Annotated in this window: 66 protein-coding genes and 3 pseudogenes (1 of these 69 cut by a window edge); 47 read left to right on the top strand and 22 right to left on the bottom strand. The window is 41.3% G+C overall.

The features are described 5' to 3' along the window. Window positions 1-158: 158 nt before the first annotated feature. The 8 genes from V7K73_RS10235 (at window position 159) to V7K73_RS10270 (ending at window position 5734) form a co-directional block, all read left to right on the top strand. Entirely contained in the window at window positions 159-428 is a 270-nt protein-coding gene (locus V7K73_RS10235) for an Asr1405/Asl0597 family protein (protein ID WP_334879554.1), read from the top strand. Between the two features lie 306 nt (window positions 429-734). Next, on the top strand, window positions 735-932 hold the full coding sequence (locus V7K73_RS10240) for a DUF2949 domain-containing protein (RefSeq protein WP_100900487.1): 198 nt from the start codon (window positions 735-737) through the stop codon (window positions 930-932). A gap of 372 nt (window positions 933-1304) precedes the next feature. Next, window positions 1305-2435, top strand: coding sequence for a homocitrate synthase (gene nifV / locus V7K73_RS10245; protein ID WP_334879557.1), 1131 nt, complete (start codon window positions 1305-1307; stop codon window positions 2433-2435). Then, window positions 2425-2712 (top strand): nitrogen fixation protein NifZ, encoded by a 288-nt coding sequence (locus V7K73_RS10250; protein WP_334879559.1) that lies wholly within the window; start codon window positions 2425-2427, stop codon window positions 2710-2712. Before nifV ends, V7K73_RS10250 begins: the two co-directional genes overlap by 11 nt. Further along, window positions 2687-2890 carry a putative nitrogen fixation protein NifT gene (gene nifT, locus V7K73_RS10255; protein WP_292795429.1) on the top strand — a complete coding sequence of 68 codons (204 nt, stop codon included), beginning with the start codon at window positions 2687-2689 and terminating at the stop codon, window positions 2888-2890. Before V7K73_RS10250 ends, nifT begins: the two co-directional genes overlap by 26 nt. Before the next feature lie 151 nt (window positions 2891-3041). Further along, window positions 3042-3584 (top strand): (2Fe-2S) ferredoxin domain-containing protein, encoded by a 543-nt coding sequence (locus V7K73_RS10260; RefSeq protein WP_334879561.1) that lies wholly within the window; start codon window positions 3042-3044, stop codon window positions 3582-3584. A 365-nt stretch (window positions 3585-3949) separates the two neighbouring features. Further along, window positions 3950-5107, top strand: a complete 1158-nt coding sequence (locus V7K73_RS10265) for a PD-(D/E)XK nuclease family protein (protein WP_334879562.1) — start codon at window positions 3950-3952, stop codon at window positions 5105-5107. Window positions 5108-5158: 51 nt separating this feature from the next. Then, window positions 5159-5734, top strand: a complete 576-nt coding sequence (locus V7K73_RS10270; protein ID WP_334879565.1) for a Uma2 family endonuclease — start codon at window positions 5159-5161, stop codon at window positions 5732-5734. Between the two features lie 191 nt (window positions 5735-5925). Here V7K73_RS10270 and V7K73_RS10275 read toward each other — a convergent pair whose 3' ends face one another. Continuing rightward, window positions 5926-6114 (bottom strand): type II toxin-antitoxin system RelE family toxin, encoded by a 189-nt coding sequence (locus V7K73_RS10275; RefSeq protein ID WP_334879567.1) that lies wholly within the window; start codon window positions 6112-6114, stop codon window positions 5926-5928. After that, window positions 6111-6314, bottom strand: a complete 204-nt coding sequence (locus tag V7K73_RS10280) for a hypothetical protein (RefSeq protein WP_334879738.1) — start codon at window positions 6312-6314, stop codon at window positions 6111-6113. Before V7K73_RS10280 ends, V7K73_RS10275 begins: the two co-directional genes overlap by 4 nt. Before the next feature lie 160 nt (window positions 6315-6474). Here V7K73_RS10280 and V7K73_RS10285 point away from each other — a divergent pair, with 160 nt between their 5' ends. Then, window positions 6475-7263: a Uma2 family endonuclease gene (locus tag V7K73_RS10285; RefSeq protein ID WP_334879569.1), complete on the top strand. Its 789-nt coding sequence runs from the start codon at window positions 6475-6477 to the stop codon at window positions 7261-7263. Window positions 7264-7355: 92 nt separating this feature from the next. On the opposite strand, the gene V7K73_RS10290 is transcribed toward V7K73_RS10285, so the two are convergent. Beyond that, window positions 7356-8738, bottom strand: a complete 1383-nt coding sequence (locus V7K73_RS10290; RefSeq protein ID WP_334879571.1) for a 1-acyl-sn-glycerol-3-phosphate acyltransferase — start codon at window positions 8736-8738, stop codon at window positions 7356-7358. 161 nt (window positions 8739-8899) lie between these two features. Here V7K73_RS10290 and V7K73_RS10295 point away from each other — a divergent pair, with 161 nt between their 5' ends. Together V7K73_RS10295 and V7K73_RS10300 are read left to right on the top strand one after the other, a co-directional pair. Then, on the top strand, window positions 8900-10714 hold the full coding sequence (locus V7K73_RS10295; RefSeq protein WP_334879572.1) for a proline--tRNA ligase: 1815 nt from the start codon (window positions 8900-8902) through the stop codon (window positions 10712-10714). A 438-nt stretch (window positions 10715-11152) separates the two neighbouring features. After that, window positions 11153-12757: a PQQ-dependent sugar dehydrogenase gene (locus tag V7K73_RS10300; RefSeq protein WP_334879574.1), complete on the top strand. Its 1605-nt coding sequence runs from the start codon at window positions 11153-11155 to the stop codon at window positions 12755-12757. A gap of 388 nt (window positions 12758-13145) precedes the next feature. Here V7K73_RS10300 and V7K73_RS10305 read toward each other — a convergent pair whose 3' ends face one another. Beyond that, window positions 13146-14111, bottom strand: a complete 966-nt coding sequence (locus V7K73_RS10305; RefSeq protein ID WP_334879576.1) for an NAD(P)-dependent alcohol dehydrogenase — start codon at window positions 14109-14111, stop codon at window positions 13146-13148. Between the two features lie 115 nt (window positions 14112-14226). On the opposite strand from V7K73_RS10305, the gene V7K73_RS10310 reads away from it, so the two are divergent. From V7K73_RS10310 to V7K73_RS29815, 3 genes are read left to right on the top strand one after another with little or no spacing between them, the layout of a single operon-like run. Then, window positions 14227-14649 carry a XisH family protein gene (locus V7K73_RS10310; RefSeq protein ID WP_334879578.1) on the top strand — a complete coding sequence of 141 codons (423 nt, stop codon included), beginning with the start codon at window positions 14227-14229 and terminating at the stop codon, window positions 14647-14649. Beyond that, the gene (locus tag V7K73_RS29810; RefSeq protein WP_442936751.1) at window positions 14631-14867 is read left to right on the top strand and encodes an element excision factor XisI family protein; all 237 of its coding nucleotides are present in this window, start codon (window positions 14631-14633) and stop codon (window positions 14865-14867) included. Before V7K73_RS10310 ends, V7K73_RS29810 begins: the two co-directional genes overlap by 19 nt. Then, complete coding sequence (locus V7K73_RS29815) at window positions 14806-15018, top strand: XisI protein (RefSeq protein ID WP_442936752.1); 213 nt, start codon at window positions 14806-14808, stop codon at window positions 15016-15018. Before V7K73_RS29810 ends, V7K73_RS29815 begins: the two co-directional genes overlap by 62 nt. 14 nt (window positions 15019-15032) lie before the next feature. Here V7K73_RS29815 and V7K73_RS10320 read toward each other — a convergent pair whose 3' ends face one another. Then, a complete protein-coding gene (locus tag V7K73_RS10320; protein ID WP_334879580.1) occupies window positions 15033-15611 on the bottom strand; it encodes a Uma2 family endonuclease in 579 nt (192 codons plus the stop codon). A 1136-nt stretch (window positions 15612-16747) separates the two neighbouring features. On the opposite strand from V7K73_RS10320, the gene nifB reads away from it, so the two are divergent. The 7 genes from nifB to nifD all read left to right on the top strand — a co-directional run bounded on the left by nifB (window position 16748) and on the right by nifD (window position 24475). Next, complete coding sequence (gene nifB / locus V7K73_RS10325; protein ID WP_334879740.1) at window positions 16748-18199, top strand: nitrogenase cofactor biosynthesis protein NifB; 1452 nt, start codon at window positions 16748-16750, stop codon at window positions 18197-18199. Window positions 18200-18347: 148 nt separating this feature from the next. Then, a complete protein-coding gene (locus V7K73_RS10330) occupies window positions 18348-18701 on the top strand; it encodes a 4Fe-4S binding protein (protein ID WP_334879582.1) in 354 nt (117 codons plus the stop codon). 33 nt (window positions 18702-18734) lie between these two features. Next, entirely contained in the window at window positions 18735-19943 is a 1209-nt protein-coding gene (nifS, locus tag V7K73_RS10335) for a cysteine desulfurase NifS (RefSeq protein WP_334879584.1), read from the top strand. A gap of 164 nt (window positions 19944-20107) precedes the next feature. After that, window positions 20108-21007 carry a Fe-S cluster assembly protein NifU gene (gene nifU / locus V7K73_RS10340; protein ID WP_334879586.1) on the top strand — a complete coding sequence of 300 codons (900 nt, stop codon included), beginning with the start codon at window positions 20108-20110 and terminating at the stop codon, window positions 21005-21007. A gap of 262 nt (window positions 21008-21269) precedes the next feature. Beyond that, window positions 21270-21626, top strand: a complete 357-nt coding sequence (locus V7K73_RS10345) for a globin domain-containing protein (protein ID WP_334879588.1) — start codon at window positions 21270-21272, stop codon at window positions 21624-21626. A gap of 341 nt (window positions 21627-21967) precedes the next feature. Further along, entirely contained in the window at window positions 21968-22861 is an 894-nt protein-coding gene (gene nifH, locus V7K73_RS10350) for a nitrogenase iron protein (protein ID WP_334879590.1), read from the top strand. A gap of 153 nt (window positions 22862-23014) precedes the next feature. Continuing rightward, a complete protein-coding gene (nifD, locus tag V7K73_RS10355; RefSeq protein ID WP_334879592.1) occupies window positions 23015-24475 on the top strand; it encodes a nitrogenase molybdenum-iron protein alpha chain in 1461 nt (486 codons plus the stop codon). Window positions 24476-24682: 207 nt separating this feature from the next. On the opposite strand, the gene V7K73_RS10360 is transcribed toward nifD, so the two are convergent. The 3 genes from V7K73_RS10360 to V7K73_RS10370 form a co-directional block, all read right to left on the bottom strand. Further along, the gene (locus tag V7K73_RS10360) at window positions 24683-25651 is read right to left on the bottom strand and encodes a type II restriction endonuclease (RefSeq protein ID WP_334879594.1); all 969 of its coding nucleotides are present in this window, start codon (window positions 25649-25651) and stop codon (window positions 24683-24685) included. Between the two features lie 11 nt (window positions 25652-25662). Then, window positions 25663-27057: a site-specific DNA-methyltransferase gene (locus V7K73_RS10365; RefSeq protein WP_334879596.1), complete on the bottom strand. Its 1395-nt coding sequence runs from the start codon at window positions 27055-27057 to the stop codon at window positions 25663-25665. Between the two features lie 84 nt (window positions 27058-27141). Continuing rightward, on the bottom strand, window positions 27142-27366 hold the full coding sequence (locus V7K73_RS10370; protein WP_334879598.1) for a hypothetical protein: 225 nt from the start codon (window positions 27364-27366) through the stop codon (window positions 27142-27144). Between the two features lie 103 nt (window positions 27367-27469). On the opposite strand from V7K73_RS10370, the gene V7K73_RS10375 reads away from it, so the two are divergent. From V7K73_RS10375 to V7K73_RS10390, 4 genes are all read left to right on the top strand, one after another. Continuing rightward, a complete protein-coding gene (locus tag V7K73_RS10375) occupies window positions 27470-27721 on the top strand; it encodes a DUF433 domain-containing protein (protein WP_334879742.1) in 252 nt (83 codons plus the stop codon). Further along, complete coding sequence (locus V7K73_RS10380; protein WP_334879600.1) at window positions 27718-28050, top strand: DUF5615 family PIN-like protein; 333 nt, start codon at window positions 27718-27720, stop codon at window positions 28048-28050. The genes V7K73_RS10375 and V7K73_RS10380 overlap by 4 nt, the downstream gene beginning before the upstream one ends. A gap of 347 nt (window positions 28051-28397) precedes the next feature. Then, on the top strand, window positions 28398-28646 hold the full coding sequence (locus V7K73_RS10385) for a DUF433 domain-containing protein (RefSeq protein ID WP_334879601.1): 249 nt from the start codon (window positions 28398-28400) through the stop codon (window positions 28644-28646). Beyond that, a complete protein-coding gene (locus tag V7K73_RS10390) occupies window positions 28647-29003 on the top strand; it encodes a DUF5615 family PIN-like protein (RefSeq protein ID WP_334879603.1) in 357 nt (118 codons plus the stop codon). A 330-nt stretch (window positions 29004-29333) separates the two neighbouring features. Here V7K73_RS10390 and V7K73_RS10395 read toward each other — a convergent pair whose 3' ends face one another. Further along, window positions 29334-29567: a hypothetical protein gene (locus V7K73_RS10395; RefSeq protein WP_334879604.1), complete on the bottom strand. Its 234-nt coding sequence runs from the start codon at window positions 29565-29567 to the stop codon at window positions 29334-29336. Continuing rightward, window positions 29567-29854 (bottom strand): type II toxin-antitoxin system HigB family toxin, encoded by a 288-nt coding sequence (locus tag V7K73_RS10400; protein WP_334879605.1) that lies wholly within the window; start codon window positions 29852-29854, stop codon window positions 29567-29569. Before V7K73_RS10400 ends, V7K73_RS10395 begins: the two co-directional genes overlap by 1 nt. 166 nt (window positions 29855-30020) lie before the next feature. On the opposite strand from V7K73_RS10400, the gene V7K73_RS10405 reads away from it, so the two are divergent. Continuing rightward, window positions 30021-30167: a hypothetical protein gene (locus tag V7K73_RS10405; protein ID WP_334879607.1), complete on the top strand. Its 147-nt coding sequence runs from the start codon at window positions 30021-30023 to the stop codon at window positions 30165-30167. Window positions 30168-30375: 208 nt separating this feature from the next. Then, a complete protein-coding gene (locus V7K73_RS10410; RefSeq protein ID WP_334879609.1) occupies window positions 30376-30735 on the top strand; it encodes a 4Fe-4S dicluster domain-containing protein in 360 nt (119 codons plus the stop codon). A gap of 11 nt (window positions 30736-30746) precedes the next feature. Here the strand turns inward: V7K73_RS10410 and V7K73_RS10415 are convergent, their stop codons facing one another. The 4 genes from V7K73_RS10415 to V7K73_RS10430 form a co-directional block, all read right to left on the bottom strand. Continuing rightward, the gene (locus V7K73_RS10415) at window positions 30747-30932 is read right to left on the bottom strand and encodes a hypothetical protein (protein WP_334879611.1); all 186 of its coding nucleotides are present in this window, start codon (window positions 30930-30932) and stop codon (window positions 30747-30749) included. A 139-nt stretch (window positions 30933-31071) separates the two neighbouring features. Then, window positions 31072-31650 (bottom strand): hypothetical protein, encoded by a 579-nt coding sequence (locus V7K73_RS10420; protein WP_334879613.1) that lies wholly within the window; start codon window positions 31648-31650, stop codon window positions 31072-31074. 85 nt (window positions 31651-31735) lie between these two features. After that, window positions 31736-32230, bottom strand: coding sequence for a hypothetical protein (locus V7K73_RS10425; RefSeq protein WP_334879615.1), 495 nt, complete (start codon window positions 32228-32230; stop codon window positions 31736-31738). A gap of 9 nt (window positions 32231-32239) precedes the next feature. Beyond that, a complete protein-coding gene (locus tag V7K73_RS10430) occupies window positions 32240-32401 on the bottom strand; it encodes a hypothetical protein (RefSeq protein WP_334879617.1) in 162 nt (53 codons plus the stop codon). A gap of 829 nt (window positions 32402-33230) precedes the next feature. Between V7K73_RS10430 and V7K73_RS10435 the strand changes: the two genes are divergently transcribed. From V7K73_RS10435 to V7K73_RS10450, 4 genes are all read left to right on the top strand, one after another. Beyond that, window positions 33231-34190, top strand: a complete 960-nt coding sequence (locus V7K73_RS10435; RefSeq protein ID WP_334879619.1) for an orange carotenoid protein N-terminal domain-containing protein — start codon at window positions 33231-33233, stop codon at window positions 34188-34190. A gap of 837 nt (window positions 34191-35027) precedes the next feature. Further along, window positions 35028-35450, top strand: a complete 423-nt coding sequence (locus V7K73_RS10440; RefSeq protein ID WP_334879620.1) for a hypothetical protein — start codon at window positions 35028-35030, stop codon at window positions 35448-35450. A gap of 5 nt (window positions 35451-35455) precedes the next feature. Then, window positions 35456-35596: a hypothetical protein gene (locus tag V7K73_RS10445; RefSeq protein ID WP_334879622.1), complete on the top strand. Its 141-nt coding sequence runs from the start codon at window positions 35456-35458 to the stop codon at window positions 35594-35596. Between the two features lie 73 nt (window positions 35597-35669). Then, window positions 35670-37868 carry a sensor histidine kinase gene (locus tag V7K73_RS10450; RefSeq protein ID WP_334879624.1) on the top strand — a complete coding sequence of 733 codons (2199 nt, stop codon included), beginning with the start codon at window positions 35670-35672 and terminating at the stop codon, window positions 37866-37868. Window positions 37869-37992: 124 nt separating this feature from the next. On the opposite strand, the gene V7K73_RS10455 is transcribed toward V7K73_RS10450, so the two are convergent. After that, complete coding sequence (locus V7K73_RS10455; protein ID WP_334879626.1) at window positions 37993-38790, bottom strand: dienelactone hydrolase family protein; 798 nt, start codon at window positions 38788-38790, stop codon at window positions 37993-37995. A 268-nt stretch (window positions 38791-39058) separates the two neighbouring features. Here V7K73_RS10455 and V7K73_RS10460 point away from each other — a divergent pair, with 268 nt between their 5' ends. Together V7K73_RS10460 and V7K73_RS10465 are read left to right on the top strand one after the other, a co-directional pair. Beyond that, window positions 39059-39598 (top strand): DUF2267 domain-containing protein, encoded by a 540-nt coding sequence (locus V7K73_RS10460; RefSeq protein ID WP_334879628.1) that lies wholly within the window; start codon window positions 39059-39061, stop codon window positions 39596-39598. A 115-nt stretch (window positions 39599-39713) separates the two neighbouring features. Next, window positions 39714-40287, top strand: a pseudogene (locus V7K73_RS10465) (Uma2 family endonuclease). Window positions 40288-40512: 225 nt separating this feature from the next. Here the strand turns inward: V7K73_RS10465 and V7K73_RS10470 are convergent. The 6 genes and pseudogenes from V7K73_RS10470 to V7K73_RS10495 all read right to left on the bottom strand — a co-directional run. Further along, window positions 40513-40929 carry an aspartyl protease family protein gene (locus V7K73_RS10470; protein WP_334879630.1) on the bottom strand — a complete coding sequence of 139 codons (417 nt, stop codon included), beginning with the start codon at window positions 40927-40929 and terminating at the stop codon, window positions 40513-40515. Window positions 40930-40936: 7 nt separating this feature from the next. Beyond that, a complete protein-coding gene (locus tag V7K73_RS10475) occupies window positions 40937-41146 on the bottom strand; it encodes a hypothetical protein (RefSeq protein ID WP_442936753.1) in 210 nt (69 codons plus the stop codon). Window positions 41147-41322: 176 nt separating this feature from the next. Beyond that, a complete protein-coding gene (locus tag V7K73_RS10480) occupies window positions 41323-41844 on the bottom strand; it encodes an alpha-ketoglutarate-dependent dioxygenase AlkB (protein WP_334879632.1) in 522 nt (173 codons plus the stop codon). A 225-nt stretch (window positions 41845-42069) separates the two neighbouring features. Further along, a complete protein-coding gene (locus V7K73_RS10485; RefSeq protein WP_334879634.1) occupies window positions 42070-42438 on the bottom strand; it encodes a DUF5615 family PIN-like protein in 369 nt (122 codons plus the stop codon). Continuing rightward, window positions 42435-42719: a DUF433 domain-containing protein gene (locus V7K73_RS10490; protein ID WP_251959873.1), complete on the bottom strand. Its 285-nt coding sequence runs from the start codon at window positions 42717-42719 to the stop codon at window positions 42435-42437. The genes V7K73_RS10485 and V7K73_RS10490 overlap by 4 nt, the downstream gene beginning before the upstream one ends. Before the next feature lie 85 nt (window positions 42720-42804). After that, window positions 42805-44146 (bottom strand): annotated as a pseudogene (locus tag V7K73_RS10495) (site-specific integrase); the annotation flags it as partial. A 310-nt stretch (window positions 44147-44456) separates the two neighbouring features. On the opposite strand from V7K73_RS10495, the pseudogene V7K73_RS29820 reads away from it, so the two are divergent. The 12 genes and pseudogenes from V7K73_RS29820 to V7K73_RS10555 form a co-directional block, all read left to right on the top strand. Further along, window positions 44457-44624, top strand: a pseudogene (locus V7K73_RS29820) (nitrogenase molybdenum-iron protein alpha chain); the annotation flags it as partial. Window positions 44625-44821: 197 nt separating this feature from the next. Next, window positions 44822-46357 carry a nitrogenase molybdenum-iron protein subunit beta gene (nifK, locus tag V7K73_RS10505; RefSeq protein WP_334879637.1) on the top strand — a complete coding sequence of 512 codons (1536 nt, stop codon included), beginning with the start codon at window positions 44822-44824 and terminating at the stop codon, window positions 46355-46357. A 124-nt stretch (window positions 46358-46481) separates the two neighbouring features. Then, window positions 46482-46829 (top strand): Mo-dependent nitrogenase C-terminal domain-containing protein, encoded by a 348-nt coding sequence (locus tag V7K73_RS10510; RefSeq protein WP_334879639.1) that lies wholly within the window; start codon window positions 46482-46484, stop codon window positions 46827-46829. Between the two features lie 106 nt (window positions 46830-46935). Then, on the top strand, window positions 46936-48318 hold the full coding sequence (nifE, locus tag V7K73_RS10515; protein WP_334879641.1) for a nitrogenase iron-molybdenum cofactor biosynthesis protein NifE: 1383 nt from the start codon (window positions 46936-46938) through the stop codon (window positions 48316-48318). Window positions 48319-48451: 133 nt separating this feature from the next. After that, on the top strand, window positions 48452-49789 hold the full coding sequence (gene nifN / locus V7K73_RS10520) for a nitrogenase iron-molybdenum cofactor biosynthesis protein NifN (protein ID WP_334879642.1): 1338 nt from the start codon (window positions 48452-48454) through the stop codon (window positions 49787-49789). 171 nt (window positions 49790-49960) lie between these two features. Further along, complete coding sequence (gene nifX, locus V7K73_RS10525; RefSeq protein ID WP_334879644.1) at window positions 49961-50374, top strand: nitrogen fixation protein NifX; 414 nt, start codon at window positions 49961-49963, stop codon at window positions 50372-50374. Next, a complete protein-coding gene (locus V7K73_RS10530; protein ID WP_334879646.1) occupies window positions 50371-50847 on the top strand; it encodes a NifX-associated nitrogen fixation protein in 477 nt (158 codons plus the stop codon). Before nifX ends, V7K73_RS10530 begins: the two co-directional genes overlap by 4 nt. An 84-nt stretch (window positions 50848-50931) precedes the next feature. Further along, window positions 50932-51132, top strand: coding sequence for a CCE_0567 family metalloprotein (locus tag V7K73_RS10535; RefSeq protein ID WP_334879648.1), 201 nt, complete (start codon window positions 50932-50934; stop codon window positions 51130-51132). Beyond that, on the top strand, window positions 51129-51446 hold the full coding sequence (gene nifW / locus V7K73_RS10540; protein WP_334879649.1) for a nitrogenase-stabilizing/protective protein NifW: 318 nt from the start codon (window positions 51129-51131) through the stop codon (window positions 51444-51446). The genes V7K73_RS10535 and nifW overlap by 4 nt, the downstream gene beginning before the upstream one ends. Before the next feature lie 10 nt (window positions 51447-51456). Beyond that, window positions 51457-52260 (top strand): HesA/MoeB/ThiF family protein, encoded by an 804-nt coding sequence (locus V7K73_RS10545; protein WP_334879651.1) that lies wholly within the window; start codon window positions 51457-51459, stop codon window positions 52258-52260. Window positions 52261-52381: 121 nt separating this feature from the next. Then, window positions 52382-52756: a HesB/IscA family protein gene (locus V7K73_RS10550; RefSeq protein ID WP_334879653.1), complete on the top strand. Its 375-nt coding sequence runs from the start codon at window positions 52382-52384 to the stop codon at window positions 52754-52756. 204 nt (window positions 52757-52960) lie between these two features. Further along, a complete protein-coding gene (locus V7K73_RS10555) occupies window positions 52961-53260 on the top strand; it encodes a 2Fe-2S iron-sulfur cluster-binding protein (RefSeq protein WP_069069799.1) in 300 nt (99 codons plus the stop codon). Window positions 53261-53978: 718 nt separating this feature from the next. Here the strand turns inward: V7K73_RS10555 and V7K73_RS10560 are convergent. Beyond that, complete coding sequence (locus tag V7K73_RS10560) at window positions 53979-54188, bottom strand: TOBE domain-containing protein (protein ID WP_334879655.1); 210 nt, start codon at window positions 54186-54188, stop codon at window positions 53979-53981. A gap of 760 nt (window positions 54189-54948) precedes the next feature. Here V7K73_RS10560 and V7K73_RS10565 point away from each other — a divergent pair. Both V7K73_RS10565 and V7K73_RS10570 read left to right on the top strand, forming a co-directional pair. Continuing rightward, window positions 54949-55413 (top strand): ankyrin repeat domain-containing protein, encoded by a 465-nt coding sequence (locus tag V7K73_RS10565; RefSeq protein WP_334879657.1) that lies wholly within the window; start codon window positions 54949-54951, stop codon window positions 55411-55413. Beyond that, window positions 55400-55762, top strand: partial view of a nitroreductase family protein gene (locus V7K73_RS10570; protein ID WP_334879659.1) — the 5' end (the start) only. It continues 924 nt past the right edge of the window; the window shows 363 of its 1287 coding nt (coding positions 1-363); it begins with the start codon at window positions 55400-55402; the stop codon falls past the right edge of the window. The genes V7K73_RS10565 and V7K73_RS10570 overlap by 14 nt, the downstream gene beginning before the upstream one ends.

Here is a 55762-nt window from a genome sequence, read left to right on the forward strand (position 1 = left end):
AGTTAGGAGTTAGGAGTTAGGAGTTAGGAGTTAGGAGTTAGGAGTTAGGAGTTAGGAGTTAGGAGTTAGGAGTTAGGAGTTAGGAGTTAGGAGTTTGAAGTTTTTACTCTTCCCCTGCTCCCTGATCCCCCTTATCTACCCCATTCACCACTCCCAAAATGAGAAAATTAAACGCCTCACAACTTAGTTCTGACCCGAATGGCGATCAAGTTTTGCAGATTCCTTTGAGCGATCGCTGGCGAATCTACCACCGTTTGCAAGAGTTAAAAATTAAGAGTTCCTGTCCCCCCGATGGTTCTTTACGAGTGCAAGTGAATAATTTGGTAGAAGCGATATTGATTCGCAGTACAGTTATGCAATTTCTTGCTTCTCGTCAAGAATTATTAGAGTGGCTAGAGCGTTGCTGGCTTTACAGTGATGAGTCTTGAGTATTTCTAAAAGACCTAATTGAGACACTATTAATCTTGAATTCATGACGAAATCACTGTAATTGATCCTTTTTGTTCATAGATGCACAAAGCTCGAATAGCTTTAGAAGTTGAAGCTACTGTATGCTAACTGAATTTGTTGCAGACTGAGGGAGATTAACCGACTTTTAGATTTTATCCAGTCTGCAAAATCTGAAATTATCCTGACATCTAGCGACAATTACAAAGGTGAAGTTAGCAAACAAGACTGGAAAATTCTGATTTTTAATTTTTTTCCAAATTAAGAAATTGAAAGTTCAATTAATTATGGCGACTCGTAACAGAGATATAAAACTTCTGAATTTTTTGCACAACGAACTTGAACTTTCAAATGCTGATATTGCTGTAGCTCTGCGACACCGTGAATTAGAAAATGGACCACTACCGATGCTTCTGTGGCAGTATGGTTTCGTTGACTTGGAGCAGCTAGGAAAGATTTTTGACTGGCTAGCAGAACAAAGTTAGCGTAATTTGAACCCTTTAGCTTTGAGTATCATTACCTGCCGAAATTACACACTAATGCTCTAAAAAATCTGAGGTCACGAAGATGATTACATCTTTAATTGCTGGATTATGTGTTTTACTTTGTTCAGGATTTGCTAATAGCTATATCAGTTCATTGCTAATCGAAGAAATTTCAACTGACATCGGTAAAAACGATTAGTAAATTATACATGGTTTTAGTTCCCTGCCATACAGATGTGATGCTGATAATCGGTCAATAATTAAGGATCATGTATCCTACATTATGAATTGTCATATTTTTAGCATTTACCATCGCTGGGGATTGTAGAGAGAAAGGTTATTAAGAATACTTCCAAGAGAGGGATATTTGCAATGAATCAAATCATAATTAATGACACTACATTACGTGATGGTGAACAAGCAGCAGGTGTTGCATTCACCCTAGAAGAAAAAGTTGCGATCGCTAAGTTTCTCGATGCTATTGGTATCCCGGAATTAGAAGTCGGTATACCGGCAATGGGTGACGAAGAAACACGAGCGATCGCCGCAATTTCTGACTTGGGTTTACAAGCAAAACTCCTGGGCTGGAACCGCGCTGTCATCTCAGATATTAAGGCTTCTATCGCTTGCGGTCTGAACCGGGTGCATATTGCCATTCCCGTCTCTGGTATTCAAATCGCCGCTAAATTCCACGGTCAATGGCGAGTAAGTTTGCAAAAACTCAAAGACTGTATCAGCTTCGCCGTCGATCAAGGTCTTTGGGTAGCAGTTGGCGGAGAAGATTCTTCTAGGGCTGATGAAAATTTCCTCTTAGATGTAGCACTTTATGCTCAAGAATGGGGTGCATCCCGGTTCCGCTTCTGCGACACCGTAGGAGTTCTCGATCCTTTCACCACCTACACCAAGGTAAAACGGCTGGTTTCAGCTTTGATGATTCCCCTAGAAATCCATACCCACAATGATTTTGGTCTAGCAACTGCTAACGCCCTTGCGGGTATCAAAGCCGGAGCCTTATCAGTGAATACCACAGTCAACGGATTAGGTGAAAGGGCGGGAAATGCAGCTTTAGAAGAAGTTGTTATGGCGATAAAACGCATCTACGGCGTTGATTTGGGCATCAAGACTCCTAGTTTGCTGGAACTGTCTCAACTAGTTGCAGCCGCATCAGGTGCTAGTGTACCACCCTGGAAAGCGATCGTTGGCGAAAATACCTTTGCTCACGAATCTGGCATCCATGCTCACGGAGTAATGCAAAACCCCATCACCTACGAACCATTTGCTCCCGAAGAAGTGGGTTGGGAACGGCGTTTAGTAGTAGGTAAACATTCTGGACGGCATTTGGTTGCAAACTTGCTAGAACAGCATGGAATTTTCTTGAACTCCCAAGAAACCCAATCTGTTTTAGATGCAGTGCGCCACCAATCAGTACAGAAAAAACGTAGTTTGACGACAGAAGAACTATTGAATTTGGTCAGAGAACAGAGGTACTCTCATGCAACGTGATGAATTAGAACTAAACTTGCCACCTGCTTTTGAAATTGGAGAAAAAGTCAGAGTTCGGAAACTGCTAAAAAACGATGGTACTTTTCCTGGTAAAGAAGTTGGGCAAGTTTTAGTGAACAAAGGAGATATCGGCTACATAGCGAGTATAGGAACATATTTACAGACTTCCTATATATATGCTGTGCATTTCTTGGAAACAGGATTCGTCGTCGGCTGTAAGAAAAAAGAACTAGAATCTGTTGAGGAATCTCATGAAAGTAATGCTCCGCATGAATGACGCCGGCACTTTAGTAGTTTACGTTGCTAAAAAAGACCTGGAAGAAGAAGTCGTCAAACAAACCGATGGAAATGATGGCAAGATTCTCACCTTAGCAAATGGTTGGGAATTAGAATTTAGTAATTTGCCAGACACTGCAAATTTACCCCAAACTGTAGAAGCTAAACGCCTCGCTTAAAAATAGTTAGGAGTTAAGAGTTAAGAGTTATGAGTTGTAAATTATCAGTTATGAGTTATGAATTTTTACTCCTAACTCCTCATTCTTAACTCCTAACTCCTAACTCCTAACTCCTGATTCTTAACTCCTAACTCCTAACTTTTTATCAATTATGGGTGACAAGTATTTGACGTTATCAGAATTGAACCTTGAAGGACAGTTACTAGGTTTTGCCGGTGGTGAACCAGGAAAATATAAATATTTACAATTGGCAGTTCCATCTGGAAATGTAGAAATTAAACTGCCTAAAGAGTTGCGCCGGTTAGTAAGTTCATCCTTAGTTCCTGGTCAGCAAGTTCGCGTTTGTGGTCAGAGTGAGATAGACTCGCGCACAAGTAAAATAAAAATTAAAGCCTATCGAGTGACACCAATTGATGCGTGTCCAAATCAAGATTTACCACCTGAACCAAAAGCGAGGATTATGGTATGTCAAAAGGGCGGCTGCCTCAAACGTGGTGGTAAAAGTTTATTATCAGAATTAGAAAAAACTTTGTGCGATCGCGGTTTGTTAGACAAAGTTACCATTGAACATACTAGTTGTCAAAAATGCTGTGGCAGCGCTCCCAACTGTATTTTACAGCTTGGTAAAAAGAAATACAAGAATATTCATCCTGAAGCGATCGCATCTTTGCTAGAAAGTCATTTAACTCAATAGTACTAACCTTCTCTAGCTATTCTTAAAATAATACATAACTTTTTAGGGGTAAAATTTTACCCCTGTTTGTTGTAAGTATAGTCTATTTAGCACCCTTGTCAAACTGCGATCGGCTAAGTTATAACTGCTGCACTGCTAGTTTGAAAAGTCTAATTTATTACTAGCCAGGCGACTAGAAGTCACGGCTACACAGACAAAACCTGCCTCCGCAGGTTAAAAACTGTTGATTTTTTCTTAGTCCACGGAGGTGGACTTTGTTTGTGTAGCCGCGATTTCCAATCGCCCGGTATATTTGCAAAAGCGAGATGCGCCTCCTAGTTATTGTGTATAACTTTTTTGAAATTACCTTAAATACTTAAAAATGAATGTCTTTGTTTACCAATTTACTCAACCTACATTCAGGAAACAAACCGCGTGAAGATTTTTTTACTGAGATTTTTGCTTATTTTTTGTCCCTGAATAATAATATTTTAATTGATTGGCTAAAACATCACTCAATCATTAGTGATGATAATTATTCCAGCATCAAGATTTCAACCCAACAAGAACATCAAGCACTGGCGATCCATACTGAGGATAGCAGACTTGATATTGTGGTTGAATTATTAACTGGTTTAAATACAGATGTAATATTTATTGAATCAAAAATTGGCGCGAAGGATGGAAATAATGCTTTAAAAAAATATGCTGAGATTTTGAGTAATTTACCAAATGTCAGACATCGAATTTTAATTTACATCACCCGTGATTATGACCCAAAAGAAGAAATCAAAACTCCAGCATTTAATTTAGAGCCAAAAGTAAGTTTTTATCAATTGAGGTGGCATCAATTTTATGCTCGCTTACAACAAAACGCGACTGATATCTTAGCCCAAGAAATATTAATATTCATGAGGAAAAATGGAATGTCTCACGCTAATCAATTTTCATCGATTGACTTCTTGACAATGGTGAACTTTAACAAAACTCTCCATTTAATGGAATCAACTCTCAATGAAGAAGTACAGCGTGAATTCAAGCTAGCTTTTGGAGGTGTTATCAAAGGCGCAGCAAGTATGACTCAATGGAGATGGTGTAGTAGATATATTATCTATACTAAGTTTTCAGGCGGTAATTTTTGGTGTGGTCTTGGATACTTCAATTTAAATCCAGATAGTTTCACGGAATATCCATATCTAGGTATATGTTTAGAAGTTTCTCCTGGTTTTGGAGAACACTCAAAAGTTATTAAATCCATGCAGAAAGTAATTAACGATAAACCCAATATATGGACTCCTGAGAATTTAACCATTTTGCCATCATGTTCAGCTATTTTTTATCGAAAAAGCTTACAAGAATTTTTATCTAAAAAAGACCAGTTATCTGCTATTAAATTATTTTTCCAAGAGTCAATAGAGGAATTAAAAACGATTCAGGAACAATATTTTGACTTTATTTGGAAGGGTGTAAGTATAGAAGCAACTACAGAACCTGATCAAGAAGAAGATTCAGATATATTATTATCTTCTATCGGTGGAGTTTAATTAGTTACGACTATATTAAGATAAAAATAACTCTGCATTCTCGTAGTTGTTATGAGCCTTTCCACTGCTAAACGCTTTACTATCGCTGAATATCACCGTCTAGCTGAACTCGGCTTCTTTGAGGAGGATGACCGAGTTGAGCTAATTAAGGGTGAAATAATCCAGATGGCAGCAAAAGGTACACCACATTCTGTTTGCAGCACCCGCTTATATCGGGAATTATTCAAGCTGGTTGTAGAAAAGGCAATTCTTCGAGGACAAGAACCAATTATTATACCTGATGACAGCGAACCAGAACCCGATCTAGTCATTGTACGAAATCGTCCTGATGACTATTTAGAAGCTCATCCTAGCCCATCTGATGTATTGCTGGTAATTGAAATTTCTAATTCCACTTTGAAATATGACCAAGATGTAAAATTATCTGTTTATGCAGAAGCTGGTATTTCCGACTATTGGATATTTAATTTAGTAGATAACTACCTAGAATCTTACAGCGAACCTTATGAAGATTTACAAGGTAAATTTGGTTATCGCCGCAAGTTAATTTTTCTGCCAAATGAATCAGTTAATCTACCATATTTTCCTGATTTAGTTCTGGATTTATCTAAAGTGTTTCCTGGGTGATGTATTAGGTGCATATTCTTGACAAAATTAAATAAAAGTATGAGTATCTCACAGCATCCTACATATTTCAAAATCTCTGCAAAAGCAGATTTACGACTTACTATGAATTTTATAATCTACTCATCTCGATAAACATCTCTTCGATGCCCTACTCTGACAACTTTAACTATCAGTATATCATCTTGAATCTCCTACAAAATCCGATAATTGCCAACACGAACACGATATTTATTATCGGTATTTTCTAGCTTGACAACACCGCTAGGACGGGGGTTGTCAGCCATTTCTAAAATTTTCTCGTTAATTCTATCTCGAATATCAGCAGATAATTTTTTTAATTGTTTCGCAGCCCTGTTTGAAATTTCTATTTGATAAGTCACGATTCTAATTCTTGTTTGTACTGTTCCCAACTAATAGTAGGTTCATTTTCAGCTTCCTCAAAGGCTTTAATATCTTCTTCGTCTTCTGCTTTTCTAATATTTAACAGTTCTAGAACATCTTCTAAAGTGTCTTCATAAGCTTGTTCTAATCTTTGATTTATTGCTTTTAACAACTCTTGTCTTTTAGTTGTAGTTTCCATATAATCAATCGATAGCATTTTTATGTCAAGCTTATTATAGCGAGTACACATGCTATTATGCTTTATAAATCTGGTATTATTGCTATTGCCCGATAATACTGGTATTGTCTTAATGTGAAGTCAGGGGACGTTTATTTATAAATTTTCTCTAGAAATCGTCATGCTAGACTACAACAAACCTGAGTATCTTCCTTCTTCAGAAGAATTACCTTGTTCCGATGATACCCCTGTGGATAATGAACTACAAAACCTGATTCCTAACTTATTAAAAGCAATCTTAGCCTTAATTTGGCAAGACCGATGGGACTGGTTTTTTGGGGTTGATATGGGCATTTATGACCGCACTGGTCAAATTCGGCGTACTCCCATTATTCCTGATGGCTTTTTAAGCATAGGAGTACCACGCCGCAAGAATGATCCCAAGGGACGCTTAAGCTATGTTTTGTTAGAAGAAAATAACGTTTCTCCTACATTGGTGTTGGAAGTTGTTTCCCAAACCTATGGGGGAGAATATGACAAAAAAATGGCTGCTTATACCCAATTAGGTGTGTTGTATTATGTTACCTACAACCCTGATTATTATCAACGTGATAAACATGAACCTTTTGAAGTTTATCGGTTAGAAAAAGGTAAATATGTGCGCCAGCTTGGTGAACCAGCATGGATACCTGAAATCGGCTTGGGAATTGGTAGAGGTCAAGGTATCCATGAAGGATGGCAGCGTGAGTGGCTATACTGGTTTGATCAGCAAGGTAATAGATTTCTCACTCCAGAAGAACTTGCTGAACAAGCAAGTATTCGTGCTGAACAGGAAAGTATTCGTGCTGAACAAGCAAGTATTCGTGCTGAACAGGAAAGTACTCGTGCTGAACAGGAACGACAGCAACGAGAATTAACAGAACAACTTTTACAGCGTTACCGGGAGCGCTTTGGCGAATTGCCTGAGTAATATCTGTTTATTATAATACTATAAAATACATCCAGTTAAGTATTAATAATATGACAGTAACCAGCGAGGAACTTGGAATATTACTTTATTAATCAAATCAATCCTTCCAAGGCGTGCTGCAAATCATTTGTGACATCAGCAACAGCTTGTTTAGCACCTAAACGATTTTCCTTATATGCTGGATAACGCTCAGAAATAGATATGGGTTCACCCACGGTAATTTTTACTTTTTGCTTACCCAATTGCGGACGATGCACAGTTTTATTACCTTTAATTTTAGCAATCATTTGCCATAAAATTAAAGTCGTTTCAGCAAACCTTTCTCCTGTGGGATTTTGCCGAATATAATTACCAGAAACTGCCACAAAACTTTCTACTAAACGCATGTGCCACATCCGCGCATTCGCTTCTTCCGCCACGCGATCGCCTAAAGCTTTTTCGACAGCAGATATTCCTTTAACATCCTTAAAATCTTCTCTAAATATATAATTCCACCCAGCTTGTTCTACTCGCCGACATCGGTCACTTAAATTACCTTTTGAATGCAAATCAAAATACTGTTCTGATATTAATAGCGCCGCATTTAACAAAGCTTGTAAACGAACTGCTAGCGCTTCATTTCTATCTTCAATTTCTCCTACTACTGTTTTGATATCTGGCAGCTTGAGATGATAAAAGCGTGTGTAAAATTTTTCCATCAACGAAAGTAAATGTTCTGCTAAAGTCAATAACCGGGGATAAAGCGACTCTACAGAAGCATTTTCTGGTGGATGCACAGGTAAACCACTAGCCGCTTCCAATTCACTTAAAAGATTAGCGATCGCACCCCAAGGAGCATCAACGTAACTATATTTAATGCCAACTGGTACAATTAAAACCTGTTGGTCGCGTCCGGCTTTGTGCAAATCTTCAGCACACCAAAAGCCTAATTGGGCAATACCAGGTTCTAGGGGGCTAATATTCTCCGATAAACCATTGGTTGCACCCTCTGGCGCAGCCGCCATCGGAAATTTCCCATTGGCGAACAACTCACGCGCCGAACGTAACCCCGTCCAGTCAGCCTTACCGCGCTGAATCGGAGTCCCACCTAAATGAGACATAATCCAGCCGACGTAGGAACCTGCCCATAGAGGAATGCCGCGATCGTAGATAAAATGAGCGTGGATTGGAAATTGTAGCGCTGTACCCTGCGATCGTGCTACCTTTGGCACGAGTTGAGACAATAAGTAGGTCAAACAAAACGGATCGTCTGTTTTAGGGTGGCGAAATGCCAGCATAAAACGGATCTTATCCTCCTGAAACTGGCGATAAAGATCCACTAAAACCTCTACGTTGTCTGCTTCAATTTGGGTAATAGGTGTTTGCCACTTTATCCAACTGGGTAGCAACAGATGGACAACTCGTAGAACTAAGGGGTTAAACGCCGGAGGAATAAATTCTAAGGGTGGTTGTGCTTGATAAATTACATCTGCCAAGGTAGTTTTCTCCTAAAGGGATGGGGAATGAGGGGGAATAACCAATGCCTTATTTACAAGTAAAAATGAAAAAAAATAACACTGTGTACTTTGTACTTCATCCTTAATACTTCATACTTTAGTTGACATAGAAATTAGTGATCAAAGAAAGGCTATAAACGATGCGACTGTCACAAATGTTATTCGTTACACTCCGGGATGATCCAGCTGATGCTGAGATTCCTAGCCATAAATTGTTACTCCGTGCAGGTTACATTCGTCGCATCGGTAGTGGGATCTATGCTTATCTACCTTTGATGTGGCGGGTATTACAAAAAGTTTCTCAGATTGTGCGGGAAGAAATGAACGCTACAGGCGCAGAAGAATGTCTCCTACCACAATTACAACCGGCTGATTTATGGAAAGAATCGGGACGCTGGGACACTTACACCAAAGCTGAGGGGATCATGTTTTCCCTAATTGACCGCCGTGAGCAACAATTAGGATTAGGCCCAACTCATGAAGAAATAATCACAGCGATCGCTCGTGATATGATTCGCTCTTATCGCCAGCTACCATTGCACCTCTACCAAATTCAAACCAAATTCCGCGATGAAATTCGCCCCCGTTTTGGTTTAATGCGCGGCAGAGAATTTATCATGAAGGACGGCTACTCGTTCCATGCCGATGAAAAAAGCCTCAAAGAAACTTACCAGGATATGTATAAAGCGTATAGTAATATTCTGCGGCGTTCTGGTTTAGCTTTTCGGGCAGTGGAAGCTGATTCTGGTGCAATTGGTGGTTCTGGTTCCACAGAATTTATGATTTTGGCAGAAGCTGGTGAAGATGAAGTTCTCTACACTGAGGATGGTAAATACGCGGCTAACGTAGAAAAAGCTGTTTCTTTACCAATTGACGCCGAAACCTCACAGTTTACAACCTACGAGAAACGCGATACACCTGGAACAGAGACGATTGAAAAAGTTTGTCAACTCCTCAACTGTTCTCCAACTCAATTAGTGAAAAATGTCCTTTATCAGACAGTTTATGATAACGGGATAACGGTGTTAGTTCTGGTGAGCATCCGCGGCGATCAGGAAGTTAATGAAGTCAAATTGCAAAATGAATTGACTAAATTAGCGCCTTTGTATGGTGGTAAAACTATTATTAGTTTGAATGTACCAAATGTAGAAGCCCAGCAAGCATGGACAGCTAAATCTCTACCTTTAGGCTACATTGCGCCAGATATCGCAGATGAGTATATTAACGGCAATAAACAGATCCATCCTAAGTTTTTGCGCTTAGTGGATCAAACAGCCGTTGATTTAAAAAACTTTGTTACAGGTGCGAATGAAGCTGGTTATCACGTAGTGGGTGCGAATTGGGGTGAGCAATTTAAGTTACCAAGCGGTGTAGTAGATATACGAAAGGCAAGACCAGGCGATCGCGCCATTCATAACCCAGAACAAACTCTGTTCAGCGCCCGGGGAATCGAAGCAGGTCACATCTTCCAATTAGGTACTAAATATTCCCAAGCGATGGGTGCAACTTATACCAATGAACAGGGTGAAGAAAAGCCGCTATTTATGGGTTGTTTTGGCGTAGGTGTATCACGATTGGCCCAAGCTGCCGTAGAGCAATCTTATGATAAAGATGGGATTATTTGGCCAGTTGCGATCGCACCTTATCACGCGATCGTCACAATTCCAAACATAAAGGATGCTCAACAAGTCGAAATCGCCCAAAAACTTTACACAGAACTTAATTCTAGGGGAATTGAAACCTTATTAGATGACCGCGACGAACGGGCGGGAGTCAAATTTAAAGATGCTGATTTGATTGGTATACCTTATAGGATTGTAACCGGACGTGCGATCGCTAATGGCAAAGTCGAAGTTGTAGAAAGAGCAACCCGCAACTCTCAAGAAATAGTCATTGACGAAGTTACAACTACACTTCATAAGTGGATTACCGCCGCGATTCAGGTAAAAAATTAAACGCTAAAATTACGCTGAGGATTGAAGAATAATTCAGAAGCAAAGCCGGAGACGTTTTTGTTAGTTTTGGTCAGAATCAATAGACCAGGACTTACCCTTTCAAGGCAGTGAAAGCCCTGATTTCCCGTAGGGGCAATTCATGAATTGCCCTTACATTTCGTACATGATGCGTAAGTCCTATAGACCTCTTGCATAAATCAAACAATTTGAACCCCAAAAAGCCAAAGCATCAGGGAGGGGTATTAAATCCTTTGATTTATCCGCCAGTTGCACAAAATTATTTGTCAGTCCCGAAATAAAAAATAAGACTATATAAAGATATTTTAAGTATTTTAAAAAACTAGTATCCGTGAGTTAGTTTTGTTCAAACTCTCGGTAGAATCAGCTAGCTGAGAGTTATCTTTACTATAAATTTACACGGCTAGAGGAAAGTTCAAAATGGTTGCATTTGCTCTAAAACCAACACAGATGCTTAGAGGCATACTAACCGCATTACTACTTAGTGTGATGCCCTTAGAAGTTCTTACCACCGCAGCGATCGCCAAACCGCCCGATGCATCTGTTGATACTCAGGTGAAAGTGCCTAGTACGATGACCTCTGCGCCTTTTAATACTAACCGTTACTTGAAAGTGCCGCCCAATTTCTCCATCTCTGTTTATGCTCGGATTAGCAAAGCTCGCTTTATGGCAGTTGCTCCCAATGGGGATCTTTTAGTATCACAGCCGAGTACGGGTAAAGTCTTAATTGTCCGACCAAATGGCAGCAAAGACCCAATTATATCTGACTTTGTGACGGGTCTAGGCAAACCACACGACATTGTGTTTCATAAGATTGACAACACCACATACGTTTATATCTCTGAGACTAATCAAATTAACCGCTTCATCTACAACTCTGGAGATATAGTCGCCAAAAATCGCCAAATCGTTGTAACTGGCTTACCTGACAAGAGCACACCGGAACTCAGAGGCACTTATGGTCACGAGCTAAAAAATATCGCCCTTGATGGCAATCACAAACTCTACGTGTCGATCGCCTCTACGTGCAATGCCTGCAAGGAAGATACTGTTAGTACCCCAAAACGTGGTGCGATTTATCAATACGACGCTAATGGAACCAATCAGCGACTTTTTGCCCAAGGTTTACGTAATGCCGAAGGATTAGCATTATTACCTCGCACAAATGACCTTTGGGTAGTGGTTAATAATCGAGATGACATCCTCTATCCCTTCAACGATAGTAGTGGCAATTACGGTAAGAAGATCCCCTCTTACGTAGACAACCACCCGCCAGAGGAGTTCACGAAAGTCCGATATGGCGGTAACTACGGTTGGCCATTCTGCAACCCTAATCCTGATACGTCAACTGGCCTCAACAATATGCCATTTGACCGCGATTATCAGTTCAATGCTGATGGAAGTGTTAATTGCGATGCAATGGATAGGATTGACAAGGGTATTCAAGCCCATTCCGCTCCCTTGGGATTAACATTCTTACAAAATACCAACTTTCCCAGCCTGTACTCAAGTGGGGCAGTGGTGGGGCTGCATGGTTCATGGGATCGACAGAAGAAAACAGGCTACAAAATAGCTTACTTTCCCTGGAATAGTACGACAAATATTTTAGGGGAGGAGATGGATTTAGTCAACGGTTGGCTAGTTCCAACAACGCAAGAAGTCTGGGGGCGACCGGTGGATATGGTAGTCGATCTCGAAGGTAATTTGTTAATTTCGGATGACTATAGCGGTACTATTTACAAGCTCTCCTACACGCCGCCAGAACAGGTTAAGGTCTACAGAGATCCTAATTTGACTGGAGTTTCCCAGTCTTTTCCTACAAGTCCAGGAGTATACGAAGCGATCAAAGGTGACTTAAATGTTGTTGGTAATGACGCTATTAGCTCATTAAGTGTACCACCGGGTAAAGTGGTACGTGTCTGCCAAAATGAAACAGGTGGTCGATGCCGTGAGTTTAGTGCTGGTGATTATAAATCTGTTGGAGGTGACTTAGATAACTCAATATCGTTTATAGAAGTCAAATAGCAGCACTCAATGAATTTTAGATTTTAGATTTTGGATTTTGGATTGAATAGCCTAAAATCCAAAATTTAAAACGGCGTTGCTGATTAAATGTAGGACTTACGCTTTCAAGGCACTGAAAACCTTGATTTATCGTAGGGGCAATTCATGAATTGCCCCTACATTTCGTACTTGATGCGTAAGTCTTAAAATGTATGAATCTGGGTGTAGAGACGTTGCAATTGCTAGTCAAGACAAAAGTTTTGAAATCACGCAAAATCATTTTTATACCTAAATTCAGCAACGCCTTTAAAACAGTCCCAGAGCAAGGGAATTTAAACGCGAGGACAATTTTATCAGCCAAAATCAAAAATTGAGTTACCTGTGCTGCTTTTGGCTTATTGTTCTTCAATCAACTAGAAACTGCGATGTCTACGACGGGCTGCGCGATCGCTATTTTCCCCACTGCACGCCCAGTTTCGCTATAAGCATGAGCCGCCGCTAGTTCTTGTAAGGGATATGTGCGATCAATTACCACACGAATTTTACCCGTTTCAATCAATTCTTTGAGAAAAAGCAAGTCTTTAGCGTTAGGTTTCTCAAAGAGAAATTTCGCTTTTTGACCGGGAAGGAAGGCTGTTAAGAGGATCTCTAAGGAGACTTTGGGGCTAAGTACCGTGGTGATGTAAACTCCGTTGGGTTTGAGGACTCTTTTGGTTTGGGAGAGCGATCGCTTACTCACTGCATCAAAGATAATGTCATACTGTGCTGTATCTTCGGTGAAATCTTGTTGCGTATAATCAATCACGCGGTCTGCTCCCAAAGATTTTACCAAATCCAAATTTTTGCTACTGCAAACTCCCGTCACCTGTGAGCCTAAAGCCTTAGCAATTTGCACTGCAAAAGTCCCTACACCGCCGGCAGCACCATTAATTAAGACATTTTGTCCTGTTTGAATATTTCCCTGATCTCGCAGTGCTTGCAGAGCCGTAAGTGCTGCTAAAGGCACAGCCGCAGCTTCTTCATAGTTTAGGTTGGTTGGTTTGAGCGTCGCCAAGTTTTCTCTTATGGCTGCAAATTCGGCATAACCTCCTCCAGGGAAGTTAGTACTGCCGTAAATAGCATCTCCTAGTTTAAAGCGCGTGACACCAGAGCCAACCCCTACCACATCTCCCGCCACATCAAACCCCAGAATCTTCGGAAATTTACTGCCGGTAATCAAACTCAACATCCCTTGGCGGATTTTCCAATCAATGGGATTAACGCTACTAGCACGAACTTTCACAAGTAACTGCGTTGGCTCAATTTTCGGCTGCTCCACATCTTCATACTGCAACACTTCAGCGCCGCCATACCGACGAATAATCACTGCTTTCATCGCATTTCTCCTGTTACCCTGTTTGACTGAATGAACTCAGAACAGCCTGTTTTTCCTGATAGATATAGTGTAGCGATTTCCTAAAATAGAAATATCAGTCTAAGATTACACCTGTATGCCAGCTAGAGACATCTATCACAACAATGTTAAAAATGCTGTGATTAAAGATAAATGGATAATTACTCATGACCCACTGACTCTAAAGTTTGGTAAAAAAGATTTGTATGTTTATTTAGGTGCTAGACAGCTGTTGGCAGCACAAAAAGCAGAATCCAAAATTGCAGTTGAGATTAAAAGTTTTAGCGGCAGATCGGATGTTGATGATTTAGAAAAAGCGTTAGGTCAGTATATTTTATATCAGGATATATTGGTTGAATTGGAGCCAGAGCGAATATTATATCTTGCAATACCTAACAGAGTTTTTGATGATTTGTTTGAAGAACCTATCGGCAAACTGTTACTGAAAAATCATCGTTTAAAGCTGATTACCTTTGATCCAAAACAGGAGGTCATCAAACAATGGATTATACCCAATTAGACCACTATCGCAAAGTGATTGAAACTATTCTTGGTGAATATGCTTCACTACCCTATTCTTATGCCAATATTCAATCGGAAGTGGTGTTTGATCGAAGCCACGTTGGCGCAGCCTCTCTGAAAGAGACTCGCTATTTATGGATGGATATAGGTTGGGATGGCGAATGCCTACGGCACGCTACGCGAACGCCGCATTCACGGCTGTCTGGTTCATATTGACCTGATTGATGGTAAAATCTGGATTCAACGGGATGGCACCGAAGAAGGCATTGCTGCCGATTTAGAACGGGCTGGAATTCCTAAAGAACACATCGTCCTTGGCTTTCGTCCACCGGAGTTAAGACCCTACACTGGCTATGCAGTTGCTTAAAGAGCGCATTCTCTTTATTCTTCAGTCGTAAATACAACATCTTCATACAGCAGTTCAATCGGACACTCAAATTCAATGCTCGATAAAGTAACAATATCTCCAGCCGTGTAGGGATAGTAAAGCCACATCCTACCCTCACCCCGACAGTAACGCTCAACGGAGATTTTTTCCGAGTCAATCAAGATATACTCTTGCAAACTGGGGATTGTCAAATAATAAGTAAATTTTTCACCTCGATCTTTAGCGCTTGTACCTGGGGAAAGAACTTCCGCAATTAGCTTGGGATGTTGAATAAATTTGCGGGCATTCAGGTCTTCAGGGTCACAACTGACAATAACATCAGGATAATAGTAGCGACTCTGCAAAGTAAGTTGCACTTTTACATCTGACACATTCGCTCGACAACCTCTGGAACGCAGATGGGGGTACAAAGCTCTGTAGAGATTTAGTGCAATGTCGTTATGGGGAATTGTACCGCCTGTCATGGCAAATACTTCACCATTGGCATATTCGTAACGAATGTCTTGCTGAGGTTCCCATTCGAGATATTCCTCAACGGTCATTTCTAGGGGCTGTTGGGGGATGGCTATCATAACTAAATTTTTTCACGCTTGCTTTAATTGTAGCTAAATGACGCTCTGACTTTTCACGCTACTGGTAAAACCTCTCTCTAAATCTAAGAGAGACTTGGAATTTTCCCCCTTAGAGCGTCGGGAAGGGGGTTAGGTTTTTTGCTAAGGTTTGTAGTGAGCAATTCAGAAAAATCATTGCGATCGCTCAATCATGTTAGAGTTGAGTTAGTTGTTTCTCTCAAACACAAAATCTGAGAGTTTTCTACGCATCTCCTCATTGTGGGAATGAAAAAAAAGACTCGAAACTTAAATTTTTTGAAAGATATGTGCAAGAACACATCTATTTATAGTCGCTGCGATCGCTTGCCAGATAAGAGTTACAACCCCAATTTCATATCATTGCCAAAGAAAAATTAAAACAATATGAAGTGCATTTTTACCCTCAAAAAAATGATATGTTAGATACAGAATGGAGTTGGGCTTTTTTTATGGAGTAGAAAGATATAGACTACGCCAGTTTTTCACCCTCAAACCCTTATGATTTACTGCTTGTGAAGGAATCTGAGGGGAATATGAGTACACATTTAAATAACCCAAATCCCGTTTCAATTTAGTTAAAGTCATTGCTGGGATTGGGTTATAGCTGAGTACAAAGAAATCCTGAACCCCTATCTATAAACACTAGACCCCCAACCAAAAAATACTAGAACCCCTACCCGAAAAAAAATATTTTAATTCTTGTAAACCTTGAAGAATTAGGGTTTTTATTATTTGAGTACAACCGTAATAAATCCAATAAATTCTATCCTAGAGAGACGCAACATCTGTCTGGGAGACTGCTGCTATAAATCTTATATCGCCAATCACCTAACGCTCTGAAACAAACAAAGCGAAAAGTGAGTGGAGGGATGACATAGCACCATGCCTGAAGTGAAAAGAAGTCGCGGCTCAGGGCACAAATTCTACCCAAGAACCGAACGTTGACACACACCAGCCGAACATCAGATATCTATCGCCTGCCTTACTTGAAAACAAGTCACCCGAACCCAAGGGTTTGCAGGCAGTGTCAAAGGCGCGACTTCAATTCCTGGGCATAGAGAGTGGCAACAGCATCTCCCACAGTGGCAGCCAAGTCCACCGACCTTTTGCGAAACTCAATGACATCACCGTCTACACGACTCCTCAACTCCAACGCTACGGAATCGCCAACCCAAGCAAAATCCGGTGGTTGCGGCTGCGACAGCCCCAGCAGCGCCACCGTGGAAAGGGACGAAAAGCTCCAAGAACGCATTGCTAAACATCCCTGCTACAGCGAAGACGCTCATCACCACTACGCCAGGATGCACGTTGCAGTTGCTCCCGCTTGCAACATTCAATGCAACTATTGCAACCGCAAATATGATTGTGCTAACGAAAGCCGTCCTGGAGTAGTTAGCGAATTGCTAACACCAGAACAAGCAGCACACAAAGCTTTGGTCATTGGTGGAAAGATTCCCCAAATGACAGTTGTGGGAATTGCCGGTCCTGGCGACCCTCTGGCGAACCCAGATAAGACTTTCCGCACATTTGAGTTGATTGCAGAACAAGCACCAGACATCAAGCTGTGCTTATCAACCAATGGTTTAATGCTGCCAGACTACATCGATCGCATTAAACAATTAAATATAGATCACGTTACGATCACCATTAACATGGTAGATCCAGAGATCGGTGCTAAGATTTATCCTTGGGTTCACTACAGACGCAAGCGTTATAGAGGCATTGAAGGCGCAAGAATTCTCCACGAAAGACAGATGGAAGGATTGCAAGCCCTCAAAGATGCTGATATCTTGTGCAAAGTCAACTCCGTAATGATTCCCGGAATTAATGACCATCACTTAGTCGAAGTGAATCGAGTCATTCGTGAAAAAGGTGCATTCTTGCACAACATCATGCCATTGATTTCTGCACCAGAACATGGCACACACTTCGGTTTAATCGGTCAACGCGGCCCTACACCCAAAGAACTCAAAGAAGTTCAAGACAACTGCTCTGGTAACATGAAAATGATGCGCCACTGTCGCCAGTGCCGCGCCGATGCAGTAGGATTATTAGGAGAAGACCGCAGCCAAGAATTTTCTAAAGAGAAATTCTTGGAAATGACTCCAGAATATGACATGGAGAAACGTCAAGAAGTTCATGACGGGATTGAGAAGTTTAAAGAAGAACTTAAAGTAGCCAAAGACAAGGCCCTTGCCGGCAAGAAATTTGCCAACAGTCCGAAAGTCTTAGTTGCAGTAGCAACCAAAGGCGGCGGATTGGTTAACCAACACTTCGGTCATGCGAAAGAATTCCAAATTTACGAAGTGGGTGGAGACGAAGTTCGCTTTGTCAGCCATCGCAAAATTGACCAATACTGCCAAGGTGGATACAGCGAAGAAGCTTCTTTTGAGCATATTATGAAAGCGATCGCAGATTGCAAAGCAGTTTTAGTCTCCAAGATTGGTAACTGTCCTCAAGAAAAATTGCAAGAAGCTGGAATCAAGACTGTTGAAGCTTACGACGTGATTGAAAAAGTTGCTTTGGAGTTCTACGAGCAATACGTTAAAGAATTAGAGAATAGGGAATAGGGAATAGGGAGTAGGGAGTAGGGAATTTCAATATTCACCACTCCCCACTCACCACGTACCACTCACCACGAGCTAAACCTGGTTCTTCCGCTAACGCCACTCACCACTCCCCACTCCCCACTCCCCGCGCCCAAAAGGAGAATAAATCATGGCTTACAAAATTCTTACTAGCCAGTGTATTTCCTGCAATCTCTGTCTAACGGTATGTCCCACAAATGCAGTTAAAGTCGTTGACGGACAGCACTGGATTGACCCTGAACTTTGTACAAATTGTATTGGTAGTATTCATACCGTGCCTCAGTGTAAAGCTGGTTGTCCCACCTGCGACGGTTGCGTTAAGCAGCCTAACGATTATTGGGAAGGCTGGTTTACCAATTACAATCACGTAGTTGCTAAATTAACAAATAAACAAGATTACTGGGAACGTTGGTTTCAAAGCTATTCCCAGAAATACTCAGAGCAGTTGCAAAAGCGTCAACCCCAAATAATTCGTAATTCGTAATTCGTAATTCGTAATTCGTAATTGAAGACAACAATGCAAAATAACTGCATCTATCTTGATAATAATGCTACCACTAAGGTAGACCCAGAAGTTATAGAGGTAATGTTACCTTACCTCACAGATTATTACGGCAATCCCTCTAGTATGCATACCTTTGGTGGGCAAGTCGGTAAAGCAGTCAGAACAGCAAGAGAACAACTTGCAGCCATGCTAGGAGCCGATGAGTCAGAAATTGTCTACACAAGTTGTGGAACTGAGGGAGATAACGCCGCTATTCGAGCCGCACTGTTAGCGCAACCAGAAAAGCGCCACATCGTCACCACCCAAGTTGAACATCCAGCAGTACTCAATGTCTGCAAACAATTAGAAACCCAAGGTTATAGTGTTACCTATTTATCAGTAAATCATCAAGGGCAGCTAGATTTAGATGAACTAGAAGCTTCCTTGACCGGTAACACCGCCTTGGTGACAATTATGTATGCTAATAATGAAACCGGGACGGTTTTCCCGATTGAGCAAATTGGGTTGCGCGTAAAAGAATATAGTGCTATCTTCCATGTAGATGCAGTGCAAGCAGTGGGAAAAATCCCCTTGAATATGAAGACTAGCACGGTGGATATGTTAACCCTGTCTGGTCACAAGCTGCACGGGCCGAAAGGAATTGGTGCTTTATATATTCGGCGCGGGGTTCGGTTCCGTCCCTTCATGATTGGGGGACACCAAGAACGCGGACGGAGAGCGGGAACTGAGAATGTTCCAGCAATTATTGCCTTGGGCAAAGCTGCCCAACTAGAACTGTTACACTTAGAAGAAGCCACCACAAGAGAAATCAGGCTGCGCGATCGCCTCGAACAAACTTTACTCGCTAAAATTCCCGATTGTGTAGTCAATGGTGACGTTACGCAGAGATTGCCCAACACCACAAATATCGGCTTCAAGTATATTGAAGGTGAAGCTATCTTATTATCGTTGAATAAATACGGTATCTGTGCATCATCCGGTTCTGCTTGCACCTCCGGTTCACTGGAACCTTCCCACGTCCTGCGGGCTATGGGCTTACCCTATACAACTTTGCACGGTTCGATTCGCTTCAGTCTTTGTCGCTACACAACAGAAGCCGAAATCGATCGAGTGATAGAAGTAATGCCCACTATTGTAGAACGTTTACGCGCCCTCTCACCCTTCAAAAATGATGATGCAGGTTGGCTGCAACAACAAGAACTGTTAGGAGTTAGGAGTTAGGAGTTAGGAGTTAGGAGTTAGGAGTTAGGAAGTAGTTTTACCTGACTATTAATGATTTCATAACTTATCACTTCTCAGTCTTACTCACAACTCATCACTCTTACTCATAACTCATCACTCACAACTCATCACTCATAACTCATCACTCTTACTCATAACTCAATATGTGGGACTACACTGATAAAGTATTAGAACTGTTTTACGATCCCAAAAATCAGGGAGCAATTGAAGAAACTAGCGAACCTGGGGTTAAGGTTGCAATGGGAGAAATCGGTAGCATTGCTTGCGGCGATGCTCTGAGATTGCACCTGAAAGTAGAAGTAGAATCTGATAAGATTCTAGATGCTCGGTTTCAAACCTTTGGTTGTACTAGTGCGATCGCATCTTCTAGTGCATTAACCGAAATGGTTAAAGGTTTAACCTTAGATGAAGCTCTGAAAGTGTCCAATAAAGACATTGCAGATTACCTGGGTGGTTTACCAGAAGCAAAGATGCACTGCTCTGTCATGGGACAAGAAGCGCTAGAAGCCGCTATCTATAATTATCGTGGCATACCTCTAGCTACCCATGATGATGATGATGAAGGCGCGTTAATTTGCAGTTGCTTTGGGATTAGTGAGTCTAAGATTCGTCGCGTGATTCTAGAAAATCATCTCACCGGTGCCGAGCAAGTAACAAATTATGTAAAAGCTGGTGGCGGATGCGGTTCCTGTCTGGCGAACATTGATGATATTATTAGATCAGTTCAACAGGAATACGCCTCACCTGCTCTCAACGATTACGGCGTACAAGTTGCCACAGAAATTGTTACATCTAAGCAGCGATCGCTAACAAACGTGCAGAAGATTGCTCTAATTCAAAAGGTTCTTGATGAAGAAGTCAGACCCGTACTCATTGCAGACGGGGGAGATGTAGAACTCTATGATGTAGAAGGCGATCGCGTTAAAGTTGTACTGCAAGGTGCTTGCGGTTCCTGTTCTAGTAGTACAGCAACTCTAAAAATTGCGATCGAAGCCAGATTACAAGATCGTGTCAGCAAGAGCCTTGTAGTTGAAGCAGTTTAGAAATTGCTGTAGGACTTAACTTTCGATACTCCACAAATACGCCCTAATATGCATTCAGCCAGGAACAGAAAGTAGGACTTGAACCGAATCATTGTCTCCACTCAATGCTTCATACCAATTCTTTCTTAATTACGAATTACGAATTACGAATTACGAATTGGTCTTAGTCCTACCACTCTTACTGCTAACAGCATATAGGCTTCATAGATTAAGTGCCTACTTGCTTTATTTCATCATCCAACTCGCTTCAAAGGAACAGGATATGACGACATTGTACGACAAACTTGGCGGACAACCAGCTATTGAACAAATAGTAGATGAACTCCACAAACGCATTGCCACAGACAGCCTCTTAAATCCCATCTTTGCTGGTACAGATATGGACAAGCAACGTAATCATCTAGTTGCTTTCTTATCTCAGATATTTGAGGGGCCAAAGCAATACAACGGTCGTCCAATGGACAAAACCCACGCTGGAATGAATTTACAGCAACAACACTTTGATGAGATCGCCAAGCTCCTGGGTGAATCGATGGCTGTGCGTGGAGAGTCGCCAGAAGATACCAAAGCTGCACTAGAGTGCGTCTCAAATTTCAAGGGCGCTATTTTGAACAAGTAATAGGACTTAGGCATTGATTGTTGACAAATAACAACATCAAGTCCTATTTGATCTTTCCAGCTAAAGCACATTATGACGTATTTGTAAATCGCGTATTTTTCTTTGTTCTTTGTCAGAAAAAATGACAAAGGACAAAGGACAAAAAGAAAAGAAATTTAACCAGGAAATATATGTACTTACTTTCGATCATTTTAGCTGTGGAGCGATCGCCCCCAGCTGGCAATTATGCCAACGGTACCAACGATGCTCTACACGCGCTCACTACTGTCGCTCAACTGGCGTGAACGCAACTGACAAACGCGCATACCCACCAACCAACCAATTGCAGGGAAACACGAACAATGACTGACGAAAACATTAGACAGATAGCTTTCTACGGTAAGGGCGGTATTGGTAAATCTACCACCTCCCAAAACACCTTAGCAGCTATGGCAGAAATGGGTCAACGCATCCTTATCGTCGGTTGCGACCCGAAAGCTGACTCCACCCGTTTGATGCTGCACAGCAAGGCTCAAACAACCGTTCTTCACCTCGCCGCAGAACGTGGTGCAGTAGAAGATATCGAACTCGAAGAAGTAATGCTAACCGGTTTCCGTGACGTTCGTTGCGTAGAATCTGGTGGGCCAGAACCCGGTGTAGGTTGCGCCGGTCGTGGTATTATCACCGCCATCAACTTCTTAGAAGAAAACGGTGCTTACCAAAACCTAGACTTCGTATCTTACGACGTATTAGGTGACGTTGTGTGCGGTGGTTTCGCAATGCCTATCCGCGAAGGTAAGGCACAAGAAATCTACATCGTGACATCTGGTGAAATGATGGCGATGTATGCTGCTAACAACATTGCTCGTGGTGTTCTCAAGTATGCTCACACTGGTGGCGTGCGCTTGGGTGGTTTGATTTGTAACAGCCGTAACACTGACCGGGAAATCGATCTGATCGAAACCTTGGCAAAACGGTTGAACACCCAAATGATTCACTACGTACCCCGTGACAACATCGTTCAACACGCAGAATTGCGCCGGATGACTGTTAACGAGTACGCACCAGAAAGCAACCAAGCTAACGAATACCGGATTTTGGCTCAGAAAATTATCGACAACAAGAATCTAGCTATTCCTACACCCATCGAAATGGAAGAACTAGAAGAATTGTTGATTGAATTCGGTATCCTCGAAAGCGACGAAAATACCGCAATGTTGGTTGGTAAGAGTGCTGCTGAAGCTCCTGTAGTATAAATCGCTGCTAATAAATAACGCTTTAGCACAAGGAAAAAGGAAGAGTTCCATATCTGGTACCTTTTCCCCTCTCCCCTTGCATCTCCCCCCTAACCTTAGAGGGGACTCCTAGTCCCCCTATGCCCCGATCCTTACAAGTCACAGAGGCTAAGTATGACACCTCCAGAAAATCAAAACATCATCGAAGAAAGAAAAGAACTAATTAAAGAAGTTCTAAGCGCTTACCCCGATAAAGCTAAGAAAAAACGGGAAAAGCACTTAAGTGTATACGAAGAAGGTAAGTCCGATTGCGGCGTTAAATCTAACATCAAATCCCTTCCTGGGGTAATGACCGCTCGTGGTTGTGCTTACGCCGGTTCTAAAGGTGTGGTTTGGGGTCCTATTAAGGACATGATTCACATCAGCCACGGTCCGGTAGGTTGCGGTTACTGGTCTTGGTCTGGTCGTCGTAACTATTACATCGGCACCACAGGTATTGATACCTTTGGTACCATGCACTTTACCTCCGACTTCCAAGAAAGAGATATCGTTTTTGGTGGTGACAAGAAACTTGTTAAACTAATCCAAGAACTAGATGTACTTTTCCCTCTCAACCGTGGTGTTTCCATTCAATCTGAATGTCCCATCGGTCTAATTGGGGATGACATCGAAGCAGTTGCTCGTAAGACATCCAAAGAAATTGGCAAGCCAGTTGTACCTGTGCGTTGCGAAGGCTTCCGGGGTGTTTCTCAATCTTTGGGACACCACATTGCTAACGACATGGTTCGTGACTGGGTATTCACCAGATCCGACCAAGCGAAAAAAGACGGTACACTTCAGTTTGAAGGTACTCCTTATGATGTAGCCATCATTGGTGACTACAACATCGGTGGTGATGCTTGGGCTAGCCGCATCCTGTTAGAAGAACTCGGCTTGCGCGTAGTCGCTCAGTGGTCAGGTGATGGCACCATCAACGAAATGTTGATGACCCCCAATGTGAAGATGAACCTCATCCACTGTTACCGGTCGATGAACTACATCAGCCGTCACATGGAAGAAGCTTATGGTATTCCCTGGTTAGAATACAACTTCTTCGGCCCCACCAAGATTGCTGAATCTTTACGGGAAATTGCTTCTAAATTTGACGAAACAATCCAAGCAAACGCTGAGAAAGTTATCGCCAAGTATCAGCCAACAATGGATGCGGTAGTCGGTAAGTACCGCCCCCGCTTGGATGGTAAGACTGTTGCAATCATGGTTGGTGGTCTACGTCCTCGCCACGTTGTCCCAGCTTTCCAAGATTTGGGGATGAAGATGATAGGTACTGGTTATGAGTTCGCTCATAATGACGACTACAAACGTACCACTGGCTACATCGAAAACGGCACCATCGTTTATGACGACGTTACCGCTTACGAATTCGAGGAATTTATCAAAGCCCTCAAGCCTGACCTAGTAGCTTCTGGTGTGAAAGAGAAGTATGTCTTCCAAAAGATGGGCCTTCCTTTCCGTCAAATGCACTCTTGGGATTACTCCGAACCTAGCGATGCCTCCTTTGGGCTACGCGCCAACGCTCTTACAATTGATATAATGCAAGGTTTTTTAGTTGCGGGAGAAAAAATAATCTGTTTCTAGCCTAAATCTGAGTTGCAGGGTTATCTAGGAACAATCTGTTTTTATGCTTTAAACAATATAACTCTTATCCAGTCTCGTTTTTAGATTTTTATTGCATTTTGCTCAAAGAAAAACTGTAAAATGAAAGACTAATTTTAATGACGATTTTTTAGATTAAATGGTGCGATCGCATGATTGAAAACACAATCAATACACTTAAGTACACCTTTATAGACTGCACAACCAACGAGAAATAGATGCAACTTGGTTCTCTTGATTTAGGTTAGCAGCGTTAGTGAGAGTGCCGTTTTCCAATTGATCCCAGATTTCGCCTGCCATCCTTTTAGCGATCGCTGATCCTACGAAAAAAGTCAGAGGTGAATGCCCTACTCTAGAAAATGCTTCACGTATACGATTTAGTGCTGCTTGTGCAGTTTTCCAGTGTTCATCTGCGCCTGCGGGATCTATACCTCCTTTAAGTTCACCAAGGGCGATAACGTATGGCGCAACTACAGATGGTTCAATGGCGCTAGATTTGTTGGCTGTTAATTCTGCTGGGGCTAAGTTAAACAAACATAGATCCACATTACTTCTAACTAGCGGGACAGTCAGGTTATAAATTAGTGTGCGATTACCAATCTCGCCTTCCCAGCTTATTCCTCGTAAAGATAACTCAATTTCTGAGTCATTATTTGTCATGGCTATCCACTTTTTACTCTTTGAGTGTTGCCAGTAGTATTTTGTACCTGCGATCGTGAGAGTGGAGAGAATTGCACGAGTCAGCTTTCTTTGTGCCAACACGCCTCCAACATTTCGCATTGAACCACCAAGTGTATCACCACGAGTCAGCAAAAATCTAAAAACTAATTCCTCTGGAAACTTTGCACCTGCTGGTTCAAGAAAATTTTTTATCAGGCCATTTACAGCCTCTACCTTATCCTCTGACATCAGGTGCGCTAGAGATTTATCAGATAAGCCTGCCGCAGTTAACAATCCCATTTCAATGCCTTTAATATTTAGTAATTCAATAGGACTCTCAGCTTGAGCAGCAGCTTCTTTAAGTGCCCTTGCTTCTGCGACGAATGGCGTAGCACGTCGATTTTTCTCCAGTGCAAGAGCTACAAAACCTGCACGGATTGCTTCATAAGTTGTTATCAGATCATCAATAGATTGAAGATGATTACGATAGGAAGACATAATAATTCGAGTTATGGCTTTTTCCACACATAAACGCACTTCCGCAATGGATCGCGTCCATGATTTCCCATTTGCTGGCTACTATTACCTTTATCACTTGGCAAAACCAGAATATTTTCAATCACAAAACCTAGTTGTTCAGCAAAATCAGAGAGGATCATATCGACTGAAATGCTTGCGCCTGCATAGCGAACATTGTCATTAACCATGAGTAAAAGTGCCCCTGGTTTGAGAACACGAAAACTTTCTTGTATTACACACGCCATCTCATAAAAATATCCTCTAACCATTCTTGGTATATTATTATTATTCAACACACCCTTTGCTTTTTGGTTATCTAGATATTTCAAGATAGCCTGCAACAAATTGTGTGAATCAGCAATAGTTAAAGCTCTTTTCCAGTCTGAGTTTATAGTCAATAAATCTTTGGGGCGATTTTCAACTGTACAACTTAGCATTTCCTGACGAAGGTTAATTAACTCTTTTTCGGAAATACCAAGTAGAGCTAGTTCTAATGCATAAGTGCGAGTATAGTCGTATCGATTGCAATAGGGTGGGGATGTAATAATTGCATCATATACGGAATTCGCTAGGTGCGGCATAATCTCAAAACAAGATCCTCCATAAAGATGTATTTGACCTTGAGAATTTTTAATTGGGAAAAGCTCAATTTGTTGTGTAGAGGGCAGTAAATCATCAATAATTTCACTTATTTTATTGGCGATCGCATTATCAAAATTTAGAATTTCGCCTTTATTGAAAGGTTTCTTGCCCTGTCCACGACCGGAACGATAATCCCAACGGAGGTACTGTCCATCTTTACGTGTGTAACTTATAGATTCTAAAACGCACAGTAAGACAAAGTTTAAAACTACCTGGACTCTATTATTTTCTCGTTTACAAGCTTCAAGATACTGCTCGATTGCATTTCTAGTTAGTTCAGGATAAGCCCCTTTTGTAATTCTCAATTCTGGTAAGTGTTTTTTCTGTTCCTGCTGCTTCCAAACCTGTAACTTTGACCAATATTTTATCCTCTCGAAATCTTCAGGAGTAAATTCATAATCTAAAATCTTTTTAGCATTAATTATTTGTTGACCAATAGGTAATAATTCAATACCGTCAGAATCAATTCCATCTTCCCTAACAGCAAATAGTGCAGTTCCACTGCCTGCAAATGGGTCTAGAACCTTGCCTTGAGTAATTTTATATTGTTGCAATAGATATTCTATAAGGGATGCAGAAAAAGCTTCTTTGTATTTATACCATCGATAGATAGGTCTAGTTTTGTTAGCTTGAAAACTAACTATAAGTCGCGTCAATGAAGGATGAACCAAAAATTTATTTTGGAAGCGCTGATACAGTTGCCTATCAAGGTTGTCAATTTCACCTAAACCTTCATTTTCCACCTCGGACACGGTACTGGAGACACTTACTAGGCTGATCACAGAGAAATTTTCCTAGAGAATTTAACTAGTCAAGTTAGTATAGTTCTAAATTTTAGAGGTAGATATATGATTAGCCCAAACTTTACAAAAAGTCACTGTATATTTAAGAATGATGTGCGAGATGCACAAGAAGTAGATTGTTTTAGCGATGTCTGCGACGGGCTGTTCTGTGTCGCATGAAACTGTTACTACCTCAATTAACAATCCGGCTATCTTGCCCAAATCCCGATGATTGCGTGTTAATAAAACTACTTTACGAGATAGTGCCATGCCGAATAGGCCGTCATAGACATCGCAGTAACACTAAGCTTCGTTGCACCGCGATGTGAAGCTGTTCTAGACTTAGAAAGATGTTATGCAGTTTATAATCACCATGAGCTATCACGATATTATTACAATTGAGCCGGACAAGCGAGGTGGTAAACCTTGCATTCGACGGATGCGAATTACCGTGTACGATGTTCTCGGCTGGTTGGCAGCTGGTATGTCTCATGGAGAGATATTAGACGACTTCCCTGAATTAACAGAAGAAGACATTAGGGCAAGTTTAGAGTTTGCTGCTGACCGTGAACATCGTTTAGTTGCTTCTCTACAAGACGCTACGCAAACGGTAGGTGGTGTTTGAAGCTGCTTTTTGATCAAAATTTGAGTCGCAAGCTGGTAATTCAATTAGCAGACGTTTTCCCTGATTCCAATCATGTTCAGTTTCATGGACTGGAAGTGAAGACTGATACTGAAATATGGGAATTTGCTAAAACCAATGACTTTTGTATCGTAACTCAAGATGTAGACTTTGCCGAAAGAAGCCGTTTGTACGGTTCTCCGCCTAAAGTTGTATGGCTACGTTGCGGAAATGCACCAAAAAAACAAGTTGAATCTCTACTTCGTTCTGGGGTAGAGGTAATTCACGAGCTTTTGAATAATCCAAGTCTGCATTGCTTAGAATTGTACTAAAGCTTTGCGGGGGATTGTGTGTGATATGCACAAGAAGTAGAGCGTTTTAGCGATGTCTGCGACGGGCTTCGCATACGCCTTTATAGATTATCTGTGAGATGCACAAGAAGTAGACTGTTGTTGCGATCGCCCTCCATACTCAATAAAATTACAGCAAGCAACATCACAGACGAAATTTGAACTTTTCCTACCATAACTTGAGGACTAACAGTGAAGTTGAGCGGCTGCTAGCATCCTTCGCAACCCTACAATGAGCTTTCGTTCGCCGCATTGAAATTATTAGGTTGCCGACCACTGAACAAGATTGTTTATGATAGTTGTAACTAGATGGCACAAGAAAAGGAACTATGACAGATCAAGAACTATTGAATCGGATCGCAGCTAACCCGAAAATCATGGTAGGTAAGCCATTGATTAAGGGTACACGCCTTACAGTTGAGTATATTCTGAATCTGCTTGCACACGACGCGACAGTAACAGAAATTCTTGAAGAATATGAAGGTTTAGTCGAAGCAGATATTCGAGCTTGTCTTTTGTTTGCATCCCGGTCACTAGAAAGTACCAGTTTTATGCCACTACCTGTGGAGATGGTATAGATGCGCTTACTGGTAGACGAGTGTACTGGTGTGGTTGTGGCGCGTTGGCTTCGCTATCAGGGGCATGAAGTTTTCTCTGTTTACGAGGAAGCACGAGGAATTGATGATGACCAGATCATTCAAAAGGCTTTTGCTGAGAACTGGATTCTGATTACTAGTGATAAGGACTTTGGTGAGAAAGTTTACCGAGATCAACGACCTCATAGAGGTATTATTCTCCTTCGTCTTGGGAATGATCGATCTGCTAACAAGATCAAAACTCTACAGCAGTTATTAGAAAATTATTCTGATCAGCTATTTGACAGCTTTATTGTTGTCACTGAAACACAAATTCGCTTTGCAAGAGCGCAGGATTAATTGGGTGGGCGTAGCCCCAACTTGACAACACGCCACTGTATATCTAGCGATTTCGTGTGAAATGCACAAAAAACAGCCCCTTGGAACGATGTCTGCGACGGGCAACTCTTGGAGACGCTCTTTGCGTTCGCCTACGCCCTGACTCGACAATAAACTAGGCGATGTCTACGACGGGCTGTTCGGTGTCGCATTTAAACCGTCCAATTCTCAATTAACAATCCGGGTACTTTGCCCAAATCCCGATGATTGCGCGTTAATAAAACTAATTCACAAGATAGTGCGATCGCCTTCACTAGACAACACGCCATTGTATATTCATACTGGGTGAAGTTAAGCGATCGCCTCTAACTCAGGAATGTGTTCAGTTTCGTAGTTTTCAATTAAAACACCGATAACTTCCATTAGAGACGCGAGTGGATGCGTCTCGTCTTCACCAACTTGATCGATGAGACAATCAAGGATCTCAACTAAGCGTTCATATTCGTCTTCTGTGTGAGGAACAAAGACGTTTTCGGCAATGGATGACCAAGCAATAATGGTTTGATCTAGGTTTAAGCTTTGCATTATTCCTTCCACTTTCCTTTATCATATTCTGAATGCGTTAACACAGCCCGAATGTAGACTTTTTGGCGGTTGTAGTGAATTGCGGCAATGAGTCGAACTTTGTTACCACCAATATTAAACACTGTCAATTTACCAACTTGATCTGCTGAGGGAAACATTTCACGGAGTTCTACAAATGAGGCAAACTCATTTCCCTTAACCAATCCATACCACTGAGCCAAGGCGTTATTTGTATCTGGATAAAGTTTAGCAAATTCATTCAGCCGTTTACGAGTAATAACGTGCATCTTAAAACCCCTGATGTCTTAATAATAGCGATGTCTGCGACGGGCTGTTCGGTGTCGCCCTGACTCGACAATAAACTAGGCGATGTCTACGACGGGCTGTTCGGTGTCGCATTAAACTGTTACTACCTCTATTAACAATCTGGGTATCTTACTGAAATTCCGATGATTGCGTGTTAATAAAACTAATTTACGAGATAGTGCGATACACCCCGTCGTAAACATCGCAGTAAAAGAAGTAGACTATTGTTGCGATCGCACTAACTTACAAGGTTCAGCACAAGGACGTAATGAAGCATCAAGCAACCTGCTGTAAAATATTTTGTACCTGTTTGGCGATCGCTAAATCCTTAAAACCGTTCCCCTGGAAGGGATTTACTATGGTGCATTTAGTGATCGCTCTTATCCAAGATTAATCATTCGTTCTGTTTGCGTAAATTATACGCTGACAAATCTTTTTTGTCCAAATTTCAATAATAGTGTTAATTATTGAAAAGTGTTGTACTTAAAGTTGAAGGAAATTTATGAGTAACGAAAATCCAAATAACAGGCTCAATAAAGAGAAAGTTAAAAAAGCGGCGCAACATCCCAAGCGACCGGGAGAAAAATGCCAAGCAAAGCCTAACCAATATATACCCATCATCAATCAGAATAAGTGCGAGGGGAAACGAGACTGCGTAGAGGTCTGCCCTTACGACGTTTTTGAGGTGAGGCAAATTGACGATGAGGATTTCAACAAACTATCGTTTTTTGGAAAGCTCAAAAGCCGCACTCATGGAAGAATTACAGCTTACACACCGCGTGCCGAGATGTGTCTGGCTTGCGGATTGTGTGTCGTTGCATGTCCTGAAAAAGCAATTACCTTAACGAAAGTGATTTCTTAGCGATATAGGTTTTATCCATTTTCTTTAAGCTGAACGCTAGTATCCCAGTTCAAGTTAGTTTGTATAAAAATATCTGCGATCGCACCTTCTCCTTCCAAAATTCTAACCCCAGCTTTTACCCCCAACTGAGGATGAGAGCCTACGGCGAATATTGCAATCTGACTCAGCAACGCAGTATAACCAATTTTCTTGTGCAACCATTACAACGCCAGGGGTTGGCTTGATTCGAGCAAGTTTGGGACTCGATGATTAAGCTGATTACAACAGTCCGCTCCAAAAAAGGATAGCGTTTTCATTGATATTTGCCAAGGAAGTTTGAGCAATCATTATTAGGCTTCAGTCTGGAAAAGCCAGACCAGTCATAGGGTCACGAATATACAACCCTAGCGTGAGACTACGCATCGCTTCATCCCAAACGGGTATTAATTGTTCTGCTTGATCTGCCCAATAATCGAATGTAATCAAGCACTGAATATTTGACCCCAAAGCAATGCAAGTCCGCGAAAAAGCCTCGCGTGGTTCTTCCTGAGTGTCAATGAACTTCATCTCTGTCCAGACAATTTTGGCGGTTTGGCGCTTGACGGTAATAATTTCTCCCTTAGCAATGATGTTGCGGCTGTCGTTTTCCAGGACTTTCTTCAAGGTAGATTTTAGCGGAAACTGGCTCCAATCATTGGGTGGCAGAGGATTGAAAGATACTTCCAGACAGCAATCATCGTTAGGCGGGTTTTTATCGAGGAACTTGAAGGATTTTTCTTGTGGCTCAAAAACCCAATCCTGGGGAACATTGAAACGAACAGCCCCGCGATTCGCAACAAATATTTTATAGCCTGATGGAGATTCCCAACGATGATCGGGCTTTAGTTCAAGGGTTTCTTTAATCCACTGGAGATTGCTTTTTTTACGCTTTGCCATAGTGTTTTTGCCAATCTGCTGAAGAGGGCGTCGCTCACTTTGTTAATATTAAAACACAAAATAACATATTGCATAGCGTAACGTTTTATTCCTTTGGACAAGCATCAGACACACCATAAACATAGGTAGCTTTGTATTCTTTTGTTTCATTTTTACGAGCAGATCCAAGTTTAATTTGCTCGTTAGTTCTGACAAATACTCCTTCTACCCATTTTTTGGATTGGGTGCTTGCCCTGCGAACAGATAAGTGATCTATGGGAATAGTGTTATCTAATTCAATTGAAACAATTCTGCTTCCATTCCATCGGATAACTTGGGGTGGAGCAAATAGATAGATAAAGTTAGTATTGGAGCCTGATGGTTGTACAACGATGCGGTCAATAACTTTAGCGGGTCTAATAATCTTTCGGCTGAATCGATCAGACAATTCAAACTCTGCAACATCAGGAAAATTACCTCCAATCATCAAAACCTGCTTGATCAAATTTTGGCTGGGATCAAGCATGACAGCACTTAACTCAATTTGGGTAATTTCATTGTCGGCAGAGATTTTAAAGCGTCCCCTTGGAATACCATTCATACTCAAGGTTCAACCATCCTCAGTTTTGTAAGGAAGTTTAATTTGAGGCAGATTTAAAGTAACTATTTGGTTCTCACATTTTGCCGCCGTAAGAAAGTACTTACTGGCTACAACGACAACAATTGTTGCAATTGCCGCAGCAATAATCACAAGTGGACTTTTCCGCATCATTTTTTATAATCTTAGTGCCAGCAAACACTATTCTATACAACCTGTTTTAGGCATCCACAGAGGATTTACGGTTATTAGGATGGTAATGGTGATGTTCTGCTTGTGTTAGATATTTGGAATGTTTGAGATCATAGTGCCTTGCGACAACGCACCCTACTTAAGAGGTGCGATCATACTTGAAGCTAAAATAATGAACTCATGTTACGCAAAAGAATTGAGCCAGAACTATCCCCTAAGTAAAGGGCGATCGCAAAAAATTTGTAAGTTGGATTTTACTAATAAACAAACCGAGGGCTTGCATTAGATGGATTTAACTTTATTTAGCCCAATCTCCGGCTAGAGATAAATCTGTTGCAACACATACAGTAATTTAAAAAACTAATTTAATCAATTACCAAATTCTATTTTTATTGCCAATAAAGTTTAAAATGCCGATATGTTTATCTCCAAAGACAGACACTATCTAGCTAAATGTGTTCCCTGAGAAAGATGTCTTTTTCAAAATCTTACTTTTGTTAGACTATGAATTTAAAAATCAATCCTATATATACATTTCATTCAATGATATTCATCAGATAAATCTTAGAAATTTTAGTCTTTTGTTAACGTTGAGCAGCTATGATGCAAGAGTAGTGAATGATAATGATTCGGATTTAGATATCTAGGGATAATTGTCTCATCCAGGAAAAATCTGACTTTTCACGATATCTGGAAAACCTCACTTCTATAGGAAAAATGCCCTTTTATCACCCAAGCTGCAAAATGTAGCTGAAAGCAAAAGCAAAAGCAAAAGCAACTACTAAATAGGTAAATCTTCAAGGTAATAACCATGAGTTATACTATCGAATCCGCACGGAATATTTTTTCTAGCACTCAAGTGGCAGATGCTGTTCCAGCCACTACAGCAAAGTTTGCTGAACTCAACATTGACGATCAGTTGGCATTTCTCTGGTATGCCTACGCTGAACTAGGTCGTACAATTACTCCAGCTGCTCCCGGAAAAGCAAATCTCCAATTAATGGAAGGTATATTTAACCAAATTAAGCAGATGTCTCATGAAAAACAAACGCAATTAATGAGAGATTTAGCGAGTAATGCTGACACTCCTATCAGCCGTTCTTATGCATACTTTGGTGTTAACGCTAAATTAGGATTTTGGTGGCAGTTAGGAGAGTGGATGAAACAGGGTATCGTCGCTCCTATGCCAGCTGGGTATCAAATGTCAACCCAAGTTAAAGCAGTATTAGAAGCTGTTCAGAAAATCGATCAGAGTCAACAAATTACTGTACTACGCAATACTGTAGTAAATATGGGTTTCGATCCGTCTCTGGCTGATAACAAACAGGCACAAGTTATAAACTTTAACTTCCCACGTGCATCTCTAAGTCCCGAATTTACTATTGAGGGAGTTACAGAACCAACAGTGCTGAAATACATTGAAGCCATGAATGCAGATAACTTTGAAGCTGCTGTTGCTTTATTTGCTAACAATGGTGCGCTGCAACCACCCTTCCAAAAACCAATTGTTGGTCGAGAAGCGATTACTTCTTATCTACGAGATGAGGGACAAGGGTTAGTGATGAAGCCAACCAAAGGCGTTTCGGAAATTATCGAAGATGGTTATACACAGCATAAAATTACTGGTACGGTCGAAACTCCTTGGTTTGGAGGTAATGTTGGGATGAACATTGCTTGGCGATTTTTACTCGATCCTCAAGGTCAAATTTACTTCGTAGCTATTGATTTACTTGCTTCTCCCAAAGAACTGCTTAACCTAACTCGCAAGTAAAATTTCTTTATCTTAATACAAAAGGAATTGCCCTTGTTTAAGATGATGTTTTAAAAGGTTTTTTTGCTCTCATAGTTAGCAAAACATTGCATTTTAATACATAGCTAAAATTTTAATTTGGCGTTGTACTTAACCCAGGCACAACTGAAAAATTATAACTTTCGGGGCTTTTAAAACATCCTCTAAGCGCCATAACGATCACAGGGCTATTTCATTCTAAAATGTGACGTTTTCAAAGTCCCTCTCCCAGACTTGGGAGAGGGATTTAGGGTGAGGGCAAAAACTACGGTTCTCAACTTAAATCGCATTTAAATTCTTATTTTTCTGAAAAAGATTCCTAAATACTGCCGTAAAAATAGAATGAAATAGCCCTGATAACGATCATCAAATAAAATCTCAATTAATGCTCGGTTCATCTAGAACCGAGCTTCGGTCAAATGTAGATAAACTTCGCCTTTAGTTAGCAAAAGAAGCTCTTACTTTCTCAAAAAGCCATTTGACTTACTCATTTTGGTATTTTCCGCAAGTAAAACAAGCTTTTACTTTCTCAAACCCCAGTTTGCTTTCTCATTTTGGTATTTTCCGCAAGTAAAATCAGCTTTTACTTTCTCAAACCCCAGTTTGCTTTCTCATTTTGGTGTTTTCCGCAAGTAAAATCAGCTTTTACTTTCTCAAACCCCAGTTTGCTTTCTCATTTAAGTAGTTCGCGCAATCTGCTGTAATAATCCCTGTGTATCAAAAACTATTGCAGATTTGCCAGAATTCTCTCAGGCTGATCTATACGGAAATAATTTAAGGTAAAGAATATTAACCGTACTGGATTCCCAGGTGTAGATCGTGGCTCGAAGAAAAAGAACTTCCGTAGTGTTAGAAAAAGCAGTGCGTCGTGCGGCTAGCATAAACTCAATTGATCCAAGGTTAGATTTAGGCAATGGACTTACCTTATCTGCCTTCTCAACTCTGATTGAGACGATGCGATCTAAAGAAAATGCTTACAACAGTGCTCTTTCCAGCTTGGATAAATTGTATCGTGAAATGCTGGAAACAGAAAACGAGTTGGGAGATATGACAGAACACATGCTGATGGCAGTTGGGACTCGATATGGCAAAAGCAGTGTGGAATACGGTATGGCGGGAGGAGTTCCTAAGAATCAGCGTCGTAAGGGGCTACGAGGCGAACCGTCAACTCCCCGTACTGAGCAAGTATCATTTGTTGGGAGCGTGGAGGGCAAGAATGGAAATAAAATGGTAGCGACATAACATGTATGCTAGCACTCAAAATTTTGTCCAAGCCAAATAATTGCGACACCGAACAGCCCGTCGTAGACATCGCTGTTTTATCAAAGTATTTATCCATTAGTAGTGGCGCAGCACAAGCCACCCTACAGCTTGACAAAAAAAATTAAACAAAGGTAAGGATGTGTGGGCATCTTGGGAACTATAGAAGGAAATCAAATTAGCATCAACTTCTAGTTTCCAATGAAAATTCACTATCCTTCCAAAGGTAAAGCGTTCCCATTACAGATTGTTCTTGTTGTTCCTTTCCTTATCCAAATTTTTGGAGCGGTTAGTTTAGTGGGTTATTTGTCCTTTAAAAATGGGGAAAGAGTAGTTAACGACTTGGCAGAGAAGTTGATGGATCGTACTAGCGAGGTAGTGGATGAACATTTGAAGTCTCATCTTTCCATTCCGCCAACCCTTAATCAGATCAATGCAGATGCTATCCGCAGGGGAATATTGAATGTGCGCGATCGCCAAACCCTTGGCAAGTATTTCTGGGATCAAATCCGGGTGTATGACTTTACTTATATTGGTATCGGATTAACGACGGGTGAGGGGCTAGGAGCGGCTCGTTATGATGGCAAAACGATCACTATTGATGATTGGACTGCCAAGCCTCCAAACAATGTCTACACCTACGCTACCGACGATCAAGGCAATCGGACTCAGGTCAATGATCGCTGGACTTGGGAAAATTCTAAAGAACCTTGGTATACTCAACCCATCGCCGCAGGTAAACCTATTTGGTCAAAGATTGTAACTGGAAATTATCCCACTGGCCCTTACATTGCCGCCTCTGCCAGTCGTCCGATCTATGATTCGCAAAATCGCTTACTAGGAATGATTGCCTGCGATATTCATTTGCTGAAACTGGGCGATTTTTTACGCAGTTTAGATGTTAGTCAGTCTGGGCAAGTATTCCTTTTAGAACGGGATGGTATGTTAGTCGCTAGTTCCGCTACAGAGAAGCCTTTTACCCTCGTTAATCAAAAAGTGCAAAGATTGCTAGCGATCGACAGCCCCAACCCAATGATCCAAAACATCGCTAGACACCTCCAAACCTTCAACGGGTTTAAGTCCATCACTCATCATATAGATTTTAAGCTTGAGGTGCAAGGAAAACACCATTTTGTCGATGTTGTACCTTGGCGTGACAAGTATGGCTTGGATTGGCTAGTAGTAGTAACTGTGCCAGAAAACGTATTCATGGCGCAAATGGGTGCCAACACGCACACTACGATCGCGCTGTGTTTTGGCGCATTAGTTGTTGCCTCAGCGATGGGCGTGTTCACCTCTCATTGGATTATACGCCCAATTCTGCGCCTGAATTGGGCAAGTGAGGCAATGGCATCTGGCAATTTAGCTCAGACAGTAGAAACTAGCCGCATTCAAGAACTTAATACCCTGTCCAACTCTTTCAACCACATGGCAGCGCAACTGCACGAATCGTTTACTGCCCTAGAGAAAAGCAAGGAAGAACTAGAAGATCGGGTAGAAGAACGCACCACTGAACTCAAAAATGCATTAAAAGAATTGCAGCGCACTCAATCTCAAGTTATTCAAAGTGAAAAAATGTCTAGTCTCGGACAACTAGTTGCTGGAGTTGCACACGAAATTAATAATCCAGTCAACTTTATTCATGGCAACCTTACCCATGTGCAAGAATATACTCAAGATTTATTAGCACTTGTGCAGTTGTATCAGCAGTATAATTCTAATGCTGCTCCTAAAATTCAAACCGCCATTGAAAACATGGATCTGGAGTTTTTGCAAGGAGACTTGCCGAAAATGTTGTCTTCTATGAAAGTAGGCACCGATCGCATTCGCCAAATTGTACTATCGCTGCGGAACTTCTCCCGCATGGACGAAGCGGAATTTAAAAGCGTCGATATTCATGAGGGCATCGACAGTACCTTGATGATTTTGCAACACCGCCTCAAAGCTAAACCAGAACAACCTGAAATTGAGGTAATCAAAGACTATGGCAATGTACCTCTAGTAGAATGCTGTGCCGGACAACTCAACCAGGTGTTTATGAATATTTTAGTGAATGCAATTGATGCGTTAGAAGAAAACAATGCCTTGCATACTTATCAAGAGATTAAGAACAATCCCAGCCGAATTAGGATTCGCACATCGGTAGTTAATTCAACGTGGTTAGAAGTGGCGATCGCTGATAACGGAGTCGGTATTTCTAAAGAATTTCAGCAACGAATATTCGATCCTTTTTTCACTACCAAACCCATTGGCAAAGGAACTGGAATGGGTATGTCTATCAGCTACCAAATTATCACAGAAAAACATGGCGGCAAACTTGAGTGCTTCTCAACTGCTGGAGAAGGAACCGAGTTTATCATTAAAATTCCTCTCCAGCTAAAAGCTCATAGAGTGGTTTAACTTAATACTAAATCAGGGCGCTCATGTTGCCCACCCCACAAGATATTGATAAAATTTTGATATGCAAATTAGATGTGTTTTAGCTTACGAGCCAGTGATGATTATTTGCGCCCACTTACTTATATCACAAGTTGTTTTCAAACAGTTCTAGAACATGTTGCCAAGCATCGGGAGCAGCTTCTGAGTTGTAACTTGGATTCTCGGTAATGAATGGGTACTTATCTTTGAAAAATCCGGCAAAGAATCCATGCCCTGCATCGTATCGGAATATACGATGATTTATTTGATATTTTTTTAATTCTGTCTCAATTTTCTCGTTTTCTTCCTGGGAAACTAATGTATCTCTTGTGCCAAAAAATGCATAGATAGTACCTTTAATTTTTGAAGTATGATTAATGGTTGGAGTCTCTTCACCATAACTAGAAGTAGTAATCCCACCACCGTAGAACGAAGCTGTTGCTTTGATATCGGGTAAAGTTGCAGCTATGTAAGCAACATGACCGCCAAAACAGAAACCAATGACACCAATTGCATTATCCTTGACATTGGGTAAAGTTTTGACGTAGGTAATGGCAGCTTGAATATCGCTTAATATCTCGTCATACTTAACTTGTTGATAGTATTGCAAGCCAAGCTGATAGGCTTCTGGACTATAGCCAGCATATTCTGGGCTAAAGTCAGCCTCAAAACCGGGAGCAAGACGTTGATACATCGCCGGGGCTATTGCTACGTATCCTTGTTTGGCGATTAATTCAGTAATATCTCGAATATTACGATTGATTCCAAAAATTTCGGGAAAAACTATAACCGCGCCAAAGGTTTCGTTTTGTGCTGGTTGAGCTAAGTAAGCGTCGATTTCTAAGTCATCGTTGGGTACTTTGACATAGTTCGTGTTAATTTCGATGTTTGTTGTTTCTAGCATCTTTGTTTCGGCTGATTTTATACCAACTCATTTATTCTGACTGGTTTTCGACACAGACGAACGGAAACATCAGTTGTATTGCTCTGCTCAATAAAGGTAAATCACTTACCCTCAACCATGACTTTACACCTATGAGCAGATCAGATAAAGTTCTAACTTTTGAATAGATACTATCTCAAACTTCTGGAAGATTCCAAGGGTTTTTGATTTGTGCGACCTTAGATAAAGTAAGCATAAACACTCAAAATTAATAACCAGAAGAAAAACAATGCCCGATCAAAGTTTTAGAACAAACATTCCAGAAGTTGACCCAACGGAAATTGAAGATACTCGAACTGCGATCGCTGATGAACATCACTCATTTCTTGAAAAAGTCATGGTTCGAAGCGGATTTGCAGATTTGTATGATGCAAGAGACTTTACCGAAGTTGTGTTTCGCGTCATGCGCGACTTAATGACTACGGACACAATCGATCGCGTTGAGGCAGAACTGCACACAGAGGCTATACCTACAGATGAAAAAGCACTCCAATTTGAAGTGGCTGAACTCTGGAAAGACACCAATCCCCTGGTAAGATTTTTAAGTCGAATCCGTCAACCTTTAACAGGCCCGGCTCCTATTGGAATTGATTCTAAGCTATTTCTGACGCGGGTTGCGAATGAAGGAGGAGTTCCAGGAACAGTCGAGGCAGAACAGGCAGTTAAAGCGGTATTTTCTGCCACCAAAGACGAACTTTCCCAAGAGCGGATTCAGGAAATTTCTGGCACGCTCCCTGATTATGTACGTGAGCTTTGGGAGCAAGCTTAATTAGAGGTATAGAAAAAGTGAAGTCTGTTTGCGAGTAGCGATCGCAAACAGGTTTTCTATATAATAGGTTTACCCTACAGCAAACTCTGTTAGCTAATGCGATCGCTTACGACCTATGATTTCTACCATCTCGCGCCGCTACACCTTGGATGAATATCGCGCGATCGCAGAAAAAGCCGAAGGACGCAGCGAATATCGAGATGGAGAAATTGTACCTATCCCTGGAGGAACGCTCAAACACAGCCGCATCAGTGGGAACATTCTGACCTATTTTAGTACTGTGCTGCGCGATACTCAATTCGAGCCAATTAAGAGCGATTTAAGGCTGTGGATTCCCGAACATAGATGCGGGGTATATCCAGCCAGATGTGATGATTTTTGACGGCGAACTCCAACTAAATGCTGAACGTTTAGATGAAGTCTTAAATCCCACGCTGATTGTTGAAGTTCTATCTCCTTCCACCGCAGATTACGATCGACTCAATAAATTTCGGATGTATCGATCAATTGCGAGTTTTAGCGAATATTTATTAGTCGAGCAGGATGAGCCTTTTGTTGAACGCTACAGTAAACAAGCTCAAGGTTGGTTGCTTAGTGAATTTAGCGGCTTAGAGCCATCAATTCCGTTGGATTCAGTTAGTATTCAATTGCCAATGACGGAAATTTATCGCGGCGTTGTTTTTGAGTAAAATAGCTCTGGCTTTTTTCGACAACGCACCCTACAGGAGGGATGCGATCGCATTAGGGAGCATCCCAATGCAAGCTTAAATCTTTTCCCTCACCCCCAGCCCCTCTCCCATATGAAGGGAGAGGGGAGACATAATTCTAATTCCCCTTCTCCCAAACATGGGATTCGGGGTTAGGGGATGAGGGCAAACACAAAGTTTTTGCACCTGACGGGATGCTCCCTCGCATTACGACTGTGGACACACATCAAATACCAGTTGTGAACCATAGAAACACACATCAAACTCCAAAAAGAAGTTCATACGTCCTAGCAACAAAGGTACATCATTAGACAAACTCCACGCAAAAACTAAGCGAACAGGCTCAAATGATCCAATCTGAGCAGATACAAGCAAACCTCTTGCTTCAACGGGAGCCAAATTACCAGCCAACGTTACAGAAACCGTCTGTTCTTCCCAAATTGCGCCTAGTTGGATACCAATACTATATGGCAGAACGCTAACGCTTGCTCCAGTATCTAACAAGCCTGAAACATCTACTGATGAGTTACGATAGGTTAATATTAATGGTAGCTTTGGCAGCGCATCAGGAACACCAAATGTATCGTATCCCTCTATAAAGGAAAATCTTTGAGGATTAACCATTGTGCATTTACTCGTCTGACTCTAGTAGTTGAGCCAGTTGATGTGCAGCTGCGTGGGAATTAAGTGGCGACCAAATAGGGTAAGTTGCTCCTTGCTCTAATGATGGTTCGTCATCCCTAGATAATTCTGAAACTAGAAACTGCATCACTTTCAGTTTGTCTGCACGAGTTAAATTTCGCAGGGTAGAAAATAGCTCTACGGCGTTCATAATTGTCATGCTGGAGATGAATCAACATTTCTATCTTTCCACAAATTTTATCAGGCTGCGGTATCAGCTTTGTAAATTTGAGATCGTGCTGCATTGCGCTTTGCAGTAACGCACCTTATGGGAGGGATGCGATCAAAAGTGCGATCCCTTGCTGATATGATGTTGCATCGCGGAATTGTTAACCTTCATTTGACTATTAACCTAAACGTAAGACTAATCCGTTCCCCAACTTCCGGCGCTTTCAGAATTGCGTGAAGCCACTGCTCTTGAATTTCATTCGACATATAAAGAAGTGAGCCATTAGGCAATGGGTAGCTGAACTTTATAGACTTCTTGTGCTTATGACGGTATACGATTGAGCGCACAGACCCTAATGAAACAATTGCCACACCCGTTCCTTCGGCAAGCTCTTCACTAGAGTCAGAGTGAAAACCCATAGAAGAGTTGCCATTCGGGTAATAATTTAGCAAGCAATTATTTGGAAAAAAACCAAGAACTCCATGTATTTCCGTGCAAACTTGCTGTATCTGGCTAGGCATGGAAGTTTGTTTATACGAAATTTGAGAATAATTATAGGAAACACCGAAACTAGCAGTCTTGCGAGATTTCATACGCTCATCCCAAGAAACAGACTCTTTGATGTGCTGAAATAAAGCATCGGTTGAGTGGATAAAATCCGATTTGAGATAGATAGCAGGTGCGTCCATAATGAAGGGGTTGACTATATTATTACATTATGCATAATCTTTCTATATAACGTTTATATTTTGGCACTATAGAAGATTTTCGTCGATCAACTACCGTTGTCGCAAAGCGCAACCCAACACATCGATTTTATGAGCATATTTAACTACGCTTATAAAGCATTTCCATTGCGCGATCGCCTGGTAATTGCTGCGATAATTTCTACACTAGCGATCACTCTACTATATTTATATTTCTCCAGGATAAGCACTGAGAAATACCAATTGATTTATCATCTCTTCGGCTGATTTAGCTGCCATCAGCTTGAGTACTCTTCGCATTTGTTCACCGATCGAGTAATCTTGCGATGAAATTATAATCCCTGTATGACTACGTTTATCTTGTATGTATATGCTGTGCAACTGGCAAAAATCACCAACATTGAATGTGTATAAAACTCTTTGCAGTTCAGTTGCTAAAGTCAGTTGTTCCTTATCGCTAGAACTAATCGTTTCAACCTCACCAACACTTTTAACATCTACTCCCCTTGCTCTCAATGCTTTGATAAATCGCTGATCCATTGAGTCTTCATCAATAAATAATCGAATTGGACTCATATTGCTTGCCCCATTTCTGTTGCTAATCGCTTATAATCTGCTTTTTCAGCAGAAATATATGCCTCAATTTCTTCTCGATTAGCATGATAATAAGTTAGAGCAGCATAAACTTGTACGAGATTTACATTTCCCATCCGTTCAGCAATTTCTTCTGCATTCAGCCCAAGCTTGTACCAAGCTGTGATGCGTTGAACAGAAACTCTAGTACCAGCAATGCGGGGACGACCCCCTAAAGTTTCAGGTGATTTAACAATCAGTGTTCCAATGTCAGTAGCAGACATAAATATTCTAATGGGTTTATTTGGATGATTTTTCACCCATAAATCATAGCAAATTATTTAAATTTGGTATAAGTTATCAGTAAGTTTAACTTTGTTTATAAACCATTTCCATTCTCAACTTCTCAATCTCTAATCTCAACTTCTCATTCTCCATCCTCAATTTAGCATTCTCCTCCCTAATCAATTCAACTTCATTCCTCTTACTCAAAGCTTGATTAATCGCCAGCTTCCGCATATCGAGCGAAAACCAACGCTGATAAGTTTGGGTATGAACCTGCACACTATGTCCCAAATTATCCGCAGCCGCTTTGATTGGTATCCCCAAAATATGCGCCCGAATTGCCCAAGCATGACGCAAATCATACGGTTTAAAATCCAATCCTATCTTACGAAACCACCAACTAACTCGCTGGGTTAATGCCGTTATCTCAGCATGATTTGTGTTATCTTTTTTAGCGATCGCACCCCTCAACATCTCTAAATATTTCGGATTTCTCAAATCAAAATCTTCAACCCATTGCTGATATAATGGTAATGCTTGTCTCTCCCCAGTCTTACAATCTTTATCAACTTTCCATGTAAAATCTAGATTTTCTGGACTCAACCACCAAGCAATATCAGGATTAATAAAAAGTTCCCGTGGACGTAAACCAAAAACTGCTAACATCCCATAAGTCCAGCGCCAAAGTTGCCAGCTATCTTGAACATTTTGATTAACTTGATTACCTCTATTATGTTGGTAATGTTCAAACTTGATAATTCCCTCAGATATTTCCGCATCTGTCGGTATATTTCGGGAATTACTCTCAGGCATTTTAGAATATTTAGATAAGTCAATTTCGATATTGAATGTTAAGCAAAATGCAGCGATCGCCCTAGCTGCATTATACTTAGCCCATTCCTTATCAATTTGTTCAATTGAACTGATCAAATTTGGGGCGATCGCTAAATCTTTAGGATTCGTAAATCGCTTGGTTCTGGAAAAATAATAAAAAAAAGTATGCTCGCTTTTAGTTGTGCGTTTATGAGTTTTAAAATACTCAGTTTCAAATTCTTCGAGTAATTCTCCTATAGTTTTAAATTCTTTTCTAATTGCTTCATTTCCTAAATATTTATCATTCCATTCAAAACTTTTACGAGCAATTAACTTTCCTAATTCATAAGCTTCTTCCTCAGCCGTCTTGAGTCCATCTAAATTAGCGGGAATATTCAAACTGAGATTGTATTGCTTTCTCCCTGTTCCGTTACTATCCTTGTCTCCCGGCTTAATTGGTAACGTTGCCCGTAATTGCAGACTTCCATTTGATTCTCTAATTGTCACCTTTGCCTTTGCAGACTTCAAACGCAGATTAACCTTCTCTAATTCTAGTAGTCCTTTCGTTCTCATCATGCGATCTTTGTTGGTGTGATTGCAGAGATGAACACAAACATTGGCTGAATAGAATTCGCATAGCTACACAAGCAAAACTCCACCGACGCAGGTTAACCTATGGTACTGCTACGCCCACAAACTCTAAATTTTTACCTAGTCCGCGTAGGCGGACGAGAGTTTGTGTAGCCGCGATTTCTAATCGCCCTGGCTCAGGACAACATTTAGATGATGCTTGAGTCCTGAACGTGGTTATGCATCGCTGTTTTTAGCCTATATTTAGCCTAAAAATAAATGTGTTATCAGGGAACAATGCTTATTGCTGACACTGTTTACTGCAAACATTAGGCTGTTGAAAAAAATTAAACCACAAAAAGGATTACTCCGGTCCTTATCACGGTTATGACGGCTTCGCCATCTTCGCACGCGACATGGACTTGGCACTCAACAGCCCAACCTGGGGATTAATTGGCGCTCCTTGGAATGAAAAAGCTAACGCTAAGAAGGCTGAAGCTAAGGCTAAGGCTGCCGTTTAGGGAAATGGGAGAGTGAGATAAGTAAGGATAACCTGGGGCTAAAACCCCAGGGGGGAGTTGAGAATACAAAATTCAAAATTGAAAGATTAAAAATTCATTTTGATTTTTGCATTTTGAATTTTGAATCATATTCCCACTCCCTATCCCCCACTCCCACCTCAATTACTAAAGAATTCAGTAACCTTGGAGATCCACAAATGCCTCAGAATCCAGAAAAAATTCAAGATCACGTCGAGTTATTCCACCAACCAGAGTATCAACAGCTATTTGAAAACAAAAAGCAGTTTGAAAATGGTCACGATGCCGAAGAAGTAAAACGGGTTTCAGAGTGGACAAAGGGTTGGGATTATCGGGAAAAGAACTTCGCTCGTGAAGCATTAACCGTTAACCCTGCTAAAGGCTGTCAACCACTAGGAGCAATCTTTGCTGCTGTTGGTTTTGAAGGTACTCTACCTTTCGTTCAAGGTTCTCAAGGTTGCGTTGCTTACTTCCGCACCCACTTAACCCGTCACTACAAAGAGCCATTCTCTGGTGTATCTTCTTCAATGACTGAAGATGCAGCCGTGTTTGGTGGTCTGCAAAACATGATTGACGGCTTGGCGAACTCTTACCAACTCTACAAGCCTAAGATGATCGCTGTCTGCACCACCTGTATGGCAGAAGTAATTGGTGATGACTTGCAGTCTTTCATCAACAACGCCAAGGAAGCTGGTTCAGTTCCTCAAGATTTCCCAGTACCCTACGCTCACACTCCTAGCTTTGTCGGTTCCCACATCACTGGTTACGACAACATGATGAAGGGAATTCTTTCTAACTTGACCGCAGGTCATAAGAAAGAAACCAGCAATGGTAAGATCAACTTCATCCCAGGTTTTGACACCTACGTAGGCAACAACCGGGAAATCAAGCGGATTGCTTCCCTGTTCGGCTTTGACTACACAATTCTAGCCGACAACAGCGACTATCTGGATTCACCCAACACAGGTGAGTTCAATATGTACCCAGGTGGTACAAAGCTAGAAGATGCAGAAGATTCAATCAATGCGAAAGCTACGATCGCTCTGCAAGCACACTCTACCCTCAAAACCCGCGAGTACATCGAAAAAGAGTGGAAGCAACCAACCTCAGTTTGCCGTCCTTGGGGTATTAAGGGTACTGATGAGTTATTGATGAAACTCAGCGAACTGAGTGGTATACCCATTCCCGAACAATTGGAAATTGAACGCGGTCAAGCAGTTGATGCCATGACTGACTCCCACTCATGGATTCACGGCAAGCGCTTCGCTATCTACGGCGAACCAGATTTAGTATACAGCGTTGTTAGCTTTATGCTAGAAATGGGTGCTGAACCTGTGCATATCTTGGTTAACAACAGCAACGAAGTATTTGAAGCAGAAATGAAAGAACTGCTTGCTTCTAGCCCCTTTGGTAAGAATGCAACTGTTTGGGGTGGTAAGGACTTGTGGCACATGCGATCGCTGTTGTTCACCGAACCAGTAGACTTCCTGGTTGGTAACACATACGGTAAGTACCTGTGGCGCGACACCAAGATTCCCCTCGTGAGAATCGGCTACCCCATCATGGATCGCCACCACTTACACCGCTACGCCACCATTGGTTACCAAGGTGTGATCAACCTCCTCAACTGGACTGTAAACACCCTGTTTGAAGAAATCGATCGCAACACCAACATTCCTTCTAAGACAGATATTTCTTACGACTTGATTCGTTAGAAATTGCGTAGAAACACAACGTGTTAATTAAGGGCGGAAATAATTCGTAATTCGTAATTCGTAATTCGTAATTATGAATTATTTCCCCTTTTTTCTTGATAGCATTTACCCAAGGTATATATAGATGGAAACCATCAATCAGACTCACGAACATACTCACACTCATCCTCATCCTAATTACCATCCACCTAACCAGAAAAAACAAGGGTGGTTCAACAATCTTCTTAATCCGTTGCGCCGTGTAGTGGATGGAATTGAGGTTAAAAATAATCGCATTGCTCATCTAATTTGTCAAACAATTCCTTGCTGTTGTCCCTTTGAACGGCAATTTAAATTATTTGGGCGGTCTATTGATATTCCACCACTGTGTAAACTCAATCCTTTATATGACGAATTTGTGGGATTGCGTTTCCGCGCTCTATCTTACCTCGCTGATGTATGTGGAGAGGATGTCACGAAATATATTTGTTAGTCATTAGTCATTAGTCATTGGTCATTGGTCATTGGTCATTGGTCATTAGTTGTTAGTTATTCAAATGACAAATGACAAAGGACAATTAACAATTAAGAGAAGAGAGATGAAAACCACCCAAGGCAAAATCAACGAACTGCTGACTGAGACAGGATGCGAGCATAATCAGCACAAACAAACAGAAAAGAAAAACAAGTCTTGCGCCCAACAGGCACAACCTGGCGCGGCTCAAGGGGGCTGCGCCTTTGATGGTGCAATGATTGCTCTAGTGCCGATCGCAGATGCTGCTCATTTAGTCCACGGGCCGATAGCCTGTGCTGGTAATTCCTGGGGCAGTCGTGGTAGTTTGTCGTCTGGCCCGCAACTCTACAAAATGGGCTTTACCACTGACTTGGGTGAAAATGATGTCATCTTTGGTGGCGAAAAGAAGCTTTACAAAGCGATTCTAGAACTCAAAGAGCGCTACCAACCAGCAGCAATATTCGTCTACGCCACTTGCGTTACAGCCCTAATTGGCGATGATATGGATGCTGTCTGCAAAGCGGCGGCTGATAAAATTGGTATTCCTGTTGTTCCCGTCATTGCACCAGGATTCATCGGCAGTAAAAATCTCGGCAACCGTTTTGGTGGTGAAGCTTTATTAGAATATGTTGTCGGCACAGCAGAACCGGAACATACAACGCCCTATGATATTAACTTAATCGGTGAATACAACATCGCCGGGGAAATGTGGGGAGTAACACCACTGTTAGAAAAGTTAGGCATCCGTATTTTGTCTAAAATTACGGGCGATGCTCGCTACAATGAAATTCGCTACGCCCACCGCGCCAAGCTCAACGTCATGATCTGCTCACGAGCCTTGGTAAACATGGCGAGAAAGATGGAGGAACGTTACAACATCCCTTACATTGAAGAGTCTTTCTACGGCATCGATGATATGAATCGCTGTCTGCGAAACATCGCTGCTAAATTAGGCGACGCTGATTTACAGGAGCGGACAGAAAAGCTAATTGCCGAAGAAACGGCTGCTTTAGATTTGGCACTGGCTCCTTATCGCGCTCGACTCAAAGGTAAGCGGGTTGTCTTGTATACTGGTGGTGTTAAGAGTTGGTCGATTATTTCGGCTGCTAGAGACTTGGGTATTGAAGTTGTTGCTACCAGTACTCGGAAAAGTACTGAGGAAGATAAAGCCAAAATTAAAAAGTTGATTGGCAACGATGGCATCATGCTGGAGAAAGGCAACGCTCAAGAATTGCTACAACTGGTTAAAGACACCCGCGCAGATATGCTGATTGCTGGTGGACGTAACCAATATACAGCTTTGAAAGCTCGAATTCCTTTCCTTGATATCAACCAAGAACGCCACCATCCTTATGCAGGTTATGTGGGAATGATTGAAATGGCGCGGGAACTGTACGAAGCTCTCTATAGCCCGATTTGGGAACAAATACGCAAGCCCGCTCCTTGGGAAGAAGAGGAAGTAGTTTAATGGCAACAACATCAAATTCTCATCTTCTTCTCTCTGTGTCCTCTGCGTACTCTGTGGTTCAAAAAAATCATTTTTCAACCGCAGAGGCGCAGAGAACGCAGAGTAAAGAGCTTCCAAATGAGGAGGTAGTTTAATGGCGATCGTTACCGTTTCTAACAAAGCACTGACGGTTAATCCCCTCAAGCAAAGTCAAGCTTTGGGTGCAACCTTAGCCTTTTTGGGATTGAAAGGGACGATGCCCTTATTCCACGGTTCTCAAGGTTGTACTGCTTTCGCCAAAGTTGTCCTAGTGCGGCATTTCCGGGAAGCGATTCCCCTTGCTACGACGGCAATGACGGAAGTTACCACTATTTTGGGTGGTGAAGAGAATGTGGAGCAAGCAATTCTGACTCTGGTGGAAAAGGCTAACCCAGAAATTATTGGTTTATGTAGTACTGGGTTAACGGAAACTAGAGGCGATGACATTGAAGGTTTTCTTAAGGAAATCCGCGATCGCCATCCTGAATTAAATGATTTAGCGATCGTTTTTGCCCCTACCCCAGATTTTAAAGGTGCGCTGCAAGATGGCTTTGCTGTTGCTGTCGAAAGCATAGTTAAAGAAATTCCTCGCGCGGGTGGAATCAGAACTGAACAAGTCACGATTTTGGCGGGTTCTGCCTTCACACCTGGGGATGTACAGGAAATCAAAGAGATAGTCACATCCTTTGGACTAGTGCCGATCTTTGTACCTGACCTTGGCGCTTCTCTAGATGGTCATTTAGAGGATGCTTATAGTGCAGTTACAGTCAGTGGGACTACCTTAAAACAGCTACGAGAAGTAGGTAGTTCTGCTTTTACCCTGGCATTGGGTGAAAGTATGCGGGGGGCTGCCAAGATTCTGGAAGAACGCTTTGGTACACCTTACGAAGTGTTTGGCGAACTGACTGGATTAGAACCGGTAGATGAATTTATCCAAGCATTAGCGATTCTGAGCGGTAACAGTGTACCCGAAAAATACCGCCGCCAACGTCGTCAGTTGCAAGATGCGATGTTGGACACTCACTTCTACTTCGGCGCAAAACGAGTTTCCTTAGCGCTAGAGCCTGATTTGTTGTGGTCAACGGTGCATTTCTTGCAATCGATGGGAGCGCAGATTCATGCTGTGGTGACAACCACGCGATCGCACCTTTTGGAAAAACTCCCGGTAAAAAGCATCACCATCGGCGATTTAGAAGACTTTGAGAGCTTATGCGCTGGCTCTGATTTGCTGATTGGTAACTCGAATGTCGGTGCGATCGCTAAACGACTCTCAATTCCTCTTTATCGTCTCGGATTGCCCATTTATGACCGTTTAGGTAATGGTCAATTTACCAAAGTTGGCTACCGAGGCACGATGGAGCTTTTATTTGGCATTGGAAATCTGTTTTTAGAGGCAGAAGAAGCGAGAGTTAAACAGTTCCAAGAGTTCGGAATTGTCAGCGCTGAGTTTTGAATTCACACTTGAAATTCAAACCAGTTCAGTTAAGAGTCGATCCTCCCTAACCCTCCTTAAAAACAAGAGAATTTAGCCCCCCGATAAATTGGGGGGTTGGGGGGATCTTCGGAGTATTACTAACTGAACCGTATTGCTTCAAAATTCAGAACTTTAGAGAGGAGAATTACAATGAAAATTGCCTTCACGACGAGTGACCGAGTTCATATTAACGCCCACTTCGGATGGGCAAAGATGATTGATGTTTACGAAATTTCCGATGAGGGATATCACTTCGTAGAAACCCTCAATTTTGAAGGCGAACTCAAAGAAGATGGGAATGAAGATAAAATCAACCCAAAACTTGAGGCGATCGGCGACTGTACGATTGTTTATGTAACAGCAATTGGTGGTAGCGCCGCCGCTCGGTTAATTAAGAAAGGTGTCACCCCAGTGAAGGCGCGATCGGAAGAAGAAGAAATTAGTGAAGTGCTAAACAAGCTAGTCAAAACCCTCAAAGGTAATCCTCCACCTTGGTTGCGTAAAGCTTTACAGCCAAAAGTTACAAACTTTGCTGATGAAATTGAAGACGAAGCAACAGTATGACCGCAAATAATAGTGTTAACGGAACCGCGACAACTGAAGTCTTGAACTCACCTTTTTTGAAGGTATTAATCAAACAAATCCGTGGTCAAGACAGTTATGGAGTTTATCGTACTTGGTCGGATGAGTTGATTCTCAAACCCTTTATTGTCACCAAACAAAAGAAACGGGAAATCTCCGTTGAGGGCGAAGTTGATCCGGTAACTCAAGCCCGAATTATGGCATTTTTTCGAGCTGTAGCGGCTGGGATTGAACAAGAAACAGGTTTAATATCCCAGGTTGTAGTTGATTTGAGTCATGAAGGATTTGGCTGGGCATTAGTTTTTTCTGGTCGTCTTTTGCTAGCTGTGAAAACCTTGCGAGATGCTCATCGCTTTGGTTTTGACTCGCTGGATAAATTAGCAGAAGAGGGAGAAAACTACGTCCAAAAAGGTCTTGATTTGGCGAAACGCTTTCCTGAAGTTGGCAAAATTTAATTAGTCATTAGTCATTGGTCATTGGTCATTGGTAAAAGACAAATGGCTAATGACAAAGGACAAAAGACCAAGGACAAATGACAAATGACAATTGAGGAACTACAAGGACAAATCAGACGGCTCAACAGCAAAGCAGGTCAAATGAAAATGGATCTGCATGATTTAGCTGAAGGTTTACCAACAGATTACACACAACTTATGGATGTTGCAGCTGCAACTTATGAAATCTATCGCCAGTTAGATGAACTTAAGCAACATCTGAAACAATTGGAGAAGGCTAAATGACTGGAACTATTGATGAATTCAAGAAGCTCGTAGATGCAGAAGAATTTTTTCAATTCTTTAACATGTCCTACGACTTAGAAGTTGTGAATGTAAATCGTCTACATATTCTGAAAAAATTCTCTCAATTTATTCAGGAAATTGATGATAATTCTCCTGACTTGAGTCAAGAAGAGAGACTAAATCAATATTCTTTGGCTTTGCAAAAAGCTTATCAGGTATTTATCGAATCAACACCACACGAACAAAAGCTGTTCAAAGTGTTTAACGACAAGCCGAAAAATGTAGTCACACTGACAGAAATCACTTCTGATTAGGAGGTATAAATTGGTTAACCTAACGCCTACCGAATTAGAACGCTATCGTCGCCAAATGATGCTTCCGAATTTTGGCGAAACAGCACAGAAACGCTTGAAGTCAGCGACGGTTCTGGTGACAGGTGTGGGGGGATTAGGCGGTACGGCGGCGCTTTACTTAGCAGTAGCCGGCGTTGGGCGGCTAATTCTAGTCCGCGGTGGTGACTTGCGGCTAGATGATATGAATCGTCAGGTTCTTATGACTGATGATTGGGTAGGTAAGCCAAGGGTATTCAAAGCTAAAGAAACTCTGGATGCGATTAATCCTGATGTCCAAGTGGAAGCTGTTCATGATTACATCACCCCGGAAAATGTAGACTCGTTAGTGCAATCCGCCGATATGGCTCTTGATTGCGCCCACAATTTTACAGAGCGCAATTTGTTAAATGAAGCCTGTGTGCGATCGCGTAAGCCAATGGTGGAAGCCGCAATGAATGGGATGGAGGCTTATCTAACGACGATTATTCCTGGTGTGACTCCTTGTTTGTCTTGTCTGTTTCCAGAAAAGCCTGATTGGGATCAGCGCGGCTTTTCAGTTATCGGCGCTGTCTCTGGGACACTAGCTTGTCTAACGGCGTTGGAAGCTATCAAGCTGATCACCGGGTTTAGTCAGCCTCTATTGTCGCAATTGCTGACAATCGACTTGAATCGGATGGAATTTGCTAAACGCCGTTCTCACCGCGATCGCTCTTGTCCAGTATGCGGCAATAGTGCGCCTTGGAGACACGCGCCATCCAATTCGATGGAACCTACGGGTATTGCACAAAATAGTTAATTTTCGTCATTAGTCATTGGTCATTGGTCATTAGTGAATAACAAAGGACAACTGACAAATTCGACTTTGGACAACCCCACCTGAAATCAGAACAACTAATCGCTACAAATCAGGAGACTTCATGGCCGTTATTTTATCAGAAAAAGCAGAATTTCATCTGCGGGCATTCCTCAAAGGTTCCGCACCCGATGCTGATGGCGCAACAACTAAAGGTGTCCGCATCTCGGTAAAAGATGGTGGTTGTAGTGGCTATGAATATGCGATCGATATCACCAGTAAGCCCCAACCAGATGATTTGGTAAGCCAACAAGGCAAAGTGCTAGTTTACGTTGATGCCAAAAGTGCGCCCTTATTAGACGGAGTTATCGTTGACTTTGTTGAAGGAGTGATGGAAAGCGGTTTTAAATTCATCAACCCTAATGCAACTGATACTTGCGGTTGTGGAAAATCCTTCAAAACAGACGACGGTACGCCTACTGGTGTACCTTGCAGCTAACATCATTCCGTTAGTTTTAGAAGCACTCCGCAGAGTCTCAATGCTCTTGAGGTAGCTTCTAGTTTGTGTTGCATCCCTTACCCCTATAGAGAAGCTGATTAAACTTACCATCTCTGTAAGAAGAAGGGAAGCAAAAAGTAGGATAGGTTGCTCAAAAAATTCGGAAATTAGACCAACTGTATAACGTTTGAGGAGAATCGGAAAATGGCTTCCTACCAAGTTAGATTAATCAACAAAAAAGAAGACATCGACACCACAATTGAAGTTGACGAAGAGACTACCATCTTGGAAGCAGCAGAAGAAAATGGTATTGAGTTGCCCTTTTCTTGTCACGCAGGTTCTTGCTCTAGCTGTGTTGGCAAGGTTGTCGAAGGTGAAGTTAATCAAGATGATCAAAACTTTTTAGATGACGATCAGGTTTCTAAAGGATACGCTCTACTTTGTGTAACTTATCCTCGTTCTAATTGCACAATTAAGACTCATCAAGAAGCGTATCTCGTCTAAAGGATTACTTAGGTTGCTATCTTTGGCGACCAAATAAAAGATGAAGGATGAAGGATGAAAATATACTTCCTTCTTCCTTTCACAATTCCTAATTTATAATTCAAATGTTTTCCCCCTTTCGTGTGACTGCCTATTCATTATAATTATTAAGAACGGGAGAGCGAGGAATCGTTATTTTCTCTACAATTCCAGATGAAACAATATTAAATATAAAACCTCACCCTGTCTCCAGCTTCCCTCTCCGATACTTTGGAGAGGGATTGAGGGTGAGGTTTTTTCTTATGTTTAATTACGTCTACCTACTTATTAATAGGGGTAACACCAGGAACTACTATCACTTTAGAACAAAAGTTTCCCTAATAAATTATTAAAATAGTAAATACATCTTTAACACTAGATATAGCAAGTACTCACGTTATGTCCGCGTCATTGATAATTGAATTTTTATTTAACAGCTATACAATTTATTCTTGACCAAATAACTATTAAATTAATTCTTAACTCAGACGGTACAAACCAACTACGAATTACGAATTACGTACAGCCTTTTGGGCATGAAAACCGCGCAGCGTGCCGGAGGCTCTATTACGAATTACAAATTACATTGACCTCACTCCTTTCCGAATTAATTCCAGGAGTGAGGTCACTTAATTTATAGAGATGAATGCAATTTGGTCTTAAAGATACCGCTTGGAAGAAGAGTTAACTTGCCTATTTTTTAATCAACAGCAACTATCACATCTGATGATTTAATTACGGCATAAGCCTGCTTACCTTCTACAAGTCCCAGCTTTTCTGCTGATGATTTTGTGATTATTGACACTAACTCTACTCCTGGTGCAACTTCTATAGTTACCTCACTATTAACTGTACCAGCCACAACCTTTTTTATAGTCCCTTTGAGAGAATTCCGAGCGCTAATTTCCATTTTTTGTCTATGTTTTATTTATTTCTACTTAAATAAACTAGCAAATTTTCCTTGAAAAAGGAAAATATTTCAGATTTCTTAATAAGTGTCAGGGAGATAAGTAAGTGGGTCAAATTAAATATAAAACCTCACCCTCAATCCGGCTTCCCTCTCCGAACTCACGGAGAGGGATTGAGGGTGAGGTTTGATCTTGTATTTAATTATGCCTACCTACTTAAAGGAAATCTCATTGCAATACCTCTATTTTATTAAACACAAAATTTAATGGAAACGTGACATCAAATTTTAACAAGACAATGAACTTAAGGAACTTGTTAAAGATAGACAAACTTCCGCCAAAATACACTAGTGATATTTACACAAAAATTCTATCTGCCATTAGTCTAGATTGTGAAATAACATTGTAATAAATGCTGCATTTTAATTGGATTTAAATATTTTTTTAGATATATCTAAGGATCTTTAGAAATGGTTTATAATTCAAACTTATCATAGTGATAATATATAACTAAGCTAAATTGTTGCTAGTCAACTTAGTACTTGACTAGCCCAGAATTGCTAGCTGAGGGCAGAAAATCGGGAGTGGGGAAAGATTTTTTACCAAAGTTTTGAATATCTAGCAAAGTTGCTTTGGTAAACTATTAGACTTCAGCCAGCTGTATAGCATTTTAAAATAATGGTGGGTAATACCCGCCATTAAGTTTTTCAAGCAAATTTATGTTTGAAAATTACTTAGTTTTGTAACACTTAAAGAACAATTATGAGTCAAGTAAATAGCCAGGATTTGAGTGAAGGAACAACGCAATGGTTAATAGCGAAAGGCTATAATCCTGGGGATTTAAATCAGCCAGGTGAAAATGGCGATACAGCTTTGATGAAAGCTACAAGAGAGGGAGTGTATCCAGTCGTTAAAGAACTGATTGATGCAGGTGCGGATATCAATGCTAGAAATAGCGATTGCAACAATGCTTTGTGGTTTGCTTGTTTTGGGAATCACTACGATTTAATTAATTTATTGCTGGCTTTCAAGATTAACATTGACAACCAAAATGATAACGGTGCAACTGTTTTAATGTATGCAGCTTCATCTGGAAAAACGGAAGTAGTCAAGTTACTTTTAGAGCATCATCCTAACTTATATTTGAAAAACTTAGACGATTATAAAGCAAGAGATTTTGCTAGCAACGTAGAAGTTTTAAGGATACTCAAAAATGTCACAAAGTAATATATCAGGAAAAGCTTATCATGACGCTACCAAGCATTCTTACTTATCGGTACAAGTCGATCCAAATTATGTAGATGCTTCAACACAGCCATCTTCATTTAAAGTTTATCCAAAGTTTTATCGGAGAGTGAAATTAAATCTCAATAATCCTGTTCATTATTTTATCTACTTAACCAGTGCGATAACACTAGAAAAAGTATATAAAGATGGCCTTTATAAATTACGGATTAATCCATCAGCAGGCGCTTTGTATCCTACGGAAGTTTACGTACAGGTTCGCGGCATTGAGGGAATGATAGATGGTATATATCATCTAGAAGTTGAGAATAATTGTCTAACTCTCATCTAT

Origin of the sequence: Nostoc sp. (assembly GCF_036916975.1) — a bacterium.
Classification (GTDB): Bacteria; Cyanobacteriota; Cyanobacteriia; order Cyanobacteriales; family Nostocaceae; genus Nostoc.

Bases quoted from the DNA above. Each gene is read 5' to 3' on its own strand.
- V7K73_RS10280 (WP_334879738.1), bottom strand. From the start codon at position 6,314: ATGGAAACTACAACTAAAAGACAAGAGTTGTTAAAAGCAATAAATCAA.
- V7K73_RS10390 (WP_334879603.1), top strand. From the start codon at position 28,647: ATGCGCTTACTGGTAGACGAGTGTACTGGTGTGGTTGTGGCGCGTTGG.
- V7K73_RS10530 (WP_334879646.1), top strand. From the start codon at position 50,371: ATGACCGCAAATAATAGTGTTAACGGAACCGCGACAACTGAAGTCTTG.
- V7K73_RS10400 (WP_334879605.1), bottom strand. From the start codon at position 29,854: ATGCACGTTATTACTCGTAAACGGCTGAATGAATTTGCTAAACTTTAT.
- V7K73_RS10485 (WP_334879634.1), bottom strand. From the start codon at position 42,438: ATGAGTCCAATTCGATTATTTATTGATGAAGACTCAATGGATCAGCGA.
- nifU (WP_334879586.1), top strand. From the start codon at position 20,108: ATGTGGGACTACACTGATAAAGTATTAGAACTGTTTTACGATCCCAAA.
- V7K73_RS10360 (WP_334879594.1), bottom strand. From the start codon at position 25,651: ATGTCTTCCTATCGTAATCATCTTCAATCTATTGATGATCTGATAACA.
- nifN (WP_334879642.1), top strand. From the start codon at position 48,452: ATGGCGATCGTTACCGTTTCTAACAAAGCACTGACGGTTAATCCCCTC.
- V7K73_RS10305 (WP_334879576.1), bottom strand. From the start codon at position 14,111: ATGAAAGCAGTGATTATTCGTCGGTATGGCGGCGCTGAAGTGTTGCAG.
- V7K73_RS10300 (WP_334879574.1), top strand. From the start codon at position 11,153: ATGGTTGCATTTGCTCTAAAACCAACACAGATGCTTAGAGGCATACTA.
- V7K73_RS10395 (WP_334879604.1), bottom strand. From the start codon at position 29,567: ATGCAAAGCTTAAACCTAGATCAAACCATTATTGCTTGGTCATCCATT.
- nifV (WP_334879557.1), top strand. From the start codon at position 1,305: ATGAATCAAATCATAATTAATGACACTACATTACGTGATGGTGAACAA.
- nifX (WP_334879644.1), top strand. From the start codon at position 49,961: ATGAAAATTGCCTTCACGACGAGTGACCGAGTTCATATTAACGCCCAC.
- V7K73_RS10375 (WP_334879742.1), top strand. From the start codon at position 27,470: ATGAGCTATCACGATATTATTACAATTGAGCCGGACAAGCGAGGTGGT.
- V7K73_RS10445 (WP_334879622.1), top strand. From the start codon at position 35,456: ATGCTAGCACTCAAAATTTTGTCCAAGCCAAATAATTGCGACACCGAA.
- nifE (WP_334879641.1), top strand. From the start codon at position 46,936: ATGAAAACCACCCAAGGCAAAATCAACGAACTGCTGACTGAGACAGGA.
- V7K73_RS10345 (WP_334879588.1), top strand. From the start codon at position 21,270: ATGACGACATTGTACGACAAACTTGGCGGACAACCAGCTATTGAACAA.
- V7K73_RS10460 (WP_334879628.1), top strand. From the start codon at position 39,059: ATGCCCGATCAAAGTTTTAGAACAAACATTCCAGAAGTTGACCCAACG.
- V7K73_RS10260 (WP_334879561.1), top strand. From the start codon at position 3,042: ATGGGTGACAAGTATTTGACGTTATCAGAATTGAACCTTGAAGGACAG.
- nifS (WP_334879584.1), top strand. From the start codon at position 18,735: ATGCAAAATAACTGCATCTATCTTGATAATAATGCTACCACTAAGGTA.
- V7K73_RS10295 (WP_334879572.1), top strand. From the start codon at position 8,900: ATGCGACTGTCACAAATGTTATTCGTTACACTCCGGGATGATCCAGCT.
- V7K73_RS10240 (WP_100900487.1), top strand. From the start codon at position 735: ATGGCGACTCGTAACAGAGATATAAAACTTCTGAATTTTTTGCACAAC.
- nifK (WP_334879637.1), top strand. From the start codon at position 44,822: ATGCCTCAGAATCCAGAAAAAATTCAAGATCACGTCGAGTTATTCCAC.
- V7K73_RS10475 (WP_442936753.1), bottom strand. From the start codon at position 41,146: ATGACAATTATGAACGCCGTAGAGCTATTTTCTACCCTGCGAAATTTA.
- V7K73_RS10555 (WP_069069799.1), top strand. From the start codon at position 52,961: ATGGCTTCCTACCAAGTTAGATTAATCAACAAAAAAGAAGACATCGAC.
- V7K73_RS10310 (WP_334879578.1), top strand. From the start codon at position 14,227: ATGCCAGCTAGAGACATCTATCACAACAATGTTAAAAATGCTGTGATT.
- V7K73_RS10455 (WP_334879626.1), bottom strand. From the start codon at position 38,790: ATGCTAGAAACAACAAACATCGAAATTAACACGAACTATGTCAAAGTA.
- V7K73_RS10470 (WP_334879630.1), bottom strand. From the start codon at position 40,929: ATGGTTAATCCTCAAAGATTTTCCTTTATAGAGGGATACGATACATTT.
- V7K73_RS10480 (WP_334879632.1), bottom strand. From the start codon at position 41,844: ATGGACGCACCTGCTATCTATCTCAAATCGGATTTTATCCACTCAACC.
- V7K73_RS10370 (WP_334879598.1), bottom strand. From the start codon at position 27,366: ATGGCACTATCTCGTAAAGTAGTTTTATTAACACGCAATCATCGGGAT.
- V7K73_RS10450 (WP_334879624.1), top strand. From the start codon at position 35,670: ATGAAAATTCACTATCCTTCCAAAGGTAAAGCGTTCCCATTACAGATT.
- V7K73_RS10420 (WP_334879613.1), bottom strand. From the start codon at position 31,650: ATGGCAAAGCGTAAAAAAAGCAATCTCCAGTGGATTAAAGAAACCCTT.
- V7K73_RS10560 (WP_334879655.1), bottom strand. From the start codon at position 54,188: ATGGAAATTAGCGCTCGGAATTCTCTCAAAGGGACTATAAAAAAGGTT.
- V7K73_RS10320 (WP_334879580.1), bottom strand. From the start codon at position 15,611: ATGATAGCCATCCCCCAACAGCCCCTAGAAATGACCGTTGAGGAATAT.
- V7K73_RS10535 (WP_334879648.1), top strand. From the start codon at position 50,932: ATGACAATTGAGGAACTACAAGGACAAATCAGACGGCTCAACAGCAAA.
- V7K73_RS10550 (WP_334879653.1), top strand. From the start codon at position 52,382: ATGGCCGTTATTTTATCAGAAAAAGCAGAATTTCATCTGCGGGCATTC.
- V7K73_RS10250 (WP_334879559.1), top strand. From the start codon at position 2,425: ATGCAACGTGATGAATTAGAACTAAACTTGCCACCTGCTTTTGAAATT.
- V7K73_RS10435 (WP_334879619.1), top strand. From the start codon at position 33,231: ATGAGTTATACTATCGAATCCGCACGGAATATTTTTTCTAGCACTCAA.
- V7K73_RS29815 (WP_442936752.1), top strand. From the start codon at position 14,806: ATGGCGAATGCCTACGGCACGCTACGCGAACGCCGCATTCACGGCTGT.
- V7K73_RS10385 (WP_334879601.1), top strand. From the start codon at position 28,398: ATGACAGATCAAGAACTATTGAATCGGATCGCAGCTAACCCGAAAATC.
- V7K73_RS10490 (WP_251959873.1), bottom strand. From the start codon at position 42,719: ATGTCTGCTACTGACATTGGAACACTGATTGTTAAATCACCTGAAACT.
- V7K73_RS10430 (WP_334879617.1), bottom strand. From the start codon at position 32,401: ATGATGCGGAAAAGTCCACTTGTGATTATTGCTGCGGCAATTGCAACA.
- V7K73_RS10330 (WP_334879582.1), top strand. From the start codon at position 18,348: ATGGCTTACAAAATTCTTACTAGCCAGTGTATTTCCTGCAATCTCTGT.
- nifH (WP_334879590.1), top strand. From the start codon at position 21,968: ATGACTGACGAAAACATTAGACAGATAGCTTTCTACGGTAAGGGCGGT.
- V7K73_RS29810 (WP_442936751.1), top strand. From the start codon at position 14,631: ATGGATTATACCCAATTAGACCACTATCGCAAAGTGATTGAAACTATT.
- V7K73_RS10510 (WP_334879639.1), top strand. From the start codon at position 46,482: ATGGAAACCATCAATCAGACTCACGAACATACTCACACTCATCCTCAT.
- V7K73_RS10410 (WP_334879609.1), top strand. From the start codon at position 30,376: ATGAGTAACGAAAATCCAAATAACAGGCTCAATAAAGAGAAAGTTAAA.
- V7K73_RS10235 (WP_334879554.1), top strand. From the start codon at position 159: ATGAGAAAATTAAACGCCTCACAACTTAGTTCTGACCCGAATGGCGAT.
- nifD (WP_334879592.1), top strand. From the start codon at position 23,015: ATGACACCTCCAGAAAATCAAAACATCATCGAAGAAAGAAAAGAACTA.
- V7K73_RS10270 (WP_334879565.1), top strand. From the start codon at position 5,159: ATGAGCCTTTCCACTGCTAAACGCTTTACTATCGCTGAATATCACCGT.
- nifB (WP_334879740.1), top strand. From the start codon at position 16,748: ATGACATCACCGTCTACACGACTCCTCAACTCCAACGCTACGGAATCG.
- V7K73_RS10285 (WP_334879569.1), top strand. From the start codon at position 6,475: ATGCTAGACTACAACAAACCTGAGTATCTTCCTTCTTCAGAAGAATTA.
- V7K73_RS10565 (WP_334879657.1), top strand. From the start codon at position 54,949: ATGAGTCAAGTAAATAGCCAGGATTTGAGTGAAGGAACAACGCAATGG.
- V7K73_RS10265 (WP_334879562.1), top strand. From the start codon at position 3,950: ATGTCTTTGTTTACCAATTTACTCAACCTACATTCAGGAAACAAACCG.
- V7K73_RS10425 (WP_334879615.1), bottom strand. From the start codon at position 32,230: ATGAATGGTATTCCAAGGGGACGCTTTAAAATCTCTGCCGACAATGAA.
- nifT (WP_292795429.1), top strand. From the start codon at position 2,687: ATGAAAGTAATGCTCCGCATGAATGACGCCGGCACTTTAGTAGTTTAC.
- nifW (WP_334879649.1), top strand. From the start codon at position 51,129: ATGACTGGAACTATTGATGAATTCAAGAAGCTCGTAGATGCAGAAGAA.